At 61.8% G+C, this 57,671-nt stretch carries 51 protein-coding genes (2 of these 51 only partly in view); 6 read left to right on the forward strand and 45 right to left on the reverse strand.

The window, feature by feature from the left end; translation table 11 throughout:
- From fliH to E8E78_RS26990, 42 genes are all read right to left on the reverse strand, one after another.
- Window positions 1–404 carry the 5' portion of a flagellar assembly protein FliH gene (fliH, locus tag E8E78_RS26785; RefSeq protein WP_059394791.1) on the reverse strand. 391 nt of this gene lie to the left of the window's left edge, so 404 of the gene's 795 nt are visible here — the first part of the coding sequence; it begins with the start codon at window positions 402–404; its stop codon lies beyond the left edge, outside the window.
- A 178-nt stretch (window positions 405–582) separates the two neighbouring features.
- The gene (fliG, locus tag E8E78_RS26790; protein ID WP_016488432.1) at window positions 583–1,602 is read right to left on the reverse strand and encodes a flagellar motor switch protein FliG; all 1,020 of its coding nucleotides are present in this window, start codon (window positions 1,600–1,602) and stop codon (window positions 583–585) included.
- Window positions 1,595–3,373, reverse strand: a complete 1,779-nt coding sequence (gene fliF, locus E8E78_RS26795; RefSeq protein WP_016498549.1) for a flagellar basal-body MS-ring/collar protein FliF — start codon at window positions 3,371–3,373, stop codon at window positions 1,595–1,597. The genes fliG and fliF overlap by 8 nt, the downstream gene beginning before the upstream one ends.
- 15 nt (window positions 3,374–3,388) lie before the next feature.
- A complete protein-coding gene (gene fliE / locus E8E78_RS26800) occupies window positions 3,389–3,721 on the reverse strand; it encodes a flagellar hook-basal body complex protein FliE (protein WP_003254438.1) in 333 nt (110 codons plus the stop codon).
- A 217-nt stretch (window positions 3,722–3,938) separates the two neighbouring features.
- On the reverse strand, window positions 3,939–5,294 hold the full coding sequence (locus tag E8E78_RS26805) for a sigma-54 dependent transcriptional regulator (protein ID WP_059394790.1): 1,356 nt from the start codon (window positions 5,292–5,294) through the stop codon (window positions 3,939–3,941).
- Window positions 5,294–6,511 (reverse strand): ATP-binding protein, encoded by a 1,218-nt coding sequence (locus E8E78_RS26810; protein WP_059394789.1) that lies wholly within the window; start codon window positions 6,509–6,511, stop codon window positions 5,294–5,296. Before E8E78_RS26810 ends, E8E78_RS26805 begins: the two co-directional genes overlap by 1 nt.
- Window positions 6,512–6,723: 212 nt before the next feature.
- Window positions 6,724–11,880: a glycosyltransferase gene (locus E8E78_RS26815; protein ID WP_280311725.1), complete on the reverse strand. Its 5,157-nt coding sequence runs from the start codon at window positions 11,878–11,880 to the stop codon at window positions 6,724–6,726.
- A gap of 49 nt (window positions 11,881–11,929) precedes the next feature.
- Window positions 11,930–12,979, reverse strand: a complete 1,050-nt coding sequence (locus E8E78_RS26820; RefSeq protein ID WP_280311724.1) for an NAD(P)-dependent oxidoreductase — start codon at window positions 12,977–12,979, stop codon at window positions 11,930–11,932.
- Window positions 12,980–12,985: 6 nt separating this feature from the next.
- Entirely contained in the window at window positions 12,986–13,903 is a 918-nt protein-coding gene (locus tag E8E78_RS26825; RefSeq protein WP_280311723.1) for a LicD family protein, read from the reverse strand.
- Between the two features lie 34 nt (window positions 13,904–13,937).
- Complete coding sequence (locus tag E8E78_RS26830; protein WP_280311721.1) at window positions 13,938–14,534, reverse strand: class I SAM-dependent methyltransferase; 597 nt, start codon at window positions 14,532–14,534, stop codon at window positions 13,938–13,940.
- Between the two features lie 132 nt (window positions 14,535–14,666).
- Window positions 14,667–15,497: an SDR family oxidoreductase gene (locus tag E8E78_RS26835; RefSeq protein ID WP_280311719.1), complete on the reverse strand. Its 831-nt coding sequence runs from the start codon at window positions 15,495–15,497 to the stop codon at window positions 14,667–14,669.
- Window positions 15,490–16,545, reverse strand: a complete 1,056-nt coding sequence (locus E8E78_RS26840) for a Gfo/Idh/MocA family oxidoreductase (protein ID WP_280311717.1) — start codon at window positions 16,543–16,545, stop codon at window positions 15,490–15,492. The genes E8E78_RS26835 and E8E78_RS26840 overlap by 8 nt, the downstream gene beginning before the upstream one ends.
- Entirely contained in the window at window positions 16,542–17,423 is an 882-nt protein-coding gene (locus E8E78_RS26845; RefSeq protein ID WP_280311715.1) for a sugar phosphate isomerase/epimerase family protein, read from the reverse strand. Before E8E78_RS26845 ends, E8E78_RS26840 begins: the two co-directional genes overlap by 4 nt.
- A 1-nt stretch (window position 17,424) precedes the next feature.
- Entirely contained in the window at window positions 17,425–19,215 is a 1,791-nt protein-coding gene (locus E8E78_RS26850; RefSeq protein WP_280311713.1) for a thiamine pyrophosphate-binding protein, read from the reverse strand.
- A gap of 7 nt (window positions 19,216–19,222) precedes the next feature.
- Window positions 19,223–20,425, reverse strand: coding sequence for an FkbM family methyltransferase (locus E8E78_RS26855; protein ID WP_280311711.1), 1,203 nt, complete (start codon window positions 20,423–20,425; stop codon window positions 19,223–19,225).
- Window positions 20,422–22,332: an N-acetylneuraminate synthase family protein gene (locus E8E78_RS26860; protein WP_280311709.1), complete on the reverse strand. Its 1,911-nt coding sequence runs from the start codon at window positions 22,330–22,332 to the stop codon at window positions 20,422–20,424. Before E8E78_RS26860 ends, E8E78_RS26855 begins: the two co-directional genes overlap by 4 nt.
- Complete coding sequence (locus E8E78_RS26865; protein WP_019471412.1) at window positions 22,329–23,693, reverse strand: CBS domain-containing protein; 1,365 nt, start codon at window positions 23,691–23,693, stop codon at window positions 22,329–22,331. Before E8E78_RS26865 ends, E8E78_RS26860 begins: the two co-directional genes overlap by 4 nt.
- Window positions 23,690–24,382, reverse strand: coding sequence for a sugar phosphate nucleotidyltransferase (locus tag E8E78_RS26870; protein ID WP_258653522.1), 693 nt, complete (start codon window positions 24,380–24,382; stop codon window positions 23,690–23,692). The genes E8E78_RS26865 and E8E78_RS26870 overlap by 4 nt, the downstream gene beginning before the upstream one ends.
- A complete protein-coding gene (gene rfbH / locus E8E78_RS26875) occupies window positions 24,382–25,704 on the reverse strand; it encodes a lipopolysaccharide biosynthesis protein RfbH (RefSeq protein WP_280311703.1) in 1,323 nt (440 codons plus the stop codon). Before rfbH ends, E8E78_RS26870 begins: the two co-directional genes overlap by 1 nt.
- Window positions 25,697–26,764, reverse strand: coding sequence for a CDP-glucose 4,6-dehydratase (rfbG, locus tag E8E78_RS26880; protein ID WP_059394781.1), 1,068 nt, complete (start codon window positions 26,762–26,764; stop codon window positions 25,697–25,699). The genes rfbH and rfbG overlap by 8 nt, the downstream gene beginning before the upstream one ends.
- Window positions 26,755–27,525, reverse strand: coding sequence for a glucose-1-phosphate cytidylyltransferase (rfbF, locus tag E8E78_RS26885; RefSeq protein WP_280311701.1), 771 nt, complete (start codon window positions 27,523–27,525; stop codon window positions 26,755–26,757). Before rfbF ends, rfbG begins: the two co-directional genes overlap by 10 nt.
- 335 nt (window positions 27,526–27,860) lie before the next feature.
- Window positions 27,861–29,336, reverse strand: coding sequence for a transcriptional regulator FleQ (gene fleQ, locus E8E78_RS26890; RefSeq protein ID WP_016498533.1), 1,476 nt, complete (start codon window positions 29,334–29,336; stop codon window positions 27,861–27,863).
- A gap of 168 nt (window positions 29,337–29,504) precedes the next feature.
- Entirely contained in the window at window positions 29,505–29,798 is a 294-nt protein-coding gene (locus tag E8E78_RS26895; RefSeq protein WP_026034449.1) for a hypothetical protein, read from the reverse strand.
- 16 nt (window positions 29,799–29,814) lie between these two features.
- Window positions 29,815–30,216, reverse strand: a complete 402-nt coding sequence (gene fliS / locus E8E78_RS26900) for a flagellar export chaperone FliS (protein ID WP_016498531.1) — start codon at window positions 30,214–30,216, stop codon at window positions 29,815–29,817.
- A 127-nt stretch (window positions 30,217–30,343) separates the two neighbouring features.
- Window positions 30,344–31,732: a flagellar filament capping protein FliD gene (fliD, locus tag E8E78_RS26905; protein WP_280311697.1), complete on the reverse strand. Its 1,389-nt coding sequence runs from the start codon at window positions 31,730–31,732 to the stop codon at window positions 30,344–30,346.
- An 83-nt stretch (window positions 31,733–31,815) separates the two neighbouring features.
- Entirely contained in the window at window positions 31,816–32,172 is a 357-nt protein-coding gene (locus E8E78_RS26910; protein WP_016498529.1) for a flagellar protein FlaG, read from the reverse strand.
- Between the two features lie 76 nt (window positions 32,173–32,248).
- Complete coding sequence (locus tag E8E78_RS26915) at window positions 32,249–33,694, reverse strand: flagellin (RefSeq protein WP_280311694.1); 1,446 nt, start codon at window positions 33,692–33,694, stop codon at window positions 32,249–32,251.
- A 401-nt stretch (window positions 33,695–34,095) separates the two neighbouring features.
- Entirely contained in the window at window positions 34,096–35,025 is a 930-nt protein-coding gene (locus E8E78_RS26920) for a ketoacyl-ACP synthase III (RefSeq protein WP_012273519.1), read from the reverse strand.
- Window positions 35,026–35,404: 379 nt separating this feature from the next.
- Window positions 35,405–36,967 carry a flagellar hook-associated protein 3 gene (locus E8E78_RS26925; protein WP_059394774.1) on the reverse strand — a complete coding sequence of 521 codons (1,563 nt, stop codon included), beginning with the start codon at window positions 36,965–36,967 and terminating at the stop codon, window positions 35,405–35,407.
- Between the two features lie 13 nt (window positions 36,968–36,980).
- Complete coding sequence (gene flgK / locus E8E78_RS26930) at window positions 36,981–39,023, reverse strand: flagellar hook-associated protein FlgK (protein ID WP_280311693.1); 2,043 nt, start codon at window positions 39,021–39,023, stop codon at window positions 36,981–36,983.
- 12 nt (window positions 39,024–39,035) lie between these two features.
- Window positions 39,036–40,190 carry a flagellar assembly peptidoglycan hydrolase FlgJ gene (flgJ, locus tag E8E78_RS26935; protein WP_059394772.1) on the reverse strand — a complete coding sequence of 385 codons (1,155 nt, stop codon included), beginning with the start codon at window positions 40,188–40,190 and terminating at the stop codon, window positions 39,036–39,038.
- A gap of 11 nt (window positions 40,191–40,201) precedes the next feature.
- Window positions 40,202–41,317: a flagellar basal body P-ring protein FlgI gene (locus E8E78_RS26940; protein ID WP_016498524.1), complete on the reverse strand. Its 1,116-nt coding sequence runs from the start codon at window positions 41,315–41,317 to the stop codon at window positions 40,202–40,204.
- A 2-nt stretch (window positions 41,318–41,319) separates the two neighbouring features.
- Window positions 41,320–42,015 (reverse strand): flagellar basal body L-ring protein FlgH, encoded by a 696-nt coding sequence (gene flgH, locus E8E78_RS26945; protein ID WP_016488460.1) that lies wholly within the window; start codon window positions 42,013–42,015, stop codon window positions 41,320–41,322.
- Window positions 42,016–42,051: 36 nt separating this feature from the next.
- Window positions 42,052–42,837 (reverse strand): flagellar basal-body rod protein FlgG, encoded by a 786-nt coding sequence (gene flgG, locus E8E78_RS26950; protein ID WP_059394771.1) that lies wholly within the window; start codon window positions 42,835–42,837, stop codon window positions 42,052–42,054.
- A gap of 47 nt (window positions 42,838–42,884) precedes the next feature.
- Window positions 42,885–43,625, reverse strand: a complete 741-nt coding sequence (locus E8E78_RS26955; protein WP_016498522.1) for a flagellar basal body rod protein FlgF — start codon at window positions 43,623–43,625, stop codon at window positions 42,885–42,887.
- Window positions 43,626–43,784: 159 nt separating this feature from the next.
- Window positions 43,785–43,967: a hypothetical protein gene (locus E8E78_RS26960; protein ID WP_061203395.1), complete on the reverse strand. Its 183-nt coding sequence runs from the start codon at window positions 43,965–43,967 to the stop codon at window positions 43,785–43,787.
- A 74-nt stretch (window positions 43,968–44,041) separates the two neighbouring features.
- Entirely contained in the window at window positions 44,042–45,364 is a 1,323-nt protein-coding gene (gene flgE, locus E8E78_RS26965; RefSeq protein WP_059394770.1) for a flagellar hook protein FlgE, read from the reverse strand.
- A gap of 28 nt (window positions 45,365–45,392) precedes the next feature.
- Window positions 45,393–46,094 (reverse strand): flagellar hook assembly protein FlgD, encoded by a 702-nt coding sequence (flgD, locus tag E8E78_RS26970; protein WP_059394769.1) that lies wholly within the window; start codon window positions 46,092–46,094, stop codon window positions 45,393–45,395.
- A 12-nt stretch (window positions 46,095–46,106) separates the two neighbouring features.
- Window positions 46,107–46,550: a flagellar basal body rod protein FlgC gene (gene flgC, locus E8E78_RS26975; RefSeq protein WP_059394768.1), complete on the reverse strand. Its 444-nt coding sequence runs from the start codon at window positions 46,548–46,550 to the stop codon at window positions 46,107–46,109.
- Window positions 46,551–46,552: 2 nt separating this feature from the next.
- Window positions 46,553–46,963, reverse strand: coding sequence for a flagellar basal body rod protein FlgB (gene flgB / locus E8E78_RS26980; protein ID WP_016498517.1), 411 nt, complete (start codon window positions 46,961–46,963; stop codon window positions 46,553–46,555).
- A gap of 367 nt (window positions 46,964–47,330) precedes the next feature.
- Window positions 47,331–48,158 (reverse strand): protein-glutamate O-methyltransferase CheR, encoded by an 828-nt coding sequence (cheR, locus tag E8E78_RS26985; RefSeq protein WP_019471391.1) that lies wholly within the window; start codon window positions 48,156–48,158, stop codon window positions 47,331–47,333.
- Window positions 48,159–48,209: 51 nt separating this feature from the next.
- Window positions 48,210–49,139, reverse strand: a complete 930-nt coding sequence (locus E8E78_RS26990) for a chemotaxis protein CheV (protein ID WP_016498515.1) — start codon at window positions 49,137–49,139, stop codon at window positions 48,210–48,212.
- Between the two features lie 77 nt (window positions 49,140–49,216).
- Here E8E78_RS26990 and flgA point away from each other — a divergent pair, with 77 nt between their 5' ends.
- The 4 genes from flgA (at window position 49,217) to E8E78_RS27010 (ending at window position 51,786) form a co-directional block, all read left to right on the forward strand.
- Window positions 49,217–49,969: a flagellar basal body P-ring formation chaperone FlgA gene (flgA, locus tag E8E78_RS26995; RefSeq protein WP_041167646.1), complete on the forward strand. Its 753-nt coding sequence runs from the start codon at window positions 49,217–49,219 to the stop codon at window positions 49,967–49,969.
- A gap of 162 nt (window positions 49,970–50,131) precedes the next feature.
- Window positions 50,132–50,446: a flagellar biosynthesis anti-sigma factor FlgM gene (gene flgM / locus E8E78_RS27000; RefSeq protein ID WP_059394767.1), complete on the forward strand. Its 315-nt coding sequence runs from the start codon at window positions 50,132–50,134 to the stop codon at window positions 50,444–50,446.
- Window positions 50,447–50,495: 49 nt separating this feature from the next.
- Entirely contained in the window at window positions 50,496–50,963 is a 468-nt protein-coding gene (locus E8E78_RS27005) for a flagellar protein FlgN (protein ID WP_019471387.1), read from the forward strand.
- Between the two features lie 79 nt (window positions 50,964–51,042).
- Complete coding sequence (locus E8E78_RS27010; protein ID WP_016498511.1) at window positions 51,043–51,786, forward strand: flagellar brake protein; 744 nt, start codon at window positions 51,043–51,045, stop codon at window positions 51,784–51,786.
- Between the two features lie 168 nt (window positions 51,787–51,954).
- On the opposite strand, the gene E8E78_RS27015 is transcribed toward E8E78_RS27010, so the two are convergent.
- The 3 genes from E8E78_RS27015 to bkdR form a co-directional block, all read right to left on the reverse strand.
- Complete coding sequence (locus E8E78_RS27015; RefSeq protein WP_061203397.1) at window positions 51,955–53,295, reverse strand: MFS transporter; 1,341 nt, start codon at window positions 53,293–53,295, stop codon at window positions 51,955–51,957.
- Between the two features lie 128 nt (window positions 53,296–53,423).
- Window positions 53,424–54,665: a glutamine synthetase family protein gene (locus E8E78_RS27020; protein WP_162465270.1), complete on the reverse strand. Its 1,242-nt coding sequence runs from the start codon at window positions 54,663–54,665 to the stop codon at window positions 53,424–53,426.
- A 197-nt stretch (window positions 54,666–54,862) separates the two neighbouring features.
- Window positions 54,863–55,348: a Bkd operon transcriptional regulator BkdR gene (gene bkdR, locus E8E78_RS27025; protein ID WP_012273540.1), complete on the reverse strand. Its 486-nt coding sequence runs from the start codon at window positions 55,346–55,348 to the stop codon at window positions 54,863–54,865.
- 198 nt (window positions 55,349–55,546) lie between these two features.
- On the opposite strand from bkdR, the gene E8E78_RS27030 reads away from it, so the two are divergent.
- Together E8E78_RS27030 and E8E78_RS27035 are read left to right on the forward strand one after the other, a co-directional pair.
- Complete coding sequence (locus E8E78_RS27030; RefSeq protein ID WP_016498508.1) at window positions 55,547–56,779, forward strand: 3-methyl-2-oxobutanoate dehydrogenase (2-methylpropanoyl-transferring) subunit alpha; 1,233 nt, start codon at window positions 55,547–55,549, stop codon at window positions 56,777–56,779.
- 1 nt (window position 56,780) lies between these two features.
- Window positions 56,781–57,671 carry the 5' portion of an alpha-ketoacid dehydrogenase subunit beta gene (locus E8E78_RS27035; RefSeq protein WP_280311692.1) on the forward strand. 168 nt of this gene lie beyond the right edge of the window, so the window shows 891 of its 1,059 coding nt (coding positions 1–891); its start codon is at window positions 56,781–56,783; the stop codon falls past the right edge of the window.

The raw sequence follows: 57,671 nt of genomic DNA on the forward strand, positions 1-57,671 counted from the left end.
TGCGCCACCAGGTGCACAAGGGTTTTCTCGATCTGCGTGTCTTGCTCGGCGATCGGCTCCATCAGGTTGGCCATCAGTTGCTCAAGGCCGTCGAGCTTGGCCTTCAGGGCCACTTCGGCCTCTTGGCGCACCTTGAGCTGGGTGCTGTGAAAGCCCTCTCGCTCGCCGGTGGCGAAACCTTCGTTGTAGGCTTCCTGGCGGATGGCCTCGAGCTCCTCCAGGGTGAGCGGCTGGACTTCTTCCAGCGGCACTTCCTCGATTTCTTCCTCGACCGGCTCGGGTTCCGGCTCAGGCTCGGGTACGGGCTCTGGCTCCGGGTCGAAGCTGGGCAGCGTCCACACGTCCACGCCCTCGAGGTCGCGGGCGCGGATCAGGTCGCTGGGGTGATGTTCTTTGCTGGACATGTTTTAAAGTACTCAACAAGCATGTTCGACCCATAAGGGCCTTGTGGGAGCTGGCTTGCCGGCGATCAAGGGCGCAGCCCATGCCATGCAACGACTCTGCCTGGGCTGGCCTCATCGCCGGCAAGCCAGCTCCCACAATGACCGCACCAGCCCCACCATTTCTTCCTGACCTGATGGATCAGATCATTTCCTCGGCACCCTTGCCGCCGAGCACGATCTCGCCGGCCTCGGCCATGCGGCGGGCGATGGTGAGGATTTCCTTCTGCGCCGTTTCCACGTCGCTGACCCGCACCGGCCCCTTGGCCTCCAGGTCGTCGCGCAGCAGTTCGGAGGCACGCTTGGACATGTTCTTGAAAATCTTGTCCTTGACCCGCTCGTCGGCGCCCTTGAGCGACACCACCAGCACATCGGACGACACTTCGCGCAGCAGCGCCTGAATACCCCGGTCGTCGACGTCGGCCAGGTTGTTGAAGACGAACATCAGGTCTTCGATCTGCTCCGACAGGTCGCTGTCGACTTCGCGGATCGCATCCATCAGTGCACCTTCCACGGAGCTGTCGAGGAAGTTCATGATGTCGGCAGCGCGCTTGATGCCGCCCAAGGTGGTGCGCGCGGCGTTGGAGTTGCCCGAGAACTGCTTCTCGAGGATCTGGTTCAACTCTTTCAGCGCCGCCGGCTGCACGGTGTTCAGCGACGACACGCGCAAGACGATGTCCAGGCGCACCTTGTGGTCGAAGTTGCTCAGCACTTCGCCGGCCTGGTCAGGGTCGAGGTAAGCGACCACGATTGCCTGGATCTGCGGGTGCTCGTAGCGGATCACGTCGGCTACCGCGCGCGGTTCCATCCATTTCAGGCTGTCCAGGCCACTGGTGTTGCCACCCAGCAGGATGCGGTCGACCAGGCCATTGGCCTTGTCCTCGCCCAAGGCCTGGTTGAGCATCTTGCGGATGTAGGCATCGGACCCCACGCCCAGGCTGGTCTGGTCGCCGACAATGTCGACGAACTCGCTCATTACCTGCTCGACCTGGTCACGGTGCACATTACCCATCTGCGCCATGGCCACACCCACCCGCTGCACTTCCTTGGGGCCCATGTGGCGCAGCACCTGGGCCGCATCGGTCTCGCCCAGCGAAAGCAGCAGGATTGCCGCCTTGTCGACACGGCTCAGCTTGGCGGTAACGGCTCGGTTATCACTCATCGGCGTTGATCCAGTCTTTGACGACCTGGGCTACACGGCCCGGGTCTTCGGCCACCAGGCCTTTGATTGCGTTGAGCTGTGCCTCGTAACCCTCGCTCGGGCTAGGCAGCAGAATGCTTGTCGGGCCACCCAGGCTGACGCGGTCGTTGGCCAGTTCGCCATCCAACCCCACCATGCCGCCCAGCTCCATGTCGCTATCCGAAGCGGCCTGCTTGCCGCCCCCTGTGATGTTGTTGAGCACCGGCCGCAGCACGCCAAACACCAGCACCAGAATGAACACCACGCCCAGCACTTGCTTGACGATGTCCCAGAACCACGGCTGCTGGTAGAAGGCGATATCGGCAATTTCTTCGTTACGGTCGGCGGCAAATGGCACGTTGATCACCGTCACGCTGTCACCACGGCTGGCGTCGAAGCCGACCGCGTCCTGCACCAGGCGGGTGAAGCGCGCCAGGTCTTCGGCAGCCCACGGTGCACGGCTGGTGTTGCCGGTGGCCGGGTCGATCTTGACCTGGTCGTCGACCACCACTGCCACCGACAGGCGGGTCATGCGCCCCTGCTGCTGGCGGGTGTGGCTGATGGAGCGGTCCAGCTCGAAGTTCTTGGTGCTTTGCTGGCGTTTGTCCGACGGGTACGGTGCGAGCATCGGCTGGCCGGTGGCCGGGTCCATGATCTGCTGGCCGTTGGCATCCACCAGCGGCTGGCCAGGCTGAATGGCTGCGGCCGGGGTAGCGGCGCCACCGGTGGTTTGCGGTGCCGAAGCGGCGCCTGGCGGCTGGTTGCTCAGCGCGCCAGGCACACCTTGCGGGCCCTGGCTGCTGGCGCGTTGCTCGTCAACCGACTGTTCGCTGCGCAGCGCCGGCTGGTCGGGGTTGAACTGCTCGGCAGTCGACTCGACGGCACTGAAGTCCAGGTCGGCAGACACTTCGGCCTTGTATCGGTCATTGCCCAGCACAGGCTGCAAGATGTTGCGCACGCGCTGGGTAAGCATGCTTTCCATGCGGCGGCTGTAGTCGTACTGCTTGCCGGCCTCGGTCAGGGCAGAGTCCTGCAGCTGCTCGGACAGCAAGTTACCTTTCTGGTCGACCACGGTGACCTGGGATTTGTCCAGCTCCGGCACACTGGTCGCCACCAGGTTGACGATGGCCGACACCTGACCGGCTTCCAGGGCACGGCCCGGGTACAGCTCGACCAGTACCGAGGCGCTAGGCTTGCGGTCGTCGCGCACGAACACCGAGCTTTTCGGGATGGCCAGGTGCACGCGTGCGGCCTTGACGTTGTTCAGGCTGGAAACAGTACGCGCCAGCTCGCCTTCCAGGCTGCGGCGGTAGCGAGTGGCTTCCATGAACTGGCTGGTGCCCAGCCCCTGCTCCTTGTCGAGCAGTTCGAAACCGACATTGCCATCGCTGGGCGCCACGCCGGCGGCCGCCAGTTTCAGGCGCGCACGGGAGAGGTCGTCGGCCTTGACCAGCAGAGCACCGGAGTTGGGCTCGACGTTATAGGGGATGTCAGCAGCACCCAGGGTGTCCATGACCTGCTTGGTGTCCATGCCCGACAGGCTGCCGTACAGCGGACGGTAATCGGGTTGTTGCGACCACAGCACCACGGCAAAGCCGATTGCCACGCTGGCCGCCAGGCCGACCATGAGGCCGACTTGGCGCAGCATGGGCATCTGCGCGATGTTTTCCAGGAACGACATACCTGGCAGCGGGCGCTTGGCCGCTGCCGGGCCCGTCTTGGCGGGGGGGTTGTCGACGACTGCTTCAGCCATGGTCTACGTCCGTCCTCAAACCGGCATCTGCATGATGTCCTGGTACGCCTGGACCAGCTTGTTGCGTACCTGGGTCATGGCCTGCATCGACACACTGGCCTTTTGCGAAGCGATCATCACGTCGGTCAGGTCGACGCCGCTCTTGCCGATCTCGAAGGCATTGGCCAGCTGGGTCGAGGCCTGCTGAGTCTCATGCACCTTGCCGATTGCCTGGCCAAGCATGTCGGCAAAGGTACTCTGCCCCGGCGCCAGCTCGGGAGCGGCGGTGACCTTGGGCAGCGACATGGCATCGGCCTGCATGGCCCGCATGTCCAGCATCAGACGATTGAATTCAACACCTTGGCTCATGACCCTTCTCTCTCCTGCGGCCGCATTTTTTTGACACTCATGCGGCGAATAGCCTACGTAAAGCAACAAAGGTGCCAGCCTATATAGTTCAGGCAACACAGCCCCTGTGGGAGCGGGTTCACCCGCGAAGAATCCGACTCGGTATATGGCACCGGCTGCGCCGGTGTTCGCGGGTGAACCCGCTCCCACAGGTATCGCGCCCTCTGCGGGCGCAGTGTCAGCCGAACAGGCTGGCCTCGACGTCGAACCCGGCATCGCGCATCTGCGCCAGCTTATAGCGCAGGGTCCGCGGGCTGATGCCCAGCCGCTCGGCCGCCTCTTTGCGCCGACCGCGCTCGGCGCGCAGGGTGTCGATGATCATCTGGTACTCGTGGCGGCGCATGTCATCGCCCAGCCCGCTGGCCTCGGCCGCTACTTCAGGTGATGGCTCTATGCCAGCCGACAAGGGAATGGCGCCTGCCAGACAAAAATCCGCCGCCTCGATCACCCCACCCTGCTGCAGGATCAGCGCCCGCTGAAGCGCGTTGTCCAGTTCACGCACGTTGCCCGGCCAGGCATAGGCCTGCAGGCAGGCCCGGGCCTGCGGCGACAGGCGCACCGGGGCGTGTTTCATCTTGACCGCGTGGCGGGCCAGCAGGCGCTCGGCCAGTTGCAGGATGTCGCCCGGGCGCTCACGCAACGGGCACCAAGCCAGGGGGAACACTGACAGGCGGTAGAACAGGTCTTCACGGAAGCGACCGGCTGCCACTTCGCCAGCCAGGTCGCGGTTGGTGGTTGCCAGCACGCGAATGTCCAGGCTGATCGGCTTGCGCCCGCCTACCCGCTCCACTTCGCGCTCCTGCAGCACGCGCAGCAGCTTGGCCTGCAAGGCCATTGGCATTTCCGAGATTTCGTCGAGCAGCAGGGTGCCGCCTTCGGCCTGCTCGAACTTGCCGGCCTGGGCGGCAATGGCACCGGTGAAAGCACCCTTTTCATGGCCGAACAGGGTGGCTTCGAGCATGTTGTCGGGGATGGCCGCGCAGTTGATGGCCACGAAGGGCTGCGCCGCCCTCGGCGACTGCTGGTGAATGTAGCGCGCCAGCACTTCCTTGCCGGTGCCGGACTCACCAGAAATCAGCACGGTCGAGTCACTGCGCGCCACGCGTGCGGCCAACTCCAGCAACTGGCGGCTGGCCGGCTCACAGGCCACCGGCCCCTCGTCAGCGGACACCCGCCCGGCGGCATGCCGCTCGACCAGGCTGAGCAGCGCCTTGGGCTCGAACGGTTTGACCAAATAGTCGGCAGCACCTTGGCGCATTGCTTCGACGGCACGCTCGACGGCGGCGTGCGCCGTCATCAACAGCACCGGCAGTTGAGGTTGCTGGCGGCGCAACTGGCTCAACAACTGATGCCCGTCCATACCGGGCATGTTCACATCGCTGACCACCAGGCTGAAGGCATCATCCACCACCGCCTCCAGCGCTTCTTCGGCACTGCCCACTGCCTGGTAGGCGAAACCGCCGATTTCCAGGGTATCGCCCAGCGCTTGGCGCAATACGCGGTCGTCCTCGACCAGCAGCACCTTGATTGCCATTACACCCCCTCCGCCAATTGCCCGTCGATCAACGGCAGCTCTACCCGCACGCAGGTGCCTCGGCCCACCTTCGAACGCAGGCTGATAGCGCCCTGGTGTGCACGCACCACAGCCTTGACCACCGCCAGGCCGAGGCCGGTGCCAGTGGCCTTGGTGGTGAGAAACGGCTCGCCAAGGCGCGCCAACAACTCGGCGGCGATACCGCTGCCGGCGTCACTGACACACAGATGCAGGGTGCGCTCGCGACGGAACAGGTGCACCTTCAAGCGCGCTGGGCCGTCGCTGGCCTGCAGGGCATTTTCAATCAGGTTGAGCAAGGCGCCGACCAGGGTGTCACGATTGCACAGCAGCTCACCGAGATGGCTGTCGCACTGCCAGCGCACGGCGTGCCCCTGCACATGCGCCTGAGCCGCCTGCTGCAGGGCCTGGAAAAGGGCTTTTGGGGTAACACGATCACCCAGCGGCAACTCGCCACGGGCGAACACCAGCATGTCACGCACCTGGTGCTCCAGCTCGTGCAGGCGCTCCTTCAAGGTACCGGCGAAACGCTGGCGGGTTTCCGGGCTCAGCTGTTGCTCGCTGTCAGCGAGGTGGCTGGCGTAGAGCATGGCGGCCGACAGCGGCGTGCGGATCTGGTGCGCCAGCGAGGCGACCATGCGCCCCAGCGACGACAGGCGCTCGTGGCGGGCCAGCTGGTCTTGCAGGCGACGGGTTTCAGTCAGGTCGTTGAGCAGCACGAGTTGGCCGGGTTCGGCATCCAGCGAGCGGGTGGCGATGGACAGCCGACGGCCATCGCGTAGCGAGACTTCGTGGCCATCGTCCTTGCGCGGCGCAAAGCTGCGGGCGATCACCTGGCGCCACAGTTCGCCGATCAGCGGTTCACCGAGCAGTTCGCAAGCAGCCGGGTTGGCTTCACGTACAAGGCCATGGCCATCGATCACGATTACCCCGCCGGGTAGCAGGGCCAGCAGGTTCTGCAGGCGGTTGGCCAGGCGTTCCTTTTCGCTCAGCTCTTCGATGCGCTGGGCACTGACCACCGCCAGCTCGCCTTTTAGTTCACTGACCCGGGCTTCGAGCAGGCTGTAGGACTGGCTGAGTTGGCTGGACACCTGGTTGAACAGGGCGAAGGCTTGCTCGATACCCTGGTGGCTGTCCTGCTCGATCGGGGTCTGCCCCTGATGATCGGGGGCTCGGGTTACGTGGGCGGCCTGGGGCATCGTGCTCTCTCGCGTGGCTGACCGTCATAAAAACGGTGTGTTGCCAGCGGTGTAGCAATAGCCGTGCCGGGGATGGGGGTTTTTATTGCCTGTGCCGGCCTCTTCGCTGGCTTGCCCGCTCCCACAGGGCCAGCATAGGAGTCAAGCCCTACGCTGTACCTGTGGGTGCGGGCAAGCCCGCGAAGAGGCCGATCCAGGCCTACGACAATGTATCAGTCCGGCAGCCAGGCCTTGCGCCAGTTGCTCAGGTTGTCGCCTTCGAGCATCCAGCCGCCCAGCACTGCATTGCGCAGTGCATCGCCCGCCTTCGCCGAGGCATCCAGATCAGAGATGTGCATGCGAATGGCATCTACCCAGCCTCGGAAACGGTTCTTTACCAGTGTGACCGGCAAATCGCTGTAGCCCTGGTAGCAACGCAGGTCGCTGGCGATCACCGGGAAACCACAGGCGCCGTACTCCAGCAAACGCAGGTTGCTCTTGCACTCGTTGAACAGGTTCTGCTCGACCGGCGCCAGGGCCAGGTCCAGGTTCATCCTGGCCAGCGTCGCGGGGTATTGCTCAATCGAGACACTCGGGTGGAACTCATGAACATAAGGCCGCAGCTTGTCCGGGCACATGCCGAAGAACACCCACTCCACCTCGTTGGCCAATTCCTTGACCACGTCCGCGATCACTTCCAGGTCGCCCGTATGGCTCGCCCCACCCGCCCAGCCGACGCGCGGTTTGCGCGACTGCCGGCGCAGGGCCTTGAGGCCGCTCCAGTAGCGGGTATCCAGCGTGTTGGGTACCACGCGGATATCGCCATGTACGCCGGCGAAGGCCTCGGCCAGCGGCTGCGTGGAGACGACAAAGCGGTCCACATGGGAAAGACCGCGACGTATGGACCGCAGAATGTCCTTGGGCATGTGCGCCCTGTGCACGCTCTTGAGCGGCAGGTTGGGCAGGTAGTCGTCCAGCTCGAAGACCTTGAAGGCCCGCGAAAACGCATGCATCCGGCGTATATGCTCAATCTGCTCGTCGCCAACCTGGCGCTGCAGGATGATGCTGTCGGGCTGATAACGCTCAAGTTCGGCAGGCGCCAGATAATTCCACGCCACCACCCCTTCGGCCAGCCCCTCGCGGTTGAGCGTATCCAGCGGCTGGATGACCCGGTAGTTGCCACACCCTCCTCTGTCCGCCGCATGGGCGAGGATCGTCGGCAGCGGTTTCCAGGACGACAACGGTCGCCAGCTCAGACCGGAGGGCGCCAGGCCGAGGCCATTGCTTGAAGACAGCGAGAAGTTCGGGTTGTGCAGCGGGTCGCGTGCCAGTACAGGCAGCCAGCGGTCATACAAGGCATCTTCTTCTGCTGCGGTGGCCGGCGTAACCGCCTCCTCACTGAGCAGCAACTGAACACGCGGCGTCCACACATTCAGGTAGCCGCCACGGTGCAGACGCAGGCACAGATCAATGTCCGTCCAGCGCTGCAACTCGGGCGCCTCGTCGAAACCGCCCGCCTCCAGGAACAGGCTTTTGTTCACCAGCAGGCACTTGCCGCTGACTGCGACATAGTTCTGGTCGACCTGCAGGCGCTGCAGATAGCCAGACGCGTCCATCGGCTGCCCGGCAAAAGCTTCGCCAACAGGGCCATTGAGGCCGAGCACGAAACCGGCATGGCTGATGGTAGCGTCCCCCGCCACCAGTTTGGCCCCCACCACGCCGACTTCCTGGCGCATGCCGTGGTTGAGCATCTGTTGCAACCAATCGTTATCGAGCACCGCTGCGCCTTCGTCCAGCCACAGCAGGAAATCACCACGGGCCTGCCCGGCAGCCTGGTTGCGCATTTGCACAGGCGCCATGCCGGCTGGGAACCCCAGGCAACGGATGGCATCGGTGCCAAGCCGGGCAACGTTGTCGAGCCAGCTGTTTACTGCCGGACCGGCATTATCAGGCGCCAGCAGCAGCACCTCGTAGTTTCGATAGGTTGTCTTCTCCAGAATGGTTTCCATGCAACGCTGCACCCGCTCGGTGCTGTTGCCCTGGAGCAGGATCAGGATGCTGACCGGTGCGTCGCCGGAGGCGCCATAGTCCAGATCATAACGCCCGGGCAGACGAGACTCGACGCGCGCCTGGGCAAAACCGCGGGCTTGCAGATGGCGCTGGATGACCCCGCGCTCGTCCGGGCAGTCGCGCAGCGACGGGGCATCACAAACCAACAACGGCTCGCTGATATGCCCCAGCCCCTCAAAGCCGGCAGACTCGATCAGGCGCAGGATGTAATCCAGCTCGAATGCCTGGCCCGCCTCCTGGCGGAAGCCCCCCATGTCCAGCCACACCTGCCGGTTGAACAGCCAGTGGCGTGACAGGCTTGCCGGCAAACTGAGCAGCAGATCAAGGTTGAGATCAGGGCGCAGCGCAGCGCCCATTTCCGACCCGGCGCAACGCAAACCTTCATCACCATAAACGGCGCGACAGCCAGGTGCCGCCAACAGGTCGAGCGCGGCAATCAGCAAGCCACTTGCAGTGAACTCACTCCCCGCCTCTACCAGCATGAACCAGTCAAACTCACTCGCCTGAACAGCCTGGTTCAGCTGATCGCTCAGGCTGGCATCGGTCAAACGCATGAAATGCAGCGTATCCTGCGCCGAAGTCGCGGGCGCCTCGCCCGGCGTCAACGCGACAATTTTCAACGTGGAATAAAGGCAGTGATCGCTGTTCAGGCTTTGCAGAGAAGCTTTCAATGCATCTGCGTGCCCATCAGCGTCCACCACGATAATGCCGATCACAGGGCCGCCCTGATGGGCGTGCAGACGCTGTTCGATCAGGCGGCTCTGCATGGCATCCGGAACACGTTCGCCCAGCCAGGTTTGCAGCGTCAACGCCTTGGGCTTGCCACCCAGATGCTCCAGCATCTCCTGGCGCCCGCGCTCTACTTCCTCGTTGCCAACGTCGCTATGGCGCGCATACAACTCGCGATATAGCGCTGGGTAATCTTTCAGTGCCTGCTCGGAACGTCGAGCCGGCGCACTGTCATCACGGCGCATACGGACTTCCACCGTCTCACAGCGAACATGATGGAAGGCGCTTCGCGCGCTCAGGCGCATGAGGAAATCCCAATCTTCCAACCCTGCCAGGGACTCGTCGAAGTCCCCCACGGCAAGTGCAAGCGCGCGTGGGCAGGCAAAGGTGTTGATCGGGATGTAGTTGTTGACCAGCAAACGCTCCCTGGAGTACGCCTCGTGGTGATAGCGTTGCTCACGCGCCACTTCGGTCCGCTTGCCTGCCGCAAGCGTTTCCTGAATGAAGACTGCATCCGTATACACCACACTGTCGGGGTGGGTATCCAGCGCTTTGGCCAATGTTTCAAGATGGTCAGGCAGGTACAGGTCGTCATCGTCCAGATAGACGACATAACGACCACGGGCCAGGTGCAAAGCAGCATTACGGGCAGCAGCCGGGCCACGATTACGGCCTTGGCGGATGTACGTGACCGGGAAATCGTATTCAGCCAGCAGCGACTCGACCGGGTCGCCGTTGTCGTTGACCAGAACGACGTCAAAGTTCTTGAAGGACTGATGGGCAACGCTGTTCAGTGCATCCCTTAGCAATTGCGGACGGTTAAACGTGGTCAATATGATGGAGAACAGCGCTCTCTCGGCGTCCTGCGCCAGGGCTTCCAGACGCCCACACAACTGCCGAACCCGTTTGCCCAGCCCGGTTTCCTGCTCTTGCGGATAAAGTGCCAGCCGCCGCTTTAGGTGCGCAGCAACTTCGCGCTCATAGCCTTTCAGCCGCCCTTCGTTACCACGCTCAAATACGCCCTCAACAATACAGGTATGCCCTTCCAGTGGTGCCGAGGAGACATAAAACTCATGGGAATGTTGTGCAGCATGGACGCGATAGCTCACACCGGGGACAGTGGTGAAGACGAAGTCAGGGTAAAGCTCCGCAAGCTGAACCATGAGCTGCCAGTCACCAGCCCCACGAATTCTGACATCACGCCGCCAGGCTTTGAAAAAGGCATCCCTACGAATGATGGCCGCAGAGGGAGTAATGTAGCTGTCGAAAATCAGAAGATCCGCTACCTCATTACGCCCACCAAAATAGTCTTCACCACGATGGCCTGGGTGGCGAGGCCCTGGTACAGGCTCACCGTGCTCGCTGACCCACCCTATCGGGCTGTAACCTACGGCAACCTGCGCATTGCTTTCCATCGCAGGGAGAAGGCGCTGAACATGGCCGGGATTCATGAAATCGTCGGCCATGAATAGAATTACGTATTTGCCTTTGGCCGCCCAAAAGCCATTATGAGAACTGCTACCCACCCCAAAATTTCGCCGATTACGCATATAGCGCACCCGCGAGTCAGAAGAAAACGCCTCCATGACCAGTTGAGTATTATCCGTCGAAGCATTATCCACGACGAGAACTTCAACACTTTCAACGCCCTGACTTAAAATAGAGCGCACTGCCTGCCCTAGGTACCTGCCATAGTTATAGGCCGGTATAACCACGCTCAACAGCGGCGCAGCACCACGCACCTCTGCGGCATCCAGGGCAACCGCTGAGGTCAACGCGTTGATCCAGAAGTCCACGGTATAAGGATAGATGCGCTCATCCGGTCGAGCGCTGCCCTGCATGAGAAAACCTTGCAGGCGACCCGCTAGCGCCTCGTACTCTGCCTGTTCCATACCATCAAGAAAAGCGGACAAGGCTTCAAAATCACTGAATGCACAACCATCTATGTAGCAATCAACTGGAAACCATGCGGGTATCGAAGCAGTTGCTGTGTGCACAGGCACTGCGCCGGCTAAAAGACACGACCGCCACTGAGGTGACAGCCATTCAGATAACTCGGGCGCAAGGTCACACAATGCGAAGTGTGCCCGCTTAAGTTCGATATCATCCCGTCCAAACACACACGCTTTGCCACTTAAAGCCGGGCGCGGGTTTAATTCCGTAAGCGGTAGTTCCAACGGCTGATTGAGGCGCACCAGGTGCTGGCCGGTGAACGCTTCTTCGGAAGGCAGAAATACTCGATCGAACGCCTCAAATGCATGTGGACCCTCCATCGAGCTTTCTAGCCGCATGAGGTACTTTCGAATACCGGAGCATAACGTCAGCCCCCCCGCGCCTGCGTAAGCATGCTCAATGAGAAGGACGCTGTCATAGTGAGCGACGGTGTCTGATTCAACCATTCGCTCGAAGATAATACCGTTGGCATTACCATAATTCTGCAAGGGGCCGAAAGGACACAGCGCCTGCAGCCTCTCCCATTGCTCATCATTTAAAAGAAAAGCGTTCTTCTCTTGCCCTGGCTGAACCCCAGCGATACCCACTCGCCAAGGTTTACCCTGACAACAACCGCCAGCAATTGAGGCCCAATCCATCACGTATTCCCTCTGTCACGGCCACGCTCGTACGCAAGCTCGTTGAAATTCAATTTACATAACCCGGAGACTTTGCCCAGGCAGCCATGCTGTCGATCGACTGATCCAGGGTGGTCCATACATCCAGACCCAACCCGCGGGCACGACTGATATCCGGCACATAGAAGGAGCGCCCCGAATCATCGCCACGCCCCAGAATCCGCACGCGCTTGCCAGGCGCAATCCGGTCAATCACCCGACGCGCCAGTTCAGCGATAGTGATGGCCTGGTCCGACCCCACGTTATAAGCCGAGCCACTCTCTCCTCGCAGCAAGAGCGTCAGTAACCAGACAGCGAGATCTGCACCATGCAGATAACTGCGCATGGCTTGGCCACTGGAGTTAAGTACAATCTCGTCATTACTCAGGGCATCTCGAACGAAGTTGCCTATGGCGAAGTGTGCATTCAGCGGCAATCCTGGGCCGGCAAAAGCAAAGCAACGGGTATTAACCACCTCCAGACCGTGCGCCTGGGCGTAAATCGCGCCCAACGTCTCTTGCGCCCGCTTGGCCTCGCCATACGCACTGCTGATACGATTGCTCAAGCATGCCGCGCCTTGCTCCTCAGTCGCCCGCCCCTCGGTAGGCAGAACGCCGTACTGTGCTCCCGAGCCGGTAAACAGAACCCGCGCGCCATCGTTGCGTACCGCCAGATCCAGCACCCGACGCGCCCCCTCGATGATGGTGTCAAAAAGCTCCAGCGGACGAGCATGCGCCGCTGCAGAGGTGTCTGCCGCCCCATGTAAGATCAGCTCTACCGGGCGCCCAGGGAGCTGTCGTAGCTCCCGAATGTCTGCCGAAACCCAGCGTAGCCAGGAGCAGTCACGATAGTGCGGCTGGGCATCGAGAAAACGGTTGGGGTTTCGCGAAACAACGGTGACAGTGATACCCGCTCCCTTTCGATTGAGCTCATCAAGCAAAGCAAGCAGCCAACGACCGAAAAAACCGGTGGCCCCAGTGAGAAGCAGATGGCGATTGGCGCAATGCTCAGCCAACGAACCCAAGCCAGGCAGGCACAGAAGATCATCGCGCAGGGACGAAAAGTGCTGTTGATTGATCATTCGGTTCTACAGTGAAGTGAGGGATATTTTGTACTGTCCGAACTCCACTTCCGAAGAGGGGTACTCGGCAAAGGTGAAATCCTGCCGTGGTGTGCGCCACTGGCCGTAGACAAAATCCAGATAACCCAAAGCGTCAGCCGGCACCTTGAACTGCTGACCAAACAGTTCGACATGCTCATAACCATCAAAATGGTGCTCCGGGCAGAAGAACTCCGGCATGGACCCCAGCACAACAGCCTTGCCATCACGCAGTACCCTGCGGCTGATATCTACTTCAAAAGGCACCACGCTGCAGCTTCCCGGGAGATTGATGCAAGTAACCCGAACCGTGGCCCCGCGCTCGCCAGCGCGCACTAGCTCCACGCTCCACTGCATGCCGTCGCGCTGTGGAAAAAGCCCCTTGCTTTCACGCACCAAAGCAATAACCGCATCGAACTGCTCATCATTGACCGCAAAGTCAATGTCATCATCCCAGGGGATAAAGTCCCGTTCGCGGAATGCTCCCAGCAATGTGCCGAAATCCAGATAGAGATCAATACCAGCCTCCTCTGCCAAACTCCGCAACGTGAGCGACATTTCTCTGGCAATTTCCTTGGTCCGAGGGTGAGAGAAAGGATGCGCATCACGCATGCCCTTCATCTCTCGCTTACCTGGGATAAACGTGGGAATGTCAGACAGCCCCAGCGCGTCGAGCTGCTCCAGGATTCCCTTGGACCAGACACTGGCAATCACCACCATGTCGCATCGCGTCTCGCCTATCTGCGCTGGCGCAATAACCGGAATACCGTGAAATTCCCCGCCCTGCTTTGCCTGATCATTGTCAGCCACCGCCAGGAAGTTCAACCCGGGATTCTGCTCGATGAAGCAGCCACCACTTTTCCCCGCACCGAACAATATGAGCTTCTTGCCTTGCAAATCGTGCATGATTCCCCCTACCAGCTGACCTGTAGCCCAACACTCATGGGGCTGTCTTGATGGCCACGCAACGCCCGACCCTGGCGTCCTCAGCGCGGTACTTGGCAAACCCGTGCCCTTCGACTTCGTAAAGCCGGGAAAAACCTGCAGCCTCGATGTTCATCAGGGTCGCGCGGTGGTCGAGGTAGCGCCGGTAGTGGCCGTCACCGAACTCCTTCTGCTGCTCGGCATCGGCCACAGTACGGTATTCCAGAAACAACAAAGAACCGGGCAACAGTAGATCGCCCAGCAGTGTGAGGAAGTCGTTTTGCTCTTCCTCCCGTATGGCATGCAGGAAGAAGCGTGCGTACACGGCAACGCGCTTTTTGCCGTTCATGAACCTCTCGACTTCTTCGCGGGCATCGGTGGCACTGCGTTGCACGAAGTGCGCACGCGCGTGTCGACTGCCAGCACGACAGCGGTCAATAGCTTCTGCGGACGCATCAAGTGCCAGCAAATCAAAGCCGTGGGTAGAAAAGAAATGGCTATCGCGGCCATTGCCACAACCAAACTCGATTACCCCCTCCACAGCTTCTGCCGCGCTCAGGGTCATCATTTCCCCCAGCGCAAACGCGGCGAACTGCGAAGGCAACAGTGGCATAGGCTGGCTTGAGTGCCCATAAAATGAATCCCAATAGCCCGAACGCTCATCAGTTCCCATTGGACACACTCTTCAAATAGTCGATAGAGATCCATCTCTGGGCCTCATTGATACCCGCCATCGGGAACTGGCTCACCATGCACTTCGCCCGCCATCCATCACCAGGTTGGAACCATTCATGTAGCTGGAAGCATCCGAACAGAGGAAGGCGATGGCGCCACGGTACTCATCGGCTTCGGCCATACGCCCGAGTGGGATCAGTTGAGCCAGCTTGCTGACAAACACGTCGTTCTGCCCTGCGTAGACGCCACCTGGAGACAAAGCGTTGCAACGCACGCCCTGTTCGCACCAGTAGGTAGCCAGGTACTTGGTCAACCCGATCAGGCCATGCTTGACCACCGAGTAGGTCACCGGCTTGACCGGCTGCTGTTCGGGCTCGCGCCCCTCTACACGGTACAGACGCTGGTCCGGAGCGATCACGCCAAGGTCGGAGGCGATATTGACGATCACCCCGCGCCCTTGCCGGGCCATTTGCGCACCGAACACCTTGGAGCAATTGAAAGCGCCGCCCAGACCCACATCCAGATCGAGGCGCCATTGCTCCCAGGGGAAATGCTCAAGGCGAGAGAAGTCCTTGTCACCGGCACTTTCCACCTTGGGGTTACGCGCGGCATTGTTGATCAGGATATCCACCCGACCGTGCCGGGCCATCATTTGCTCGAAGGCCGCCGTCAGGGCAGCCAGATCAGTGATGTCGGCCACTAGGGTCAGCGCCTGACAGCCGGTTTCCACCGCCAACTTTTCGGCGTTGGCGGCCAGGGCTTCTGCGTTGATATCCAGCAGCACCGGCAGGCCGCCAAGCCCGGCGATGGTGGCCGCGTGCTGATAGCCCAACAGGCCGGCACCGCCGGTGATGACCGCGACGCGGCCGTCAAGACGAAACAGGGATTCGACACTAGCCATGCAGCTTCACCTCGCCGAGTGCAACTTCCCGGCCCTCTTTCATGGAGCGCAGGGCGGCCAAGGCCAGGCGCAAGCTCTGCAGACCGTCGTGCAAGCTCACCACTGGTTTGGCACTGCCATCCAGGCAGTCGAGGAAGTGCCGGGCCTGAGCCAGGAACATGTCATTACGGGTAAAGTCGGGATAGTCGTTCTGCTCGCGCAACTCGCCCTGGGCGCCATAAACGCTCAGGTGATTGGCCAACAGATCGATCTCGGCGTAGCCGCGGTCACCAACAATCTTGAAGCGTCGCACCGGTGGGCGCTGCAGATAGTCCTGGTGCAGCAGAATAGGGAAACTGCCATCAGCGCCATCACAACGCATCAATGAGGAAGCGGTATCCTCGACGTCGATCTCCAGCCTGCTCAGCTGGCCCCCATGGGTGACGATGCTGCTCGGCAGACCGAAGAACCAGTAGATCAGATCCATCTCGTGGATCTGCGACAGAATCACGCCCCCGCCCTGGTCGGCACGGGCAGCATACATCTGCCGGTAATCCTCATAACGGTGCCAGTTGGGCAAGTACTCCCCAATCTCCGAGCGCACGCTGAGCAGGTGGCCGAAGAAGCCCTCTTCCAGTAGCGCTTTGAGGCGTTGCAGGCCAGGGTGGAAGCGGAAGTTGTAGCCGACGTGAAAAGGCAGATTGCGCGCCTCCACTTCGCTCAGCAGTTGGTCAATACCCGCCAGATCGCTGGCCAGCGGCTTCTCCATGAACACCGGCACCCCGGCACGCACACATTCCAGCGCCACCGGCACATGCAGCGAGTTGGGGTTGCAGATGAATGCCGCCGCCGGCCTCTCGGCCAGCGCCTGGGCAAGGTCGTGGTGGGCCCTTATCTGATACTCCTCCTCAAGGTCGGCGCCCTCATCGACGGTGAGATTGTCTAGCAGCTTGATACGCTGGCCGCGTACCCGAAAGGCATGCACCTCCAGCTCATCCCCGAGGAGTTGACGGAGGTTACGCAGATGGCGCTGACCGATACCGCCCAGGCCGCAGAAAAGGATTTTCACGATGTCTTTCTCTCGTTGAGGGCGGTACCACGTAGCCAGTCAGCTGCCAGCGCAGCCATGCCGGCGAGCCAGCGCGGCTCATCGCCGGCGTCGCCACGGGCGACCTGCAACACGAAGTCACCCCGGTAGCCAAAACGCAGCAGTTGCTCGCGCAAGCTGCGGAAGTCGGTATCGCCCTGGCCCAGTGGCACAGTACCAGCGCCCAGACGACGATCCTTGATGTGGAAACTGCCGATGCGCTCGCCGTAGGCGGCAAACTCCTCTTCCGGTCGGTAACCCAGGGAGGCGCTATTACCGGCGTCGTAGTTGACCTTCACCAAGGGATGCACAAGGCGATCAAGCAGTTCGCGGAAGGCCTGCGGCGCCAGATCGGTTTCCAGATGCAGCTCGACGCCCAGACGCTCGGCCATTGGTAGCACCTGGCGAAGATTGGCCACTACCTGGTCCACCTCGGCGGCATCCCGCATGCGTGAAGCATCGACGAACGGAAGTACAACGCGGCCTACGCCCATCTCCGGGCACAGTTCCAACAGCGATTCCAGGCGCTGGATCAGCTCGGCGTTCTCAGCTGCACTGCAACGCAACAGCGGCCTATCCATGAAATAGTCGGCGCAGATGGACACCACCGACACGCCGTGCTGCGCCAGCAGGCCACGCAGCTCCCCACGACCAGCTGCGGTTTCCAGAGGATTGGCGCCTTCGCCGAACAGGTCGTAGATCCACTCGATACCGCGCAGGCCGATCTCTGCTGCGCGCTCGATCTCCTGACGCCAGCCCTGGCGCGGGAAGGACTGGAAGCGGCCCTCCTCCGGAGCGCCCAGGCGGCCCTGCATGGTGTACAAGCCGGCATCAGCGTATTGGCTCAGGTAGTCACTCATTTCAATCATCCAACAGCGGAATCAGCATGTTCGCACGCAGTTCGTCACGTTCAAGGAAGGGGAACAGATCCTCCAGAGGGCTGGAAACCATCACGCCGTTCTGGCCAATTTTTGAGGTGGTCCGCGGGCCGATGGCCTGATCAGACTCCACCATCACTTCACACAGCACCGGGCCATCCAGTGCCAGCGCCTCGTCGATGGCCTGACGCAGGTCGTCCTTCCCGTCGATGCGCCGCACTGGCAGGCCAAATGCCGCCCCCAGCGCAGAAATGTCCGGCAGGGTCAGGCCGGAGTCCGGATCGCAGCCGATGGTCTCCCTGAAGTACCCGCCCTGAGACGCACGAATCGAGGCATAGCCGTTGTTGTTCAAGACGAAGTACTTGATCGGCAAGCGCAGGCGGCGCACCACTTCCAGTTCCTGGATGTTCATCACAAAGCCACCGTCACCGTCCACCGACACGGTACGACGACCACCGCTGCCGAGGCAGCCACCGATTGAAGCTGGCAAACCGTAGCCCATGGAGCCCAAACCACCAGTGGCTACCGCGCGTTGACCGCGCTTCAGGCGCACAGAGAGCCAGAAGGTATCGAGCGCCGCCCCGGAACTGCCCGGTATGATCTGGTCGCCTTCGGCCAGCGCCTCAGACAGCGTTTCGCTGAACACGTAGGTATTGACGTAGTCACCTGGCTGTCGATACTCCCGCAGTACTACCGGGTAGGCCTCCTTCCAAGCGCGGCAACGCTCTCGCCAAGCCTGGCAGCCCAGTGACTGACCGCCGCTGGCGGCCAGCAGTTGCTCCATGAACACCCGAGCATCGCAAATGAATCGCTGATCCGGCATATCGCCGAGCTTGGCGACCTCCGCCGGGTCGATATCCACTACGACAATGTCAGCCTCGCGAGCGAAGTGAGTGCGGTTGAACCCGGTGATGGAGAAGTCCATCCGACAACCGATGGCCAGCACCAGATCGGCATTCTGCACGCTGAAGTTGGCGCCACGCTGGGCCACCGTGCCGCAGCGGCCGACATAGAGCGGGTGCTCATATTCAAGCAGGTCGGCGCCGATCCACGTGGTCAGGGTCGGAATACCCAATGCCTCGATCAGATCACGCATCGCCGCCTCGCCACCCGAGGCATGGACACCATTCCCCACCAACAGCACCGGGCGCTTCGCCTCACGCAATCGGCTTACCAGGATATCGAGAGCCTCGGCATCTGGAGCGACCGACATGCCAGTCCCTTCCGGCACAAAACCTTCAAGTTCAGCGGGATCGATTTCTGTCGCCTGCACATCCAGCGGTACATCGATCCACACCGGCCCCTTGCGACCAGTAAGCATCAGATGAAGCGCCTTCTCCAATTCATAGCGGACCCGTTGCGGGTCCAGCAGGCAAACGGCGTACTTGGCCAGCGGAGTGACTACGCTGACGATGTCCAGCTCTTGGGTACCCAGCTGACGCAGGCCACTGTCGCCCTTGAGGTCGGCGCGTTTGACCTGGCCGGAAACGAACAATGCCGGGGTGGACTCGAACCAGGCGCCGGCCAGGCCGGTGATGGCGTTGGTGGCGCCTGGCCCGGAAGTCACAAGGCAGGCACCGAACTTGCCGGAGGTACGTGCATAGCCCTCCGCCGCAATGGCTGCGCCCTGCTCATGAAGCATACTCACGGCGCTCAGGCGCGGTTGGCGAAACAGCGCATTGTTCAGGTGCATGGCTCCGCCACCAGGCAGGAAGAACACATGCCCGACACCCTGGTTGGCGATGAACTCGAAGATATAGTCGGCGACACGCATGAAGTTGTTACTCGGCGATAAAGTGCTGGGGAAGGCGATCAGCGGGGACGGCATAGAGCACCAGATCCCAGCCTTCGGCCAGATGCGGACAAAGCTTGAAGTTGTAGTGCGGGTAATACTCGTGCAGCTGCAACAGAACGCTCCACAGGTGGTTCTGTTCGTGATAGACGCAGACCGCGACCACCGGGTGAAGCTCGCTGATCAGCTTGCGCCCACCCGCCAGGCACTGTGGTTCGAAGCCTTCGATGTCGATCTTGATGAAGCTCGCAGGAGCGATCCGGGTAGCCACATCATCAATCGTGGTGATCGTCACCTGCTGGCTACCGTGCCCCACACGGCTTGCTGCACCACTGCCATCCTCGATGAGAATTTCGCCGTTGCAGTCGCCGACTGCCAGCGGGTGGGCAAACAGATTTCGGCCGTGCCCTGCGTTCAGCTCGGCCAGATTGTCACTCAACTCGGCATAGTTGGCTGGAGAGGGCTCGAAGGAATGGATCTCGCGATAGCCTCGGCCACTTTCGAGATACTCCACCACCGAGTCACCATTGAACGCGCCAATGTCATAGAGCACTTCGTCCGCGCAGTCGCTGCTGAAGTGGCTGTCGAAATAGATGGTCACGGGTGACGGGGGAGGCAGCACATCGTGGTTCAGGGTAAGACGCCATTCGACATGATCAACAAAAAGCTGACGCGAAGGTTCGTCGCCAATCAACGCAAATGCCCGGTGGACATCCTGGGCCTCGGCTACTACTTTCTCGGGCAGATCCAGGAAGTAGTGCGGGAGAAAGTGCTCGGGATAGCGCCAGGCCAAGTGACCGAACAGAGCGATCCGCTCGAAGCCCAGTTCACGCAGAGGAGCAAGGCGATCGCTCATGCGCTCACTGATTTGTCCACTCCAAATGGTGCAAATGATCGAAGGCAGCTTGCTGCCGTATTGCTCAGCCAGCTGAGCAGGGCTCATCACCGGCACCGCATCAATATGGGTTCCCCAGGATGCCGGGTTATTGTCGATGAAGGCGCAGGGCGAAAAACCCATTTGCTTCAACACAGCTTGAGTGTTGCGTCCCAGATGGCTAGCACCAAACAGAGCAAAGGGTTGCTGCAACCCTCCGATCAGTCTTTCCAGGGTATGGTGCTGGCGCTCTTGAATGCTTTCCAGCGGTTCGCTCAACAAGGTTTCCAGCCGGTTGTTCAGGCTCGGATTGGTCATGGCCGGGCTCCTGGTAGTGACTGCAGGTAGGCCAGCGCCGACCAGAAGCCGGCACCATGATCCTTGTGCCCTTGCCAGACTTCAGGAATGAAGCTGACCTCGGGATGATTGCGAATCTGCGCCCAGGTGGCCGGCCAGTCGATGTCGCCGGTACCCATCACTACGCCTTCGCCGTTGGTACCCTTGGCATCGGCCACGTGCAGGTGCGCCGAATGCGGCAGCAGCAGCGCCAGCGCGGCCTGGAAGTCGAGGCCGAAGTGGAAGCAGGTCATCTGCAGGTGCGACAGGTCCAGGCACAGGCGCAGGCCGTGCTCGCGGGCCTGGGCCGCCAGTTCGTCCGGCATCATGAAGATGTTCTGGTGGCGTTGCCCGCCGAAATGCCAAGGGAACGGCGCCATGTTCTGCGGGATCAGCTCGGTACCGGCGAAATCCACCTGGCGGCAGGCTTCATGGAAGCGCTCGTAGAGTTCGGGGCGCATGGCCAGCGGGCGCGGCGCGTCGGCGGAGAAACCGCCGATGTTGGCGACGATCAGCCGGGCATCGGCCCCAGGGAAGAACTCGCCTATCTGCAGGGTGGCATCGACCACACGCTGCAGGTTGTCGATGGAGCGCCGACGGTAGGCCGGATCGTCCGCAACCAGATCGAGCAACTCGCTGTTCTCGAACAGCTCCGGGGCGTGGATCACCAGGCGCGAGCAATCCACCTCGGCCAGGAACGGCTGCGGCTTCAGGCTGAGGTCGCGGTACGACAGATGGAACTCGAACAGGTCCGGCTCGATGCGCCGGCGGTAGTCGAGGAAGTCGTGGTAGCGCACCGGCACCCCCCAGCGAATCGGCATGTCGAACGCCAGCTTCTGCTCGGCTTGCTGTTCCTGCAGGTCGCTCTCGAAAAGGAAGTCGCCCTGGGCGATATCGCGATGGGCAGGCTTGCCCAGCAGTTCCGGCAGCCGGTACGGCGGCAGGCCCTGGCCGGGGCTGGCGATGCGCAGCATGCCCTGCTCCAGTACCGCGCCACGGGGGATATCGCGGGCAGCAATCACGCTCTTGCCGAGGTTCTCGCGGTTCAGCAATTCACCTTGGCTGGCATGGCGACCAGGCCCTTGCCAGGGCAGCGCCAGTTCCAGTTGGCGGATGCCGTCCACCAGTTGGCGGAATTCGGTGGGCTCAAGGCTGGCCAGGTGATCCGGGCCTTCCATGTTGCGATCCAGGGTAATGTGGCGCTCCACCAATCGCGCGCCCAAGGCCACAGCGCCGAGGGTGATGGCAATACCGCGCTCATGGCCGGAATAGCCGACCAGGCCATGCAGCTCCTGCAGGCGACGCAGGTAGCCGAGCTGGATATCCGCTTCCGGTGCCGGGTAGGCGCTGTTGCAGTGCAGCAGCGCGAAGGGCGTGCCCAGCGCGTTGAGCTGTTCGATGGCACGGATGATTTCGTGCTCGAACGACATGCCGGTGGACAGGATCAACGGCTTGCCCAGGCTGGCGGCCTTGGCGATCAGGTAGGGGTTGCACAAGTCTGCCGAGGCAATTTTCAGGGCCGCCACGTCGAACTGGGCCAGGGCATCGACGCTAGGTTCATCCCAGGGGGTGCACAGATAAGTGATGCCCTTCTCAGCACAGTAGGCGCGCACCTGGCGGTGCTCGTCGAGGCTCAGTTCGACCTTGTCCAGCAGGTCCTGAATGTACTCCACACCGAGGTCTTCGGCACGCGAGCCGTCGGCCTTGCGCCGGTACAGCGCCTCGCGGTTGCGCAGCTGGAACTTGACGCAGTCGGCGCCTGCCGCAATGGCGGCGTCAACCAGTTGCCTGGCCAATGCCAGCGAGCCGTTGTGGTTGTTGCCGGCTTCGGCGATGACGTAGACACGGTCGCCACCCAGGGCGATGCCGTCGAGAATAATTGGGGTCATTGGATTTTCGTCCGCCAGGAAGTTACACCGCAGGACTCGAAGCGAAAGCCTTGAGCCTGGCAGCCCAGTGCGCGCACCGCATGCACCACACGCTGGCGATGCTGGGGTTGTACATAGAACAGGAAGAAACCACCGCCACCGGCGCCCAACAGCTTGCCGCCGAGCGCGCCGGCCGCAACCGCGGCGGCGTAAATGTCATCGAGACGACCATGGCTGATTGCCGAGGAAAAGCGCTTTTTCAGGTGCCAGGCTTCGTCCAGGCAAAGGCCGAAATCGCGCAGTTCGCCGCGAATCAGGTAACGGTGCATGCGCCGGCAAAGCGCGACGCTTGCATGGAGCAGGTCCGTTTGCGAGGACTCGGCCTGCATCTCCTCGCGCTGCAGCTCGTGCAGGCGGCCGGAGTCGTGAGAAATGCCGGTGTCACACAGCACCAGGCAGGATTCCAGCTCATTGCGGATCGATTCTTCCAGGCGAATCGGGTGTACCAGGTTGCGCTGGTTCTCGAACTCGATCAGGTTGAAGCCACCGAAGGCCGAGGCGTACTGATCCTGCCAGCCACCGGCGATACCGAAGCACAGGCGCTCGGCCTGGAACGCCAGTTCGGCGATCTCATAGGTGCTCCAGCGGTCCTGGCGCAACTCGTTGAATACAGCAATGGTCGCCGTGGTGGCAGCGGAAGAACCGCCCAGCCCGGAGCCCACTGGAAAATCCGAACGCAGGTAGAGATCGAAGCCGTATTGCGGCTTGATCACCGAAACGATGGTCGCCAACAGGCTTTTTTCACTGGCGGCCAGCAGGTCAGCCAGGGAGTCGTAGTCCTCCTCGCGCCCCAGATCCTCGGAGAAAATGCGGATGCCAAGGTCGCCGCGTGGAACCAGGGTGGCGTGGGCATAAAGACCGACGGTACAGCTGAGCACCGCTGCCGGGTGGTCGATGAAGAAATAGGTCAGGTCCGCACCGCCGCCGCAGAAGCTCATGCGTACTGGCGCACGGGCCCGTGCCAGTACCGGCACTTCCGGGCTGGCCGCCATCAGGCGGGTATAGACCTCGACCAGGCGCCCCTGCTCATCCACGGCCGGGATGGCGTTGAAACCCAGGTCGAAAGCCTTGAGCAACTCCTCCCGCGACGCACCGGCTTGAACCGCCCGGTAATGGCTGTTCATGCAAGTTGTTACTGGCAGGTCGGTCTGCCCGCCCTGCAGCAGGTGGCGACGCACATCGCCGTTGGTCACCACACCCAGCAGACGGCGGTCGTCAGCAACCACAAAGGCGATTTGCAAGGCGCCTGCCTCGATGCACTTGACCGCATCGAGGATGCTTTGGCGTTGGCCAATGCTGAGGGTCTGCACCAGCAGGCTCATAGCGAGGTATCCGGAAGAAATTCGTGGGTGTAGCGCGCAAGCGACTCTGGCGTGCCGATATCAATGAAACACCCGCTGTAATCGACAACGGTCACGGCCTCTCGCTGGAGCAATTCGGGCAACAGATCGTGCTCCATGGAGCATGCGCGGACGGGGGTAGTGGCGAAGGCCGACGTGGTGAAGGCATACACCCCCGCGTTGATCAGGCCGGCGCCCTGCACGCCCTTTTCCTGCAGCGCAGCCAGGTGCCCGGTAGCAGTCAGCGCCAGGCTGCCATACCGGCTGCGGTCATCGACTCGCGCCGCCAGCATGGCGTTGCCTTCGCCCGCAAGCATCTGCCGATAACCCTGCACATCCACGAAGGTGTCCGCATTGAGTACCAGGTACCGGCCCTGCGCAGGTTGCTCGCGCAACGCGTTGAGCAGTGCCCCTCCGGTTCCCAGCGGGCTCTGCTCCACCACCATCGACAGTGGCAGACCGGCCTGGCGAGACAGCTCGGCAAGCTGCTCGGCCACCTGCTCGGCGCGGTAATGCGCGCACAGCACGCCCTCGCTGATGCCGGCACGGGCCAACTGGCTCAGTACGCGCGCCAGGAATGGCTCACCGTGAACGGGTACCAAGGCCTTCTGCGAGTCAGTGACGCTGCGCAGCCGCGTACCGAAACCGCCACACAGGACGTAGGCGCGCATCAGCGCAGCCTCTGCAGGTAGGTTTCCAGGCAGCGCGCTGCATGTTCCAGGTGGTCATCGCTCAAGCCCGGCCACAGGCCGATCCAGAACGTGTCGTTCATGATCTTGTCGGTGACCGGCAATTCGCCGGAAACCCGGTAGTTCAGCCCCTGCATGTAGGGCTGGCGGGTCAGGTTGCCGGCAAACAGCAAGCGTGTGCCCACACCCTGTTCATCCAGGTAGCGCACCAGCTCGACGCGGTTGATTCCACAGCCATCGCGCAGGGTGATCGGGTACCCGAACCAGGACGGGTCACTGTCGCGGGTGGCCTGCGGCAGGATCAGTTGGTCCGCACAACCGGCCAGCCGGTCGCTCAGCCAGGCGAAGTTGCGCTTACGGGCGGCAACGAAATCATCAACCCGGTCCATCTGCGCCAGCGCGCAGGCGGCCTGCATGTCGGTAATCTTCAGGTTGTAGCCCAGGTGCGAATAGGTGTACTTGTGGTCGTAGCCTTGCGGCAGGTCACCCATTTGCCAGCAGAAGCGCTTGCTGCAGGTGTTGTCCTCGCCCGGCGCGCAGTAGCAATCACGGCCCCAGTCGCGGAACGACTCGATGATGCGTTTGAGCAACGGCGAATCGGTGAACACCGCCCCGCCCTCACCCATGGTGATGTGGTGCGCCGGATAGAAGCTGAGGGTGCCGATATCGCCGAAGGTGCCGACCATGCGCCCTTCGTAGGTGGAACCCAGGGCATCGCAGCAGTCTTCGATCAGCCACAGGCCGTACTTGTCGCACAGGGCGCGCACAACACTCAGGTCGAAGGGGTTGCCCAGGGTATGCGCCAGCATGATGGCCTTGGTCTTCGGGCCGATGGCCGCTTCGATCAGTGCCGGGTCGATGTTGTAGGTGCCCATCTCGATATCGACGAACACCGGTACCGCGCCGAACTGCAGGATCGGGTTGACGGTGGTCGGGAAGCCGGCAGCAACGCCGATCACCTCGTCACCCGGCTTGATCGCCCGGTCGCCGAGGCGTGGCGAGGTCAGTGCGGAAAACGCCAGCAAGTTGGCCGACGAGCCGGAGTTGGTGGTGAGTACACAGCGGCGCCCCAGGTACTTGGCCAGGCGCTTCTCGAACGCCTCGTTGAAGCGGCCGGTGGTCAACCAGCCATCCAGCACGGCCTCGGTCATGGACTGTAACTCGCCGGCGCCGATCACTTTGCCGGAGGGCGGCACGCTGCTCTGCCCTGCGACAAAAGGCTTGGGCGCCATCTGCAGCTCGGCATAGCGCCCGACCAGCTCGGCAATCTGTTGGCGCAACTGCTGCGCCGTACTGTCACTCATGGGTTCCGCCTTGGTGAACCGCGATCTGCTCGCGGGTAACGATGTTCATGTCACGCCCTGCTCGCCAGGCCAGATACCAGTCCAGGGTATGTTCAAGGGTGTCATCCAGCGACCAGCGTGGCGCCCAGCCAAGCAGCTGCCGCGCTTTGCTGGAGTCCAGTGCCAGCAAACCGGCTTCATGCGGCTGGGCATCGCCGGCGACCGACCAGCGCGCCTCGCCTGGCCAGCGCAGGGCAAGACGACGGACGATTTCGCCGACGGTGGCCAGGCCTGCGCTGTCCGGGCCGAAGTTCCAGGCTGTTGCGTATCGCTCGGCGTCCGTGAGCAAGCCCTGCGCCAGCTGCAGGTAGCCCGTCAGTGGGTCGAGCACGTGCTGCCAGGGGCGGATCGCATGGGGATAGCGCAAGACCACTTCTTCACCGTCTTGCCAGGCGCGAAAGATATCCGGCAGCAAGCGCTCGGCAGACCAGTCCCCGCCACCCAGTACGTTGCCTGCGCGCGCCGTGGCCAGGGCCACGCCGGCGGAGCGCAGGAACGAGTCGCGGTAGCTGGCGCACAGCAGTTCGACGCAGGCCTTGCTGCTGCTATAGGGGTCGAAGCCGCCCAGGGCATCCTGCTCGCGGTAGGGCCAGGGCCACTCGCGGTTGTCGTAGCACTTGTCAGTGGTCACCACCAGCACCGCACGTACCGAGGGCGTGGCACGCACGGCCTCCAGCAGGTTCAGCGTACCCATGACGTTGGTAGCGTAGGTGTCAGCCGGCGCCCGGTACGACTCGCGCACCAGTGGCTGAGCCGCTAGGTGCAGCACCAGTTCGGGCTGGAACGCCTGCACTGCACGGGCCACGGCCGAGGCGTCGCGGACATCTGCAAACTCGCCGGGAACCTGCTGTTGCAGGTGCGCAACCTGCCACAGCGATGGCGTGGTCGCGGCAGGCAAGGCCAAGCCACGCAGTTCAGCGCCAAGCTGGCGCAGCCATACCGCCAGCCAGCCGCCCTTGAAGCCGGTATGCCCTGTCAGCAGGACTCGGCGGCCCGCCCAGAATGCCGGGCTCAACGCCATAGCTGCCATGCTGCGTCGCCGTTTTTCCAGTGGGTTTCAAGCAGCTTGCGATCACGCAGGGTATCCATCGGCTGCCAGAAGCCACGGTGCATGTGGCTCATCAGCTGGCCGTCTTCGGCCAGGCGGCGCATGGGCTCGTCTTCCCAGGTAGTAGCATCGCCCTGAATGTATTCGAGCGCGGCAGGTTCGAGCACGAAAAAGCCACCGTTGATCCAGCCACCGTCACCTGCCGGCTTTTCCTGAAAGCCGCGCACCTGTTCACCCTGCACGTCCAGCGCGCCATAACGGCCCGGCGGTTGTACCGCGGTAACCGTGGCCATCTTGCCGTGCTGGCGGTGGAATTCGATCAGGCGCGGAATATCGACGTCGGACACACCGTCGCCGTAAGTGAGGCAGAAGGTTTCATCGCCCACGTAATCGCGAACACGCTTCAGACGGCCACCGGTGGCGGTGTTTTCACCGGTATCCACCAGCGTCACCCGCCATGGCTCGGCGTGGCGGTTATGGATATCCATGCGGTTTTCTGCCATGTCGAAGGTCACGTCCGACATGTGCAGGAAGTAGTTGGCGAAGTACTCCTTGATCACATAGCCCTTGTAGCCCAGGCAAATGACGAAGTCGTTGATACCGTAGTGCGAGTAGATCTTCATGATGTGCCAGATGATCGGCTTGCCGCCTATCTCGATCATCGGCTTGGGGCGCAGGTGAGATTCTTCGCTGATGCGTGTGCCCAGCCCACCGGCCAGAATGACTGCTTTCATTGTACTGTTGGTCCGCATTGGTCGGAGGGGCGGCGACAAAAAACTGGCCCTTGGCCCTTTATGCTAGGCAAAGCAAAACGCATGCCTGCTTTAGGATCGCACTGGCTGCGAAATCGGTTTTGTTTACTGGGGGGGGGCTCGAGAAAGCTCAACCCATGCCGGGGCCGGCCCTGGCCGACTGGCGAGCGGGGAAGAATAAATAATGGAGGGAATTTTGCTTGCCTCTTCGCGGGTAAACCCGCCCCCACAGGTGTCGCGCAATACTTAAAACTTGCGCCATTGCTGCGGGAGCGGGTTTGCCCGCGAAGAGGTCATTTCAGGGGCGCCACCAGGCGTCAATCCTCCGCCTGGTCCTCGCCACCTTGGCGGCTCATGCCGTACTTGCGCATCTTCTCGACCAGGGTGGTACGGCGAATACGCAAACGTTCAGCCGCGCGGGCAACGATACCGTTGGCATCGTCCAGCGCCTGCTGGATCAGGCCCTGCTCCAGGCTACCGAGGTAGTCCTTCAGGTCCAGGCCTTCAGGTGGCAGCATCGCAGGGTTGCTGAAGTTTGGCGTGTGGCCGTTGATGGCCACGCGCTCTTCCAGATCGCTGCGCAGGCTGTCGACCATCTGCTCGTCTTCGTCATCGACGTAGCGGAATTTCTTCGGCAGCTCGGACACGCCAATCACCCCGTACGGGTGCATGATCGCCATGCGCTCGACCAGGTTAGCCAGCTCGCGCACGTTGCCAGGCCAGCCGTGGCGGCACAACGACATTATCGACGCCGAGTTGAAGCGGATGGAGCCGCGCTTCTCGTGCTCCATGCGCGAGATAAGCTCGTTCATCAGCAACGGAATATCTTCCACCCGCTCACGCAGCGGCGCCATCTCGATGGGGAATACGTTCAGGCGGTAGTACAGGTCTTCGCGGAAGGTGCCGTCCTCGATCATGGTTTCGAGGTTCTTGTGCGTTGCGGCGATGATGCGCACGTCGATGCTCTGGGTCTTGTTGCTACCCACACGCTCGAAGGTACGCTCCTGCAGCACACGCAGCAGCTTGACCTGCATCGGCAACGGCATGTCGCCAATTTCGTCGAGGAACAGCGTACCGCCATTGGCCAGCTCGAAACGCCCGGCCCGGCTGGTGATCGCCCCGGTAAAGGCACCCTTCTCGTGGCCGAACAGTTCGCTTTCCAGCAGCTCGGCCGGGATCGCGCCACAGTTGACGGGTACAAACGGCGCTTCGCGGCGCTTGGAATGGTAGTGCAGGTTGCGCGCCACCACCTCCTTGCCGGTGCCCGACTCACCCAGGATCAGCACGCTGGCGTCGGTATCGGCCACCTGCTGCATCATCTGCCGCACGTGCTGGATGGCACGGCTGGTGCCGACCAGGCTGCGGAACAGGTTAGGCTCGCGCTGACGGCCGCGCTCGCGCGCCTGGTCGTACATCTCGCGATAGACCTGGGCACGGTGCAGTGAATCCAGCAACTGGCTGTAGCTTGGTGGCATTTCCAGGTTGGAAAGCACCCGGCGGCGAAGGTCTTCCGGGAACTCCGCAGAAGAAATTTCACCTAATAGCAGCACCGGAAGGAACTCATCCCACCCGGCCACTGTCTTAACGAGCCCAAGGAGATTGCCCGGAGCGTCTACGCTGCCGATGAGCACGCACAATATTTCACGGCTCGAAGACAACGACTCGACCGCTTGCTGCCAGTCATGGCTCGAGCAAGCGAGGTTTTCTTCACCGAGGAAATTCAGCACCACCGCCAGATCGCGGCGGCGCGCGCTATCGTCATCGATCAGCAGAATCTTGGTTTCACGCCACATGCAATAGCAACTTCCCTAGTCATATCGCCGCCCTGCAGGGGCATGCTCGACATCATTCCGACTGAATGGTCAGTGTTCGGACGTCTGGAATTCGAGAACAGACACTAGTAAAGTCAAAAAGGCCCACACAGTCAAATTTATGGCGCCTTTTGTCAAGTTGTGCGCATCTTAACTGAACAGATGGTAAACCTTCGAAGCATTTTTCGCTTGGTTGATCTGCATCATCTCTTCGGCAATTGCCTGGCGTTCACCGGTTGTCACGTCGATCAGGTTGCGGTAGACCAGCAGCACACCTTCCAGCTTCTCGCGCAGCAACGCCTGGTCCACCGCGTGGGTTTCCAGCACCTCGTCGATGCAGGCGCGGCACGCCACATCCAGCTTGGCAATGGCTTCCCAGTCACGCTCGCTCAGGGCGCCGACCAAGGCATCACAGGTGTCATCGAGGCGTTGCAGTGCGGTCACGGTAATCTCCTTGCCGTCAGCTGGCAGGCTGGGCGTCGGCAATGCCGTCCCAACCGCTTTTCACGGTAATCAGCAGCTGGGCAACTTCGTCGATAATGCCGGCATCGTTGTCGACATTGGCCTGCATAAGCCGGTTGGTCATGTAGACATAAAGCGCGTCGAGCTTCTCGACAGTCTCCGGGTTTTCACTTTTTTCGGGCTGCAGGCCGTCGCGAAGGCCGATGATGATGTCGATCGCCTTGCCGAGCATCAGGCCCTTTTCCGCGATGTCGCCCCGCGCCATGGCACCCTTGGCCTGAGCCATGCGATCAAGGCCACCTTCCATCAGCATCTGCACCAGGCGGTGCGGCGTGGCTTCGGAAATCTGGGCATGGGAATTGACCTTCTGGTACTGACGAAGGGCTCTCATGGGATTCATCTTGCGACCTCGTGACGGGCAGGCTTAAGGGAGAGATATTCCTTGTATCGGGCAGACGCTGAAAAACTTTACCGGCCGATGACATGAAGCCGGGCATCATGCCCGTACTTCATGCAATGTTCACGGGTTAATCGTCACTGCTCGACTTGTTCAGCGCGTTTAGCGTACTCAGCACGGAACTCTGCTGTTGGCGCAGCTGGGTGACCAGGGTATCCATGTTGTTGTACTTGTCCTGCAGGCTCTTCTGCAGGGCTTCCATCCGGGTGTCCAGGGTATCCTGCTCGCTCTTGAGCTTGGTCAGGCTTTCACTCAGGACCTTGGAGCGCTCGGCCAGGGTACCGGTACTGGCTTTGGCAAACGGCTCGGTCACCTTTTGCAGGCGCGCCAGCAGGCCATCCTTGCCATTGAAGATGCTGGTCAGGTCCGCCGCATTGGTGGAGGCAACCTTGTCCCATTTCTTGTCATCCAGGCTCAGCGCACCGCCATCCTGGGCAGAAGTGACACCAAACGCAGCGAGCGATTTCAAGGTGCCGTTGCCCGACACCGCATTGAGCTCCTCACGAATGGAGGACATCAACGTACGCATCGTGGCATCACCGGTCAGCGCCGCAGACGTCATGGTGCCATCAGCGTTTTTGGTGACCTTTGTTTCAGCATTCATGACATTGAGCAAGGCGTTATAGGTATCAATGAAACCCTTCAGGCCCGACTTCAACGTAGTAGAGCTGGTGGTCAGCGACAGAACAGTGGCTGTAACCTCACCACTTGTAGCGTTTTTCGGTGAAGTACCCAGCAACTTGATATTCAGACCACTCACGGCATCGGTGATGTCGTTGGTCTTGGACTTCATGGCAATACCGTCCAGCGTGTACTCGGCATCCGCCGGTTCATCGACAACGGTATAGTCAGTATCAATACCCGAATTGCCCGAAAGGGTGATGTCGGAGCCGTCACCCATCTTGGTCGAGGTGATGATCAGACGCGAACCCGTGGCGTCGGTCAGTACGTTGGCACTCAGGCCTGCTGTACTGAACTGGCTGTTGATGCTATCGCGCACCTGCTGCAGCGTTGCGCCGGCAGGAACGCTCAAATCGTAGGCCTTGCCATTCTGGGTCATGGTCAACGTGGTCGGACTGCCAGTGGCGTTGACTACAGAGCCGGCGCCATTTGCGTAGACCTTCGTTGACACCTTCGACGCAGTCGCCAGCTTGTCGACAATCAACTTGAACGAACCGTTGGCAGCCCCGGTACCCATGGTGACGGTGGCCACCTTCTCATCCGAAGACTTCAGGCTAAGGCCACCGAAACTGTTGGTGTCGGTCATGTTGGTCAAGGCGCCGCGGAAGGCATCCAGCGCCGACTGAATCTTGCCGATAGAGGACAACGTGGTGGTTGCCTTCAGCGTTTGGGTATTGATCTGCGCCTGCTTCGGCGCCTTCTGCGCGGCCACCAGGGAATCGACGATCGCCTGGGTATCAATGCCCGAGCCAATACCGCTGACTGTTGTACCTGCCATCATTGCTCTCCTTGTTCAGTAGCTGCCGGATCCTTGGCGGATAAATCCATCAATCGGCCGACAGCAACAAAAATCATGCCAGCCTATGCCTGATCATCGAACAGCAGGCTGCTGGCTTCACTGAGGCTCTGCGCCAATTTCAGCGCAGTTTCCGACGGAAGCTGCCGGATCACCTCACCGGACTGGGTGGCAATTACCTTGACCACAACCCGACCAGTGGAATCATCAATGGAAAAATCCAGCTGACGCTGGCTTGACTGGACGAAATCACGGATCTCGCCAACCGCTTTTTCCAGGTCTTCGCGCGAGTGCGGCTGGTTATCGGGGGCCGCAGCGTCCTGCACCTTGGCAGGCACTGCCGGGTCCCGATCCCGATCAGCGACTGGCGCCTGGGGTAACACCGACGGATACACCTGGCTCAGCTTGACACTCATGTCCATGTTTCGAACTCCTCATGTCAAAAAGGGTGAAAGGGCACGTAAACGCGCCCTTTCACCCTTTACTCAGGCGCCTGAATTACTGGAGCAGTTTCAGGACCGAAGATGGCAGCTGGTTAGCCTGCGACAGGATCGCAGTCGAAGCCTGCTGCAGAGTCTGCTGCTTGGTCAGCTCGGCAGTTTCCGAAGCGAAGTCCACGTCCTGCACGGTGGAGCGGGCAGCGGTGGAGTTCTTCTGGATGTTCTGCAGGTTGTCGACGGTGGTTTGCAGACGGTTCTGGGTAGCACCCAGGCCCGAACGGACGCTGTCGATCGAACCGATGGCCTTGTCGATAACGGCCAGGGCGTTCTGGGCGTTGACGGCGTCGGTCACATCGGTGTCGGCGATGGTTGTCTTGGTCGAAGAAACCGAAGCACCGCCGAACAGTGTAGTAGCACCAGTACCGGTGGCACCGTTGGCTACCGAGTAACCTTTGGCGGAGTCCAGGGAGATCTGGCCAGTTACCACCGAGGTAGTACCTACAGTACCGGAAAGAGCAGTCAGACCACCGGCGTCATAGGCACCGTTGCCGTCCTTCGCACCCACAGAGATAGCAGAAGCGCCAGCCTGTGCCTTGAAGGACAGGTTCTCGCCGGTGTCAGATTTGACTTCCAGGCTCTTGGTCGATTCGTCGTAGTTGACGCTGATACCCAGCTTGGCTGCGTTGGATTTCAGTTGGTCAGCCAGGCTGGCAGTGTCAGTAACACCGATGAAGCTGACGGTGCTACCGCCAACAGTCAGGTCGAAGTTGGCTGGCGTGGCAGCTGCGCCGCTAGCAACAGCAAGTTTGACTTCAGTGCTGGCAGCGGCAGTCAGGCCACCGATCGAGCCGTTGAGCTGAGCAGCGATGTCTTTGGCCGAAGCACCAGCACCGTAGCTTACGGTTTTGGTTTGGCCGTTACCGGTTACAACCAAGTCAGCTGCCGCCAGGCCGCTGGCGGAAGGTGCGATAGTGCCGGACTTGACCTGCTGCGAGCCGATGCTCTTGGCCGAAACGTTGTCCAGCGCCAGGTTGATGGTTTCGTTGGCGTTGGCGCCGACCTGGATGGCCTTGGTGCCGTACGAACCGTCCAGCAGTTTCTGGCCACCGAAGGTGGTGGTTTCCGAGATACGGTTCAGCTCAGCGGTCAGAGCCTGGTATTCGTCGTTGTTCGACTTACGGTCGTCGGCGCTCAGGGAGCCAGTAGCCGAGGACAGGGCCAGGGTACGCATTTTTTGCAGGATGTCGGTCGAAGCCTGCATTGCACCTTCAGCGGTCTGAGCGATCGAGATACCGTCGTTGGCGTTCTTGACAGCCTGGCCCAGGCCATTGATCTGGCTGGTCAGACGGTTGGCGATCTGCAGGCCGGCAGCGTCGTCTTTAGCGCTGTTGATACGCAGACCCGAGGACAGACGCTGCATCGAAGTGGTCTGAGCGTTGCTAGCCTTGGTCAGGTTGCCCTGAGTAGTGATCGACGCAATGTTGGTGTTTACAGTTAAAGCCATGACGAAATCCTCGTTGGATGGGTACTGCGGCTTCCGGCCTTGGCAACCGCCGGACTGGCCTAGAGAACCTTCGTAATAGTTATCGTCGGGTGCGCGGGATGCTTGAGGGGTTTTTCGAAAAAAAAATGCTGGCATGGGGCCAGCCCCGATAAATCAAGGGGTTAAGGCGGTTTATTGGCGTCAAAAACCACTCCAAATCCAGCTTGAGTTCACCAGCGAGCCACTCCATCTGTGGGAGCGGGCGCGCCCGCGAACACCGGCAAAGCCGGTGCCATCCACCGAGTCGCCTTCTTCGCGGGCATGCTCGCTCCCACAGAAAGCGGCGCCACGCCACAGAATCTTGCAGGCAAAAAAAAAGCGCCGGGCGGTGGCCGCCGGGCGCTTTTGGGACTGCTGGGGGATCAGTCGCGGTACAGGATGGCCGAGCCCCACGACAGGCCTACGCCAAAGCCGCTGATCGCCACACGCTTCCAGCTGCCGTCGAGCATGTGCTTCTGCAGCAGCAGCGGCACACTGGAGGACACGGTATTGCCGGTTTCCAGCATGTCCTTGACGAACTTCTCCGGGTGCTGCTCTTCGAAGCGCCGCGCCACGGCGTCGACAATCGCCGCACTGCCCTGGTGGATGCAGAACGCGTCGATATCCGAAGACTTCAGGCCACTGGCATCCAGCAGCTCGTGCAGGTGCGCCGGCACCTTGACCAGGGCGAAGTTGAACACTTGGCGGCCGTTCATGAAGAACTTGCCGTCAGTTACTTTCAGGTGCTCGGCACCGGAGCCGTCAGTGCCAAAACGCGCCTGGCCCAGGTTCCAGACCGCGTCTTCACCCATCCAGGTGGCTGTGGCGGCATCGCCGAACAGCATGGTGGTGTTGCGGTCTTCCGGGTCGACGATCTTCGAATACGGGTCGGCCGTGATCAGCAGGCCGTTTTTCAGCCCTGCCGCTTCCATGAAGCCTTTGATCGCGTACAGGCCATACACATAACCGGAGCAACCCAGCGACACATCGAACGCCGCCACGCGGGTAGACAGGCCGAGCTTGCTCTGGACGATGGCTGCGGTGTGCGGCAGGCCTTCTTCGTCACCGTTCTGGGTGACCACGATCAGCGCATCGATCGACTGCGGATCAAGGTCAGGGTTGCTGGCAAACAGGGCCCGGGCGGCTTCTACGCACAGGTCGGAAGTTTCCTGCTCTTCGGCCTTGCGCGGCAGGAACGACGCGCCGATCTTGCCGAACATGAACTCTTCGTCCTTGCCGAACTTCGCACCCTGGACGTAGTTGTCCAGGCCAGCGGTAGGCACGTAACTCGCAATGCTTTTGATGCCAATCATTCTGGCTTCCCAATGAAAACAGCCAAAGACCACCACTCGATGAATTGAGGGCGCCAAATACCGGGGCGCGTCACCGCCAGAGGTTGAAGGCAGGGCTCACCTGCGCACCGGTAACAAAATGCTGCAACAGCTGCTGCATAGAATACAGGGAAGATGATCGTTTTGACTCATTGGTCACATTGAAATGCTACGAAAGCCGTGCCGAAGGTGTGAGAAACCGGAATTTTCGCGGGCATGAAAAAGCCGGGGCCGCTTTGCGCCCCTTCGCGGGCTTGCCCGCTCCCACAGGTTTTGCGTGCGCCTGAGGCCTGCGCAATCCCTGTGGGAGCGGGCAAGCCCGCGAAGGGGCACAAAGCGGCCCCGGCTTCAGCAAGACAGATCAGAGCTTGTTGAACAGGCTCAGCTGCGAAATGCGCGAGAAGGCCAGCTGCGAGGCCTCCAGCATGGCCTGCTGCAAGGTGAGGGTGATGGCCGCCTGCGACATGTCGGTGTTGCCGATGGCGTTCTGGGTGGTCTTGTTGGCCAGGCCCAGGCTGGTGTTTTCCTGGCGCTGGATCTCCAGCGAATTGCCACGGGCACCGATCGAACCACGGGTGATATCGACCTGCTCACGGGCACTGGCCAGGTTGGCGATTGCCGACGCCGCCGCATCCTTCAGCGCATTGGCCTGGCCTACACCCGTTACCGGCGTATCCAGCGCAGCACGCAACTGGCTGAGGGTTTCCAGAACATTCTGGTTCTGGTGCGTATTGGCGGTAACCGCGAACTGGTCACCCGCCTCCGGCGAACCGCTCACCTGATACGTGACACCCGCCACCGTCAAGGCTGGTGCGGTGTAGGTGCCCGTGGCCACTGCCTTGCTGTCAGCCGTCAGCGGCTGGGCATAGAGCTCGTAGGCGCCAGGCCCGGTGAACTTGATCACAGCCCCGTTGCTGGGGAAAGTGCTGCGATAAGCCGCTTCGTCGGTCACGGTGCCGCTGGTGACCTGGGCGCTGGAGGTGTTGCCGGCGTTGCGGGTGGTGTTGAACGAGTCCGGGCGGGCCGCCAGCGAAAACTCGCGCCCTGCCACCGCGGCGTCGGCATCGGCGCCCTCCTCCACGGTAACGGTGATTTCAAACTCGACGCCACGCAGGGCAATGCTGTTGGCGCCTTCGGTCTTGCTGTCGAAGGTACCGTTGGTGGCGGTTTCAGAGGTGATGTCCCTGCCACTTGCATCGGTGATGGTGTACTGGGTCGCGCTGGTGAAGGTCAGCTTGTACGGCTGGCCGGCGGTAAAGCTGTTGTTGTAGCTGGTACTCGAGGTCATCAGGCCAGACGATACCCCGACCACGCCATCGTCAGTGGCGGGCACCACCAGGGTCGACTGCGTGCGGCTCTTGTTGCTGGCGGAATCGAAGATGGTGAAGCCGGTGTCGTTGGTGGCCAGATTCAGGGTGTCGGACACCTGCAGACTCAGCTGGGTCTGGTCACCGTTGTAGCTGTAGGTGCCGTCGGAGTTGCGCACATAGGGTGGCGTGGTGCTCTTGGAGCCGCCGAACATGTAGTCGCCGTTGGCATCGCGCGAGTTGAGCAGGCCGAAGATGTTCGCCTCGATCTCTTTCAGCTCGGTACTGATGGCCACACGGTCAGAGTCGGTAACCCCTGGGCCGCCAGCACGGATCGCCAGCTCGCTGGCGCGCTGCATGGCGTCGTTGATGGTGGAGAGTACGCTCTCCTCCTGCAGCAGGGCGTTGCTCACCGTGTTGATGTTGCCGCTGTACTGGTCCAGCAGCGACTGCTGCTGTTGCAGCAGCAGCAGACGCGCCGCGCCGACCGGGTCATCGGCCGCGGTCTGAATGCGAATACCCGACGTGACCTGATCGTTGGTCTTGTTCATGGTGGAGAAGTTCTTGGAGTAGCTACTGGCGCTGGCCTCATAGAACTGAGCAGTGGAAATACGCACGAGAGTCTACTCCTTACAAGGCATTGATCAGGGTGCTGAAGGTTTCTTGCGCCGCCTTGATGATTTGCGACGAAGCCGTGTAGTAGTGCTGGAATTTCACCAGGCTGGCCGCCTCGTCATCGAGGTTGACGCCAGATACCGCGCTGCGGCTTTCGCTGGCGGACTTGAGTACCGCCTCGGTCGCCGTGGTGTCGATGGTCGCCTGGTTGGCTTTGGCACCCACGCGCTCGACCAGCGATGCATAGGCCGACGTGAAGCTGGTGCCACCGCCGGAACCGGTGTTCACCGTCGACTTGGTCTGCAGGCCCAGCAGCGCCGTGGCGTTGCGGTTGTCGGCCTTGCCGTCGGCATTGAACGACAGGGTAAAGCTGTCATTGGCCGCCGGGCTGCCGCCGATGGTGGTCTCGACGCTGAACGTGCGCGGGTTGCCGCTGCCATCGAGAATCGGCTGCCCGGCGGCATCCAGCATTGGCACAGCCACCGACAGCTTGTTGTCGGTACCCGGGACCACGCTGCCGGTGCCAATCTGGGTGCCCTTGGCATCGAACAGCTTGTAGCCCTGGGAGCCACCACTGGCGGCGTCGAACACTACGCGCACCGGCATCGAGTCGCGAATCGACTGCTGGATCAGTGCGGTATCGGCACCGCCATAGATATCCAGCGATTCGCCCAGCGTAGGTTGGGTGATGGTGCCGGTACCGCTGTTGCCACTGCCTGCCGCGGCACTGATCGGCCCGGCGAAGGCCAGTTTGTTGGCATCGGTCAGGGTAGTGGTGATGCTGCCGGCCGCCGCACGGGTAGGGATCACCTTGAAGCTGTCGCCGGCCGCCAGGCCACCGCCTTTCAGCGACAGGCTGAAGCCGTCTATCACCGGCGCCGGGTCGGTGCTGAGGTCGAAGCTGCCCATGTCGGTGCCGTCGGAGCGGCGCACGCTGTACTGGTTGGCGCTGGTGAACTTCACCTCGTAGTCGTAGGTGGTCAGCGCACCGCTGTTGGCGATGGTCACGTCCAGGTTGCCGGAGCCGGTGCTGTTGTTCGACGAAGCCAGGCTGCGCTGGGCAACGGCAGTGGCGCTGTTGATGCTGGAGAACAGCGAGCTGCCAAACTGGCCATTGGCATCCAGGCCCTGCCCCAGCTGGCTGTTGATGCTGTCCGACACCACCAGGGCAACACGGCCCAGCTCGTTCATGGATGGCATCAGCACGTCCTGGCGGTAGCGTAGCAGCCCGCCGATCGCGCCACCTGTCACCACCGAGGTCACGTCGGAGCTGAACGACTCGTAGTTGATGCGCAGGCTGGCCTGGCTCTTGTCGGCAGTACCCGGCTGCACCGACAAGGTGTTGGCCTTGTTGCCGGTCACCAGCGACTGGCCGCTGCCCAGGTACACGTCGTAGTTGCCGTCACGTTCCTGCACGGTCACGCCAACCAGCTCGTTGAGCTGGCGCACTGCTTCGCTGCGTGCATCCAGCAGGCTGTTGGGCGTGTTGCCGGTGCCAGAGGCCGCCGCGATCTGCTTGTTGTACTCGGCGATACTGGCGGTGAGCTTGTTGACCTGGCCAGCCATGGTGTCGAGCTGGGAGTTGATCGTTTCGTTCTGCTGGGTCAGCTGAGTGCTCACCGCGTTGAAACGGTTGCTCAGGGTTTGCGCCTGGGTCAGCAACAGCTGCCGGGAGGCAACGTCACCGGGCTTGGCCGCCGCCGTCTGCAGGGCCGAGAAGAACGCGGTAAGGACCGAGCTGATGCCGGTATCGCGATCGGCCAGCAGCTTGTCGATGCTGGTGATCTGGTCCTGGAAGGCAACCGAGTCGGCCTGCAGCGAGGTAGCAGTCTGCAGCTGGTTGTCCAGATACGAGCTGTAGATGCGGCGCACGTCCGCCAGCGTGGTACCAGTACCCAGGAACCCCGCGCCGATGTTGTGCGAGGGCCCCGCCGCCTGAACCGTCTGCTGGCGCGAGTAGCCACTGGTCGCGGCGTTGGCGATGTTGTTACTGGTTACCGACAAGGCCGCCTGGCTGGCACTCAGGCCACTCAGGCCGATGGAAATCAGGCTCGACATGATTTAGTCCTTTTATAGATTCGTGGTTCTGCCAGCCATGGCGTATTGCGGGGTTGACTGCATTTGCTGGGCGATGCTGATGATCTTCTTCGCATAGCCCGGGTCGGTCGCGTAACCTGCCTTCTGCAGCTCTCTTGCAAACTGCTCAGGGTTATCGGCCGAGTCCAGCGCATCTTGATAGCGAGAATTGCCCTGCAGCAGGTTCACCAGGTCGTGGAAGCTGTCCTGGTACGAGTCATAGCTGCGGAACGCTGCGGTTTCCTTGACGAACTGGCCATCGCGGAACTCGCTGGTGATCGCCCGTGCCTGCTCACCCTGCCAGTTGCCGGTGGCCTTGATGCCGAACAGGTTGTGGCTGCTGCTGCCATCGGTATTGCGCATCACCGATTTGCCCCAGCCGGTTTCCAGCGCGGCTTGGGCCACCAGGTAGCGCGGGTCGATACCAATGCGCTTGGCCGCTTGCTCGGCCATCGGCAACATGGTGGCGACGAATTCGTCACTGTCGGTAAACGCCTTGTTCGGCGCCAGCGGCGGCTGGGCCACGGCGCGGCCGACAATGCGCAGGCCGTTATCCGGCACAGCGAATGCCTTGGCCACTTGCTGGCCGTCACGGGCCGGCACGGCGGCGTTATTGGCCGTGGCGGCCGATGGCACGATCCCGGCCAGCAGGCGGTCGGTAAGCTTGCTCGGCAAGGCCAGGCGCCGCGAGTTGAGCGCAGCGACGTCGTTACGGGTGGCGGCCGATTCCGTAGCACGCACCGGCTCCGCCACCTTGTTGCCCCACAGCGCCGGGCCAGTGCCATCTGCACGCGGGAACGGGCTGGTGTTGATCGAAGCACTGCGGCCCTTGGTCAGCTGGCGCACCAGCACATCCTGCAGACCGATACCACCACCTTCGCGGGACATGCTCACGGCCAGCTGCTGGTCGTACATGTCGCGGTACTGCTTGACCGTTTCGGTGTTCATCGGGTTGTCGTCGGCTAGCACGTCGCTTGCCTTGCGTGAGGCCTTGAGCATTTCGCTGATGAACAGCGACTCGAACTCCTGAGCCACCTTGCGCACGTTGGCTTCGCTGTCGCGGTCACCGTGCTTGAGCGCACTCAGGCGGTTGAGGTCGGTGTAGGCGCCGCTGTCGGCACTGCCGGAAACCTGGCTTTTGATGTTCATCCGCGCCGTCCTCAGATCACGATCAGGTCGGCCTGCAAGGCGCCGGCCTGTTTCAGGGCTTCGAGAATGGCCATCAGGTCGCCGGGCGCTGCGCCCACCTGGTTCACCGCACGGACGATCTCATCCAGCGTGGTGCCCGGGCCGAACTTGAACATCGGCTTGGCTTCCTGCTCGGCGTTTACCCGAGAGCGTGGCACCACGGCCGTCTGGCCATTGGAGAACGCCCCCGGCTGGCTGACGATCGGGTCTTCGGTGATGGTCACGGTCAGGCTGCCGTGGGTTACCGCCGCCGGCGACACCTTGACGTTCTGGCCGATGACGATGGTGCCGGTACGCGAATTGATGATGACCTTGGCCACCGCCTGGCCCGGGTCGATTTCGAGGTTTTCGAGGATCGACAGATAATCTACGCGCTGGCTGGGGTCCATCGGCGCACTGACCCGCACCGAACCACCGTCCACGGCCTGGGCCACACCCGGGCCGAGCAGGTCGTTGACCTTGTCGACGATGCGCTTGGCGGTGGTGAAGTCGGGGCGATTGAGGTTCAGGGTCAGGGTATTGCCCTGGTTGAAGCCGCTCGGCACTGCCCGCTCGACACTGGCACCCCCGGGAATGCGACCGGCCGACGGAACGTTGACGGTGATCTTCGAGCCGTCACGGCCTTCGGCGTCAAAGCCTCCCACCACCAGGTTGCCCTGGGCGATGGCGTAGACGTTGCCGTCGATACCCTTGAGCGGGGTCATCAGCAAGCTGCCGCCACGCAGGCTCTTGGAGTTACCGATCGACGACACGGTAATGTCCACCACCTGGCCGGGCTTGGCGAACGCCGGCAGGTCGGCATGCACCGACACCGCCGCGACGTTCTTCAGTTGCACGTTGCCGGAGCCGGCCGGCACCTTGATGCCGAACTGCGACAGCATGTTGTTGAAGGTTTGCAGGGTGAACGGCGTCTGGGTGGTCTGGTCACCCGTGCCGTTCAGCCCCACCACCAGGCCGTAACCGATCAACTGGTTGGAACGCACGCCAGAAATGCTGGCGATGTCCTTCAGGCGCTCTGCGTGCGCACCGAAGGCACAGGACAGGAGCAGGGTTGCGGCAATCAGCTGCCTCACGTTGAACATGGTCATACTCAGAAAGGCCAAAGCGGGCTGATGAAGAAGCGGTCCAGCCACCCGGGCTGGCTGGCATCGGCGAACGAGCCGGTACCGGAATAGGTGATGCGCGCGTCGGCCACACGGGTGGACGGCACGGTGTTGTCGGTGGCGATGTCGTCGGCGCGGATCATGCCGGCAATGCGCACCAGCTCTTCGCCGGTGTTCAGGGTCAGCCACTTCTCGCCGCGCACGGCGATGATGCCGTTGGGCAGCACTTCGGCCACGGTCACGGTAATCGAACCGGTCAGGGTGTTGCCCTGGGTGGCCTTGCTGTCGCCCTTGGTGGCGCGTTCGCCGTTGTAGCCGGCCTCCAGCGACAGGTCGCCGCCACCGAACGGGTTATTGGTGTTCGGGGTGCTGCCGAACAGCGAGGTCAGGCCAATGTCGGCCTTGCTGTTCTTCTGGATCTGCGAACCGGCGTTCTTGCTGGCCGACGTTTTCTCGTTGAGGGTGATGGTGATGATGTCACCCACCCGGAACGCCTTGCGGTCGCTGTACAGGTTCTGCTCGAAACCGGCCTGGTAGATGGAACCGTTGTTGGCCGCTGCCGGCAACGGGGTGCGCGGCAGTACCGGCGCGTAGTACGGGTCGTTGGGCTTGGGCGTCGGGCCGACGCAACCTGCCAGCAACACCGCCCCCCCCAGGGCGAACACGGACAACAGACGATTCATGATGCATACCTCACGGGTGTAACGAAGCGACAGGGGTTAGAGCTGTTGGGTCACGAACGACAGCATCTGGTCGGCGGTGGAGATGACCTTGGAGTTCATCTCATAGGCGCGCTGGGTGGTGATCATGTTCACCAGCTCTTCCACCGTGCTGACGTTGGAGTTTTCCAGCGTCTGCTGAAGGGTAGTGCCAAAGCCATTGAGGCCCGGAGTGCCGACCTGCGGTGCACCACTGGCAGCGGTTTCCAGGAACAAGTTGTTACCCATCGCCTGCAGGCCAGCCGGGTTGATGAAGTCGGCGGTCTGAATGTTGCCGATAACCTGCGCAGCCGGGTTGCCGGCGGTGGTGATCGACACGGTGCCATCCTGCCCGACGGTGAAGGTCTGGGCGTCGTTAGGGACCACGATGGCAGGCTCCAGCGCAAAGCCATCGGCGTTGACGATCTGGCCGTCGGAGTTCAGGTGGAAGGTGCCGTCACGGGTGTACGACACGGTGCCATCCGGCTGCAGGATCTGGAAGAAACCACGACCGTTGACCGCCATGTCCAGCGGGTTCTCAGTGGTTTGCAGGCTGCCGGCCACGAAGCTTTTTTGCGTACCGACAATGCGCACACCGGTACCCACCTGCAGGCCCGAAGGCAGCTCGCTGTCCTGGGTCGACTGCGCGCCAGGCTGACGCTTGATCTGGTAGAGCAGGTCCGCGAATTCGGCACGATCACGCTTGAAGCCGGTGGTGGAGACGTTGGCCAGGTTGTTGGAAATGACCGTCAGGTTAGTGTCCTGGGCGGACAGGCCGGTTTTAGCGACCCAAAGAGCCGGAAGCATGTAGTTTCTCCTCGTGCGCCTGTTTTACGGCACCCGTTCAAAAGTGATTAGCCGATTTGCAAAACCCGAGCCATGGCTTCGTCGCCTTCCTTGGCCGTGTTCATCATCTTGACGTGCAGTTCGAACTGGCGGGACAGCGCCAGCACCGAGGTCATTTCCTCGACAGCGTTGACGTTGCTGCCTTCCAGGAAGCCCGCCACCACCCGCACGTTGACGTCGGCGTCGGCCGGCTGGCCAGAGGTGGTATGGATCAGACCGTCCACGCCTTTGGTCAGGCCCTTGGTGTCCGGGTTGACCAGCTTGATGCGGTCGACCTCGGCCATCACCCGCGGGTCTTCACCCATGGAGCGAATGCTGAGGGTGCCGTCGGCGCCGACCTCAACCTTCTGCTCCGGCGGGATGGCAATAGGGCCACCGTTGCCGATCACCGGCATGCCGTTGCCGGCACGCAGCACGCCGAGGGCGTCGATGTTCAGGCTGCCGGTACGCACGTAGGCTTCACTGCCGTCCGGTGCCTGCACGGCGATGAAGCCCTTGCCGGTCACGGCAACATCCAGGTCACGACCGGTCTCGACCAACGGGCCTTCACTGAAGTCGGTGGCCGGGCGCTCAGTCATGGCAAAGGCGCGCGCCGGAAAGCTGTCGCCGAACACCGGCATCGAACGCGCCTGTTCCAGGTCACGCTGAAAGCCGTTGGTGGAAATGTTCGCCAGGTTGTTGGCGTGGGCCTTTTGCGCCAGCGCGTTCTGGCTGGCGCCGGTCATGGCCACATAAAGCAACTTGTCCACAGTATCTCCTCTGCGCGTCGCTGCCGCGCTGTCACTGGGCAGGTTCGAAGCAATAATCGAACCAAGTCTGAAACCGCCTGTTTACGGGGGTTTCAGCGCGGCAAGGGGCAACAAACGTCAGTTTGTCGGCGGATGTTTGCCGCCTGCGGCAAGGGCGTGTCAGAAGGTGCGGCAAGCGGCGTTGTTGTAGGGGCCGGAATGGCGCACCCAACCCTCGCCCGGGTTGGTGGCCGAGCACAGGTAGCGGCCGGTGGCCAGGCTTTGCCATTGGTAGAACGGGGCGGGAGCGGCCGAGAGCGGCAAGGCCATGGCCAGCAGGGCGGTGAGCATTAGCCGTTTCATGGGCGTGAACCTTGAAGAACTTGGGGCCGCTTTGCGGCCCCAATCACAGACAAAACCACACTAGCAGGCGGCCATCAGGTCATCTGGATGATGGTCTGCATGATGGTGCTTTCGGTGGAAATGGTCTTGGCGTTCGCCTGGTAGTTGCTCTGCGCCTTGATCAGGTTGACCAGCTCGCCGGTCAGGTCGACGTTGGAGTCTTCCAGTGCACCGCCGGTGATCTGGCCCAAGGTACCGGTGTCCGGGGCGCCGATCACCGGCACGCCCGAGGCGTAGGACTCTTTCCAGCTGGTGCCACCAATCGGGGTAAGGCCCTGCAGGTTGGCAAAGTTGGCGATAGCCACCTGGCCGATCACCTTGTCCTGGCCATTGGTGAAGTTGGCGAACATGTTGCCGCTTTCGTCGATGGTCAGGCCCGACAGCTCACCAGTGGCAAAGCCGTCCTGGCTCTTGGCGGTGGTGGCCGAGGCTGCGTTGTACTGGGTGGTACCGAGCATGTCCAGGTTGACCCCGGCAACGTTGGCGGTAGCGCCGTTGGCGCTCCATACACCGGCGGCATTCTTCTGCGCCGGGATCCAGTTGTCGAGGGTGAAGGTCTTGTTGGCCGCGATGGTCATCCCACCGGCCACCGGACCAGCCGTCATCGAGGCAGAATCCAGCGTGCCGTCAGATTTGAACGGCAGATTGTTGGCCAGCGGCGTGGTCAAGGCCGGGTTGGCCGGGTTGCGCCCGTCGATGGTGGTGTACATGGTCCAGGAGTTGCTGGTGGCATCCTTGACGAAGTACTGGTTCAGCTGGTGCGCGTTACCCTGGCTGTCGTACACGTCGGTATTGAACGTGTAGTTGTAAGTGCTGGTGTTGGTCGGATCGAACGGCGTCTGGGTGGGTGCAGTCGCCGTGGAGTTGAGGTTGACGTTCTCGGAAATGCGCCCGGTCGGGTTCGGCGTCAGGTTCGAGGTGTCGATCTGCAGGTTGGTCAGCACGCCCTGGACGATCTTGCCGTTGGCATCCACCGCATAACCCTGCAGGTTGGCGCCCGACGAGCTGACCACGTAGCCGTCCTTGTCGCTGTAGAAGGCACCGGCGCGGGTGTAGATCTTCGAGCCGTTGTCGTTCATCACGAAGAAACCATTGCCATCGATAGCCATGTCCAGCGCCTGGCCAGTGCCATTGATGTTGCCCGGCGTGAACATCTGCGACACGGCGGCAGTCTTCACGCCGGTGCCAACCACGTTCTTGCCGGCACTGGTGCCGCGAATGGAGTTGGAATACTGGTCGGCGAACTCGGCGCGCGACGACTTGAAGCCGGTAGTGGCAACGTTGGCAATGTTGTTGCCGGTAACGTTCAGGGCCTTGTTCGCTGCATATAGGCCGCTAAGGCCGGTATTGAAAGACATGTTTAACTCCTGTCGTTTTGCTCAGGCCCTAGATGCCGATGCTTTGGATTTTGGAAAGCGCAACACTGCCCAGCCCAGCCAGGTTGAGTGTCATCTCCGAACCGTTGGTACCCATGGTCACACTGGTAACCGAGGCCGGCAGGTTGGTGGTCATTGCCGTAGCCTTGCCGTCAATCGAGGCAGTTGCCTTGAAGGTGTAGGTACCGGCTGGCGCTGCTTCGCCGTCGTCGTTCAGGCCATTCCAGGTAAAGTCGACCTTGCCGGCTTTCTGGGTACCCAGGTCGAGGGTGCGGACCAGTTTGTCGTCCTTGTCGTAGATGCCCACCGAGGTAGCAGTGCTGGACGACGTCAGGTTGACCGTGCCTTTCATATCCTTGCTGGTGTCGACCACAGCCTTGTCGGTCTGGACAATCACATTGCGCCCGACCAGTGACGAAGCCTGCAGCGCCTGCGAGGACTGCAGCCCCGCCGCGATGTAGGTCACCGAGTCATTGAGCGACTGCATGCTCTCGAGGCTGCTGAACTGCGCCAGCTGTGCCACGAACTCGCCGTTTTCCTGCGGATCGAGCGGGTTCTGGTTCTTCATCTGGGTAACCAGCAACTGCAGAAAGGCATCTTTGCCCAGCGCACTGCCGGCAGCGCCGGTGCTGCTGTCGGTCTTCGACCTCTGCTGTTGCAGCGAGGTCAGGTACGCGCTGCCGACGTCAGAGGTGGAGTTGGTAGTGGTCATGTCGGTTTCCTATCACTGCCCGAGAGTCAGAACTTTCTGCATCATGCTCTTGGCCGTGTTCATCAGCTCGGCGTTGGTCTGGAACGCACGGCTCGCGGAGATCATGTCAGCCATCTCCTCGACCACATTGACGTTCGGGTAGTAGACGTAGCCATCCTTGTTCGCCGCCGGGTGGTTTGGCTCGTAGCGAGCCTCCAGGGTGCTCTGGTCTTCGACGATGCCTTTTACCTGTACGCCCTGCCCTGCTTCACCCTGGTCTTCGAACAGCGACTGGCTGGTGCCAGCCTGCGCATCCTGGAAGGTGGTGGCGAACACCGGGTGGCGAGCGCGGTAGGTCTGATCGATGCTCGACGAGACGGTTTCGGCGTTGGCAATGTTGGAAGCTACGGTGTTCAGGCGCGTGTTCTGCGCGCTCATGCCGCTACCGGCAATGTTGAAGACGCTGGAAAGGGACATGGTCATTCTCCCCGCAGGGCCGATACCAGCCCCTTGAATTTGCTGTTGAGCAAGGTGAAGCTGGCCTGGAAGCCAATGGCGTTTTCGGTGTAGTTCGATTGCTCGATCTGCGCGTCCACGGTGTTCTGGTCAATCGATGGCTGCAGCGGCGTGCGGTACTTGAGGGTATCGTCGGCCGCGATGGCGAGGCCTTCGGCTTCGATGTGGCGGCTATTGGTGCGGTCCATGGCGAAGCGGCCGCTCTGCTGCTTGTCGCTTTCGGCGGCCAGCACAGAGGCGAAGTCCATGTCACGCGCTTTGTAGTTAGGCGTGTCGGCGTTGGCGATGTTGTTGGCCAGCACTTCGGCGCGCTGGGCGCGGAAGCCCATGGCCTTTTCGTGAATACCAAGCGCCTTGTCGAAGCTGATGCTCATGTCGGGGAAACCTTCGGAGGTTGACCGGAATATCGTTGAGCAAGGTATAGCAAGGGCTGTGCCAATCAGTGCAAAGCCCGGAAACATGGGCTTTCGAGGTGGAGTGGTGTCAGGGTGATGCCAGAAAAGCGGCAAAGGCCTTCCGCCTTGGGCGGCGAAAGCGGCAATTGCCGGGCGGCAAAAGCGGCAAACCAAAAAATTGACGTCAGTGTTTTTCCTGTACCGACCCCTTCGCGGGTAAACCCGCTCCCACAAGGACCTGTGCAAGGCCTGAGGGCGGCACCGAACCTGTGGGAGCGGGTTTACCCGCGAAGAGGCCGGCACAGACAGCAAAAAGGCCGGCAGTTTTCGCTGCCGGCCTTCTTGATTACTTGGCCTGGTAGATGATCCCCGGGCTGCACTGGACCATCTGGTAATGGTCCGGCAACCCGTTCAGCGCCTCCGAGGCGCCAAGGAACAGGTAGCCACCCGGCTTCAATGTGCTGTGAATGCGCAGCAGGATGTCGCGCTTCACCTGTGCCGAAAAGTAGATCAGCACGTTGCGGCAGAACACGATGTCGAATTTGCCCAGGCTGGCATAGCTGTCAAGCAGGTTGAACGAGCGGAACTCGACGCGGCTGCGAATCGCCGGCTTCACCGCCCAGCGCCCCGCCCCCTTGGGGTCGAAGTAGCGTTGCAGGCGTTCCTGGGACAAACCGCGGGCAATGGCCAAGCTGTCGTACTCACCGGTCTTGCAGTTGGTGAGCATGGTGCCGGACAGGTCGGTGGCAACGATCTGCGCACCCATCTTCAACTGGCCAAGGTTGCTGCGCTCGAACTCGTCGATGGCCATCGAAATGGAATACGGCTCCTGCCCCGACGAACAGGCCGCCGACCACATGCGCAGGCGCTGGCCGGGGTTGTTGCGGATGAACTCGGGGATCACCTTGTTCTTCAGCACTTCGAACGGGTAGGTATCGCGAAACCACAGGGTTTCGTTGGTGGTCATCGCATCCACCACCTGCTCACGCAAACCACCGCGGGGCTGGGCCTGGATGCGCTGCACCAGTTCACCCAGGCTCTTGATGCCCTGTTGCTCCATCAGCTTGTTGAGACGGCTGGAAACCAGGTACTGCTTATTTTCGCCCAGCAGGATGCCACAGGCTTTCTCCAGGAATACCCGGAACTGTTCGAAATCCAAATTACCCGTAGACACTCTTGCCGCCTCTTTTCAATCACTGGTGCCGGGGGCGCGCCCCCGGCTGCTTCAATGCGCTGCCTTGATCCGGTCGACCACCCGCTGGGCAAGGTCGTCCGGCTTGAACTTGGCCAGGAAGTCATCGGCGCCGACCTTCTTGACCATCGCCTGGTTGAACACCCCGGAAAGCGAAGTATGCAGGCAGATGTGCAATTTTTGCATGCGCGGGTCGCTGCGGATCTCCGCCGTTAGCGTATAGCCGTCCATTTCCGGCATTTCAATGTCCGAGATCATCATCAGGAACTCTTCTTCCGGCTTTTTGCCCTCATCCACCAGCTGACGCAGGTAGTTCAGGGCCTGACGGCCATCATTGAGTGCCACGACTTCCACCCCCACGGTCTGCAGGCAGCGGCTGACCTGTTTGCGCGCCACCGACGAATCATCGACGGTAAGCACCCGCATCAGCACGGCCTTGTCCTGCACCTCGGCATCGATCACCCCGGCCGACACAGATTCGGACGACGGCGAAACCTCGGCCAGCACCTTCTCCACGTCGATGATTTCGACCATGCGGTTGTCCACCCGGGTGACCGCGGTCAGGTAATGGTCACGGCCGGTGCCCTTGGGTGGCGGATGGATCTCTTCCCAGTTCATGTTGACGATGCGCTCCACCGAGTGCACCAGGAAGCCCTGGGTCTTGGTGTTGTACTCGGTGATGATCACGAAGCTGTTGCGTGTTTCTTCCTGCAGTGGCCGCAACCCGGTGGCCATCGACAAGTCGAGGATCGGGATGGTCGCCCCGCGAATGTTGGCAACGCCACGCACCACAGGGTGCGCCTTGGGCAGCAGGGTCAGCGCAGGGCATTGCAGCACTTCCCTGACCTTGAACACGTTGATGCCATAAAGCTGTTCGCCATTGAGGCGGAACAGCAGCAATTCCAGGCGATTCTGCCCCACCAGCTGCGTGCGCTGGTTGACCGAATCCATAACACCCGCCATGCCAGACTCCTTAATCTTTCAGCCTTTCGTTGCAACTCGAGTTACGAGTCGGCACGGGCTTTGCTTTTTTGAGCGTCATGCATACGAAAACGACATTTTTCCGACGATTGACGCGCCTGCTGACTGGCTCGCTGGCCACGCTGTGCCTGCTGGCGCCCGGCGTTCGCACGGTAGCGGACGCGCTTACCTTGCCTGAACAGCTTATCGGTGTCACCCAAGGGTTTCTTGAATTCACGGTAGAAGATTACCTGGCCACCACCCAGACCCCCGGCCGCTATGAAATCCAGGTCAACCCGCTGGACCCACGCCTGCGCATGCCGTTGTGCAGCCAGCAGCTGGACGCCTCGCTGGAAAGCCCTTCCCTGCCACTTGGCCGGGTAACGGTACGGGTGCGCTGCGACAGTGCGGCGCCGTGGACGGTGTTTGTCCCGGCCACGGTACGGCTGTTCCGCGACGTGGTGGTGGTCACCCGCCCACTCAAGCGCGATAACACGGTGGGCGAAGGCGACGTGGCCCTGCGCGAGCGCGATGTCGGCACCCTTGGCCAGGGTTTTCTGACCGAACTGGACCAGGCGGTGGGCATGAAGATGCTGCGCCCCACGGTGATCGACCAGGTGCTCACCCCGCAGCATCTGGAGCAGGCCGAGGTGGTGCGCAAGGGCGACCAGGTGGTGATCATCGCCCGCAGCGGCAGCCTCAGCGTGCGCATGCCTGGCGAAGCCCTGAGCAAGGGCGGCCTGAGCGAACAGATACGGGTACGCAACCTGAATTCCAAACGGGTGGTCAAGGCCCGGGTTACTGGCCCGGGCCAGGTCGAGGTCAGTATGTAGCCAGCCACAGATTGCGCTGGCAGTGAGGAACCGCATTTCCTAAACTGTGTCAGAAAACGGGTTCGCGAGCTTGCTGACAGGCGGCTATGCATTTGTGCCTAAAGTTTCTTTCGGGTTGGCCGAAAACAAGGCAAGCGTCCAAATACCCAGAGGTTCCTGATCATGGTCATCGACTTCAGTCGTTTGAATAACTCTCCGTCCGTCACGGGCGGCGTGCGCGGCAATACCGCGCCCGGCAGCGCCGAAAAACCGGCCGCCAGCCAGGAAGCGGCCACCAGCACCAGCGCCAGCGGAGAAGCGGTACACCTCAGCCAAGAGGCACAGCAGTTGCAGAAGATCAGCGACAAGCTGCGCGACGAGCCAGTCGTCAACAGTGCCCGTGTGGCCCAGTTGAAACAGGCGATCGCCGACGGCAGCTATCAGGTCGATGCCGGCAAAATCGCCAGCAAACTGCTCGATTTCGAAGCCCAGCGCTGACCGTTCGGCGCGCTGACTTCACGGACGCTAGAAAAGCCAAGAGTTAGCCATGCACGACACCACCTTGCTGCAACTGATCGAAGATGACATTGCCCCGATGCAGGAACTGCTCGACCTTCTGAATAAAGAAGCGATCGCCCTGCATGGCCGCGACATGCCGCTGCTGGAACAGATTCTGGCGCGCAAGCAGTCGCTGATCATCTTGCTCGAGCAGCATGGCCAGCGCCGCAGCCAGTTGCTCGGCAGCCTGGGCCTGAGTGCCGATCGCACTGGCGTGCAAGCGGTAGCCGCCCAATCGCCCCATGGCGAGGCGATGCTGCAGCGGCTCGACATGCTGTCGAAACTGATGGACGACTGCCAGCAGGTCAACCAGACCAACGGCCGGATCATCCAGGTGCAGCAACACGTCACCAACAACCAGATCAGAATCCTCATGGGCGGCGACTCGCCGTCGCTCTACGACAGCCGCGGCAGCACCTCGCTGCTGGCCAAGCCACGGGCCCTCAGCCAAGTGTGATTTTTCTATCAAGGCACGGAACATACTGGCAAAATGCCGTTACTTGCGTGTGTCGCTTTTGCCTGGAGAACGATAAGCCGTGTTCAATGAAACCGAAGCCCCGCAACCGCCAAAGGTGCTGAACACCCCCTTGGAGATTGCGGCCAACTTGCGGCAACTGCAGGAAAGCCACGACCCTCTGATCATCACCTTCCATGACCGCAGCCAGCGCTTCCAAAGCTACGTGGTGCACGTGGACCGTGAAAGCAACACCCTGGCGCTGGACGAGATGATCCCGCGCGACGGTGAAAAATTCATCGAAAACGGCGAGCACTTCCGCGTTGAGGGCTTCCACGACGGCGTGCGCATCGCATGGGAATGCAACCACGCGCTGAAGATCAGCGAAGTCGACGGCCACCGCTGCTACAGCGGCGCCATGCCGCAAGAGATGACCTACCACCAGCGCCGCAACGCCTTCCGCGCCGCGCTGAAGCTGTCGCAACTGGTCGACATCATCCTCGATGGCACCCACCTGAAGGGTAACGGCGCCCTGCGTGGCAAACTGCTGGATATCTCGGCCACCGGCTGCAAGCTGCGTTTTGAAGGCGATGTAGAAAGCCGCCTGCAACTGGGCCAGGTGTACGAGCGCTTCAAGGCGGGTAACCCGCTGGGCCTGGTGGACACCATGGTCGAACTGCGTCACCTGCACTATGAAGAGCACATCAACACCACCTTCGCTGGCGTGCGCTTCCATAACCTGAGTGGGCAGGCACAGCGCAAGATCGAGAGTTTTGTGTACCAGCTGCAACGCGAGGCGCGGCGGTTCGACAAGGACGATTATTGATCGTCGGCCAAATGCAAAAACGCCACCTTTTCAGGTGGCGTTTTCATTAGTGTTCTTCCAGTGCCGTCCCTTTCGCGGGTAAACCCGCTCCCACAGGTACGGCGCTGCCCTCGGGCCTGGTGCGGTCCCTGTGGAAGCGGGTTTACTCGCGAAGGGGCCAGTGCAGGCCTACAGCGATTTGCTGACCTCACTCTCCGGCTCAAGGCCCTTCTCAGCGCCCTTCTCTTCCTCTTCGGTGTCTTCCGCCGCCACCGGCGCCTGCATCACGTCCTGCACGGTCTGCTCATCCACCCGTGGGTCCAGCGCTGCCGACAAGGGCGAACCGGCCGCCGGCATCGCCACGTGGCCCAGCGGTGCATCCTGCACCTGGTGCAGCCCGGTAACCGCTTTCGGCCGAATTCGCCACACCAGCACCAGGGCGAAGAACACGAAGAACGCATAGAGCATCTGCGGGCCCAGCACTTTCATCAGCACGCCCGCCGCCAGTGGCCCGATACACGCGCCCACGCCATAGGTCACCAGCAGCATGGCCGTCAGCGACACCCGCCGCTCGCTTTCCACGTGGTCGTTGGAAAACGCCACCGCCAGCGGGTACAGGCAGAACTGCAGCAACGAAATCACGAAGCCGATACCGAACAGCATCTCCAGCGGCACACTAGGCAATATCGCCAATGGCGCAGCCGCCAGCGCCAGGCCTATTGCCACGCTGCGGATCAGCACCGCCCGGTCGTAACGGTCAGACAACCAGCCCAGCGGCCACTGCACCAGCAGGCCGGCAAAAATACAGCTACCCATGAACAGACCGATCTGCTCGGTCGCCATCCCCTGGCTTGAGGCGTACAAAGGCGCCAGGCCGTAGAACGAGCCGACGATCAACCCCGAGCCCAATACCGTACTGAGCGACTGCGGCACGCGCTTGATGAAGAACTTCGGCTCCATCGGTGCCGGGCGCAAGGGCGCCGGGTGAATGCGCCGGGTCATTGCCACCGGCACCAGGCACAGGGCAAAGCACATCGCCACCAGCATCAGCAGCTCCGGCCCAAGCTCTGGGTGCACCACAAGGATCAGCTGGCCGAGCACCAGCCCCAGGTACGAGGCGATCATGTAGCCGCTGAACACCGCCCCGCGGTGTTTCACATCGGCCTGCTCGTTGAGCCAGCTCTCGATGACCATGTACTGGCACATCATGCCCAGGCCCACGATCATGCGCAGCCCGACCCAGGCCGGTAGCCAATTGGTCAGCCCATGCCCCAGCACCGCCGCACCGACGATACCGGCGCAAGTGGCATAGGCGCGAATGTGCCCGACCCGGCCAATCAGCCGGTGGCCGACCTTGCCGCCGACGGCCAGGCCAAAGTAGTTGGCCGCCATCAACGCACCCACCCACAGGCTGTCGACATGGTCGGCCGCCAGGCGCAGGGCCAGGTAGGTACTGAGCAGGCCCGAACCGATCAACATCATCAGCGCGGCGAAATACAACGACTGAAACGGCTTCCATACATTTCGCATACGTACCGAGAAGCTCCCTGGTCAGGTGGCGGTAGGTGCTAGCAGCATAAGGGCAAATGCCGGTCAGTGCAGGCCCCCGCCAGCAAAATGCCGTGGCGGGGACGTGTCCGGTGCAGGTCGTGTCGCGATCAGGCCTGTGCCGCCAGCACCCGGCGCTCCCACGGGGTGATCTCGTCGAAGAAATCAGTCAGCTCCAAGGTCTTGCTGGCGATGTAGCCTTCGATGAACTCGCTGCCGAACAGTTCCCGTGCCAGTGCGCTGCGCTTGAGCCGTTCGAGGGCGGCATGCAGGGTACACGGCAGGCTCAGGTGCTCGGGCACTTCAAACTCGCCCTGAATGGCCGGCGAAGGTTGCAGGCGCTGCTCGATACCGTGCAGCCCGGCCGCCAGGCTTGCGGCGATGGCCAGGTATGGGTTGGTGTCGGCACCGGGCAAACGGTTTTCGACCCGCCGCGCTGCTGGCGCACTGGCCGGAATGCGCAGGCCAGCGGCGCGGTTGTCCTCAGACCAGCAGGCATTGTTTGGCGAGGCGTAGGGGTGGCACAGGCGCTGATAGGAATTGACGTTGGGCGCGAACAGCGCGGTGAAGTCGGCCATGCACGCCTGCAGGCCGCCGATGAAATGGTAGAAGGTGTGGGTCGGCTGGCCCTGCTCGTCGCTGAACACGTTACGCCCGCTGCCGGCTTCGACCAGGCTCTGGTGAATATGCATGGAGCTGCCGGGCGTGCGCGCCAGCGGCTTGGCCATGCACACCACGGTCAGCCCATGCTTGAGCGCCACTTCCTTGAGCAGGTGCTTGAACAGGAAGGTCTGGTCAGCCAGCACCAGCGGGTCGCCGTGCAGCAGGTTGATCTCGAACTGGCTAACGCCCATTTCGTGCATGAACGTGTCGCGCGGCAGGCCGAGCGCGGCCATGCAGTGGTACACCTCTTTGAAGAACGGGCGCAGGCCATTGTTGGAACTGACACTGAACGCCGAATGGCCGAGCTCGCGACGGCCATCGCTGCCTACGGGTGGCTGGAACGGCTGCTGCGGGTCGCTGTTGGGGGCAAAAACAAAGAATTCGAGTTCGGTCGCCACCACGGGCGCCAGCCCCAGGGCCGCGTAGCGGGCGATGACCGCCTTGAGCTGGCCACGGGTGGACAGTGCCGAGGGCCGGCCATCCAGTTCAATGGCATCGCAGATGGCCAGGGCGCGACCGTCGTTGCTCCAGGGCAGGCGATGGACCTGGCTGGGTTCGGCCACCAGCGCCAGGTCGCCGTCGTCGCTGCCGTAGAATTTCGCCGGCGGGTAGCCGCCCATGATGCATTGCAGCAACACCCCCCGGGCCATCTGCAGGCGGCGGCCTTCCAGAAAGCCTTCGGCGGTCATCACCTTGCCGCGCGGGACGCCGTTGAGGTCGGGGGTGACGCATTCGATTTCATCGATGCCCTGAAGCGGAGCGGTGCTCATGACGCTTGTCCTTGTTGTTGTGCGCTGACAACAACATAGGCTGGGGGTGTTTAAAATATCAAGCACCTACGAGGCACCCCGGGATCCGTAGGGTCAGCGCAAGTCTCGACGATGGGCTACTCGCGCAAGGTCATGCCGTTGGCCGGCAGTGGCAAGGCCGTCTTGTACCGCACCTGCTTCAAGGCAAAACTCGAGCGAATATTGGCCACCCCCGGCAACCGCGTCAGGTAGTCAAGAAACCGCTCCAGCGCCTGGATGCTCGGCAGCAGTACCCGCAACAGGTAATCAGGGTCCCCGGTCATCAGGTAGCACTCCATCACCTCGGGCCGTTCGGCAATTTCTTCCTCGAAGCGGTGCAGCGACTGCTCCACCTGCTTTTCCAGGCTGACATGGATGAACACGTTTACATCCAACCCCAGCGCCTCGGGTGACAACAAGGTCACCTGCTGGCGGATTACCCCCAGTTCCTCCATGGCCCGCACCCGGTTGAAACAGGGCGTGGGCGACAGGTTGACCGAGCGTGCCAGCTCGGCGTTGGTGATGCGGGCGTTTTCCTGCAGGCTGTTGAGAATGCCGATATCGGTACGATCGAGTTTGCGCATGAGACAAAATCACCGGTTTTTTGTGTTTATGCGGAATGTTTATCTGCACCGCTCGGCAAAGGCAATCAACTTGAGAGAAAAATTCTCCTGCCGGGCCACTAAGATGTAGATGACGCTGACCTACCAGTCACAAGCCGGTATTCAGCGGCGGCCGCTTCAGAGCTCACAAAAACAAATACCCGAGCGAGCGTAAAAAGCATGAACGAGTACGCCCCCCTGCGTTTGCATGTGCCCGAGCCCACCGGCCGGCCAGGCTGCCAGACCGATTTTTCCTACCTGCGCCTCAACGATGCAGGTCAAGCCCGTAAACCCCCTGTGGATGTCGATGCTGCCGACACCGCCGACCTGTCCTACAGCCTGGTCCGCGTGCTCGACGAGCAAGGCGACGCCCAAGGCCCGTGGGCTGAAGACATTGACCCGCAAATCCTCCGCCAAGGCATGCGCGCCATGCTCAAGACGCGGATCTTCGACAGCCGCATGGTGGTTGCCCAGCGCCAGAAGAAGATGTCCTTCTACATGCAGAGCCTGGGCGAAGAAGCCATCGGCAGCGGCCAGGCGCTGGCGCTGAACCGCACCGACATGTGCTTCCCGACCTACCGCCAGCAAAGCATCCTGATGGCCCGCGACGTGTCGCTGGTAGAGATGATCTGCCAGTTGCTGTCCAACGAGCGCGACCCGCTCAAAGGCCGCCAGCTACCGATCATGTATTCGGTACGCGAGGCCGGCTTCTTCACCATCAGTGGCAACCTGGCGACCCAGTTCGTGCAGGCAGTCGGCTGGGCCATGGCGTCGGCAATCAAGGGCGATACCAAGATTGCCTCGGCGTGGATCGGTGACGGCGCCACCGCCGAGTCGGACTTCCACACAGCCCTGACCTTTGCCCACGTTTACCGCGCCCCGGTGATCCTCAATGTGGTCAACAACCAGTGGGCGATTTCTACCTTCCAGGCCATCGCTGGTGGCGAGTCGACCACGTTCGCCGGCCGTGGCGTGGGCTGCGGCATTGCCTCGCTGCGGGTTGACGGCAACGACTTCGTCGCCGTATACGCCGCCTCGCGCTGGGCCGCCGAACGCGCCCGCCGCGGCCTGGGCCCTAGCCTGATCGAGTGGGTCACCTACCGCGCCGGCCCGCACTCGACCTCGGACGACCCGTCCAAGTACCGCCCCGCCGATGACTGGAGCCACTTCCCGCTGGGCGACCCGATCGTCCGCCTGAAGCAGCACCTGATCAAGATCGGCCACTGGTCCGAGGAAGAACACCAGGCCACCACGGCCGAGTTCGAGGCTGCTGTGATTGCCGCGCAGAAAGAAGCCGAGCAGTACGGCACCCTGGCCAACGGTCACATCCCGAGCGCCGCCTCGATGTTCGAGGACGTGTACAAGGAAATGCCCGACCACCTGCGCCGTCAACGCCAGGAACTGGGGGTTTGAGATGAACGATCACAACAACAGCATCAACCCGGAAACCGCCATGGCCACCACTACCATGACCATGATCCAGGCCCTGCGCTCGGCCATGGATGTCATGCTTGAGCGCGACGAAAATGTGGTTGTCTACGGCCAGGACGTCGGCTACTTCGGCGGCGTGTTCCGCTGCACCGAAGGCCTGCAGAACAAGTACGGCAAATCCCGCGTGTTCGACGCGCCAATCTCCGAAAGCGGCATCGTCGGTACCGCCGTGGGCATGGGCGCCTACGGCCTGCGCCCGGTGGTGGAGATCCAGTTCGCCGACTACTTCTACCCCGCCTCCGACCAGATCGTCTCGGAAATGGCGCGCCTGCGTTACCGTTCGGCCGGCGAGTTCATCGCCCCGCTGACCCTGCGCATGCCGTGCGGCGGTGGCATCTACGGCGGCCAGACGCACAGCCAGAGCCCGGAAGCGATGTTCACCCAGGTGTGCGGCCTGCGCACCGTCATGCCGTCCAACCCGTACGACGCCAAAGGCCTGCTGATTGCCTCGATCGAATGCGACGACCCGGTGATCTTCCTGGAGCCCAAGCGCCTGTACAACGGCCCGTTCGACGGCCACCACGACCGCCCGGTAACGCCGTGGTCGAAGCACCCGCACAGCGCCGTGCCCGACGGTTACTACACCGTGCCGCTGGACAAGGCCGCCATTACCCGCCCCGGCAATGACGTGACCGTGCTCACCTACGGCACCACGGTGTACGTGGCCCAGGTGGCCGCCGAAGAAAGCGGCGTCGATGCCGAAGTGATCGACCTGCGCAGCCTATGGCCGCTGGACCTGGACACCATCGTCGAGTCGGTGAAAAAGACCGGCCGCTGCGTGGTGGTGCATGAAGCCACCCGTACCTGCGGCTTC

Source organism: Pseudomonas sp. BN505 (assembly GCF_029873175.1).
Lineage (GTDB): Bacteria > Pseudomonadota > Gammaproteobacteria > Pseudomonadales > Pseudomonadaceae > Aquipseudomonas > Aquipseudomonas putida.

Excerpts from the sequence above, each read along its gene's own strand:
- E8E78_RS26990 (WP_016498515.1), bottom strand. The coding sequence starts at position 49,139 with ATGGCGGGTGTTATGGATTCGGTCAACCAGCGCACGCAGCTGGTGGGG.
- E8E78_RS27015 (WP_061203397.1), bottom strand. The coding sequence starts at position 53,295 with ATGCGAAATGTATGGAAGCCGTTTCAGTCGTTGTATTTCGCCGCGCTG.
- E8E78_RS26960 (WP_061203395.1), bottom strand. The coding sequence starts at position 43,967 with ATGAAACGGCTAATGCTCACCGCCCTGCTGGCCATGGCCTTGCCGCTC.
- fliG (WP_016488432.1), bottom strand. The coding sequence starts at position 1,602 with ATGAGTGATAACCGAGCCGTTACCGCCAAGCTGAGCCGTGTCGACAAG.
- E8E78_RS26855 (WP_280311711.1), bottom strand. The coding sequence starts at position 20,425 with ATGACCAATCCGAGCCTGAACAACCGGCTGGAAACCTTGTTGAGCGAA.
- flgC (WP_059394768.1), bottom strand. The coding sequence starts at position 46,550 with ATGTCCCTTTCCAGCGTCTTCAACATTGCCGGTAGCGGCATGAGCGCG.
- E8E78_RS26850 (WP_280311713.1), bottom strand. The coding sequence starts at position 19,215 with ATGCGTGTCGCCGACTATATCTTCGAGTTCATCGCCAACCAGGGTGTC.
- fliD (WP_280311697.1), bottom strand. The coding sequence starts at position 31,732 with ATGGCAGGTACAACAGTCAGCGGTATTGGCTCGGGCATTGATACCCAG.
- E8E78_RS26820 (WP_280311724.1), bottom strand. The coding sequence starts at position 12,979 with ATGATCAATCAACAGCACTTTTCGTCCCTGCGCGATGATCTTCTGTGC.
- rfbH (WP_280311703.1), bottom strand. The coding sequence starts at position 25,704 with ATGAGTGACAGTACGGCGCAGCAGTTGCGCCAACAGATTGCCGAGCTG.
- E8E78_RS26835 (WP_280311719.1), bottom strand. The coding sequence starts at position 15,497 with ATGGCTAGTGTCGAATCCCTGTTTCGTCTTGACGGCCGCGTCGCGGTC.
- flgE (WP_059394770.1), bottom strand. The coding sequence starts at position 45,364 with ATGTCTTTCAATACCGGCCTTAGCGGCCTATATGCAGCGAACAAGGCC.
- E8E78_RS27030 (WP_016498508.1), top strand. The coding sequence starts at position 55,547 with ATGAACGAGTACGCCCCCCTGCGTTTGCATGTGCCCGAGCCCACCGGC.
- E8E78_RS26825 (WP_280311723.1), bottom strand. The coding sequence starts at position 13,903 with ATGCACGATTTGCAAGGCAAGAAGCTCATATTGTTCGGTGCGGGGAAA.
- fliS (WP_016498531.1), bottom strand. The coding sequence starts at position 30,216 with ATGAATCCCATGAGAGCCCTTCGTCAGTACCAGAAGGTCAATTCCCAT.
- E8E78_RS26915 (WP_280311694.1), bottom strand. The coding sequence starts at position 33,694 with ATGGCTTTAACTGTAAACACCAACATTGCGTCGATCACTACTCAGGGC.
- fleQ (WP_016498533.1), bottom strand. The coding sequence starts at position 29,336 with ATGTGGCGTGAAACCAAGATTCTGCTGATCGATGACGATAGCGCGCGC.
- E8E78_RS26815 (WP_280311725.1), bottom strand. The coding sequence starts at position 11,880 with ATGGATTGGGCCTCAATTGCTGGCGGTTGTTGTCAGGGTAAACCTTGG.
- E8E78_RS26830 (WP_280311721.1), bottom strand. The coding sequence starts at position 14,534 with ATGCCACTGTTGCCTTCGCAGTTCGCCGCGTTTGCGCTGGGGGAAATG.
- flgG (WP_059394771.1), bottom strand. The coding sequence starts at position 42,837 with ATGCTTCCGGCTCTTTGGGTCGCTAAAACCGGCCTGTCCGCCCAGGAC.
- rfbF (WP_280311701.1), bottom strand. The coding sequence starts at position 27,525 with ATGAAAGCAGTCATTCTGGCCGGTGGGCTGGGCACACGCATCAGCGAA.
- E8E78_RS26870 (WP_258653522.1), bottom strand. The coding sequence starts at position 24,382 with ATGCGCGCCTACGTCCTGTGTGGCGGTTTCGGTACGCGGCTGCGCAGC.
- E8E78_RS26805 (WP_059394790.1), bottom strand. The coding sequence starts at position 5,294 with ATGGCAATCAAGGTGCTGCTGGTCGAGGACGACCGCGTATTGCGCCAA.
- flgM (WP_059394767.1), top strand. The coding sequence starts at position 50,132 with ATGGTCATCGACTTCAGTCGTTTGAATAACTCTCCGTCCGTCACGGGC.
- flgD (WP_059394769.1), bottom strand. The coding sequence starts at position 46,094 with ATGACCACTACCAACTCCACCTCTGACGTCGGCAGCGCGTACCTGACC.
- flgH (WP_016488460.1), bottom strand. The coding sequence starts at position 42,015 with ATGAATCGTCTGTTGTCCGTGTTCGCCCTGGGGGGGGCGGTGTTGCTG.
- rfbG (WP_059394781.1), bottom strand. The coding sequence starts at position 26,764 with ATGGCGTTGAGCCCGGCATTCTGGGCGGGCCGCCGAGTCCTGCTGACA.
- E8E78_RS26860 (WP_280311709.1), bottom strand. The coding sequence starts at position 22,332 with ATGACCCCAATTATTCTCGACGGCATCGCCCTGGGTGGCGACCGTGTC.
- E8E78_RS26910 (WP_016498529.1), bottom strand. The coding sequence starts at position 32,172 with ATGGACATGAGTGTCAAGCTGAGCCAGGTGTATCCGTCGGTGTTACCC.
- fliF (WP_016498549.1), bottom strand. The coding sequence starts at position 3,373 with ATGGCTGAAGCAGTCGTCGACAACCCCCCCGCCAAGACGGGCCCGGCA.
- E8E78_RS27020 (WP_162465270.1), bottom strand. The coding sequence starts at position 54,665 with ATGACCGCCGAAGGCTTTCTGGAAGGCCGCCGCCTGCAGATGGCCCGG.
- flgB (WP_016498517.1), bottom strand. The coding sequence starts at position 46,963 with ATGAGCATCAGCTTCGACAAGGCGCTTGGTATTCACGAAAAGGCCATG.
- E8E78_RS26865 (WP_019471412.1), bottom strand. The coding sequence starts at position 23,693 with ATGAGCCTGCTGGTGCAGACCCTCAGCATTGGCCAACGCCAAAGCATC.
- flgJ (WP_059394772.1), bottom strand. The coding sequence starts at position 40,190 with ATGAACATCAAAAGCCAGGTTTCCGGCAGTGCCGACAGCGGCGCCTAC.
- flgK (WP_280311693.1), bottom strand. The coding sequence starts at position 39,023 with ATGTCGAGCCTGATTTCCATCGGCCTGAGTGGCCTGAGTGCCAGCCAG.
- E8E78_RS27005 (WP_019471387.1), top strand. The coding sequence starts at position 50,496 with ATGCACGACACCACCTTGCTGCAACTGATCGAAGATGACATTGCCCCG.
- E8E78_RS26920 (WP_012273519.1), bottom strand. The coding sequence starts at position 35,025 with ATGATTGGCATCAAAAGCATTGCGAGTTACGTGCCTACCGCTGGCCTG.
- flgA (WP_041167646.1), top strand. The coding sequence starts at position 49,217 with ATGCATACGAAAACGACATTTTTCCGACGATTGACGCGCCTGCTGACT.
- bkdR (WP_012273540.1), bottom strand. The coding sequence starts at position 55,348 with ATGCGCAAACTCGATCGTACCGATATCGGCATTCTCAACAGCCTGCAG.
- E8E78_RS26845 (WP_280311715.1), bottom strand. The coding sequence starts at position 17,423 with ATGAGTGACTACCTGAGCCAATACGCTGATGCCGGCTTGTACACCATG.
- E8E78_RS26810 (WP_059394789.1), bottom strand. The coding sequence starts at position 6,511 with ATGCCCCAGGCCGCCCACGTAACCCGAGCCCCCGATCATCAGGGGCAG.
- fliE (WP_003254438.1), bottom strand. The coding sequence starts at position 3,721 with ATGAGCCAAGGTGTTGAATTCAATCGTCTGATGCTGGACATGCGGGCC.
- E8E78_RS26940 (WP_016498524.1), bottom strand. The coding sequence starts at position 41,317 with ATGACCATGTTCAACGTGAGGCAGCTGATTGCCGCAACCCTGCTCCTG.